This window comes from Pseudomonas putida (genome assembly GCF_030159595.1).
Lineage (GTDB): Bacteria > Pseudomonadota > Gammaproteobacteria > Pseudomonadales > Pseudomonadaceae > Aquipseudomonas > Aquipseudomonas putida_AC.
Window position 1 is genome coordinate 1 of sequence record NZ_BSKJ01000013.1, and the last position, 56,385, is coordinate 56,385.

Here is a 56,385-nt window from a genome sequence, read left to right on the forward strand (position 1 = left end):
TGATGAAAAATCAGGACGAATACATCACCAAAGGTGTCAAAACAGCTTGCTGAAAACCATAGAATCTCCCACAGGGATCGCACAGCATTTGAAATCTGTGCAGCTCCTGTGGGAGCGGGCTTGCCCGCGAAAGGGCCGGTGCAGGTTATGGATCAGGCGCGCGAGTCGCGCACCATGTCCACATGCGGGATGCCGGCTTCGAGGAATTCCTCGCTGACTACGCGAAAGCCCAGTCGCTCGTAGAACGGCGTGGCGTGTACCTGGGCGCTGAGCATCTGCTGCTTCAGGTCGCGGTTCTGCGCTTCGACGATGACCGCATTCATGAGCGCGTCACCCACTTTCAATCCCCGCCAGTCCTTCAGCACGGATACCCGGCCGATAGTTCCGTCTGGCAGCAGGCGGGCAGTGCCGATCGGGTAGTCGCCTTCCAGTGCCAGGAAGTGCGCGGCGCTCGGGTCTTCCGAGTCCCACTCAAGCTCTGGCGGCACATGCTGTTCGGCAATGAACACCGCTTCGCGGATACGGCGGATGTCGGCGTTGTCTTTGTGCCAGTCGGCGAGGCGAACGCTGATCTTATTCATTGGCGAATCCCAGGCTTCCTTGTTTGACCAGCTGCTGTACCAGCATAAGGCCATCTTCGTCTTGCAGCCAGTCTGCCAGGTTTTCGATGTGCAGGGCGTCGGCCGCGCACACCAGCTTCAGCAGTTCGCGCAGTTTGCCCGGCAGCGGGCAGCTGCGGCCGCTGGCGAACAGCAGCAGGTCGTCTTCGAACTCCGACCAGGCCAGGCGTGCGCTCGGGTTGCGGATCAGGATGGCGCCTTGTTCCAGGGCCTCGACCAGCTCTTCCTCGCTCAGCTCTTCGCCAACGATCTGCTCGGGGTAACGTGGCTCGGTCATGAACTGGCCGAACCAGGTCAGCAGCAGGTCCTTGTCGTTCATGTGCTTGTCGAGCAGCGCCTTCAGTCGATCGAGGGCGTCGTGCTGGATCTGGTGCGGGTCGCTGGCCGGCTGGGCGTCGGCATCGCTGTAGCGCTCTTCGTCGGGCAGGAACTGGCCCAGGAAGTCGGTGAAGTGGGTCAGCACTTCGGCGGCGCTAGGGGCGCGGAAGCCGACCGAGTAGGTCAGGCAGTCGTCCACGGCCACGCCATAGTGGGCCAGGCGCGGTGGCAGGTAGAGCATGTCGCCAGGCTCCAGGGTCCACTCGCCGCTCTGTTCGAACTCGGCCAGGATACGCAGGTCGGCGTGCTCCAGCAGCGGGCTGTCGCTGCTGCACATCTGGCCGATCTTCCAGTTGCGCTGGCCGTGGCCTTGCAGCAGGAATACGTCGTAGTTGTCGAAGTGCGGGCCAACGCTGCCACCCGGGGCAGCGAAGCTGATCATCACGTCATCGATGCGCCAGCTGGGCAGGAAGCGGAAATTCTCCAGCAGTTCGGCCACTTCCGGGACGAACTGGTCCACGGCTTGTACCAGCAGGGTCCAGTCCTTTTCCGGCAGCTCGGCGAAGGTGTCTTCGTTGAACGGGCCGCGGCGCAGCTCCCACGGGTGGGCGCCGTGCTCCAGCACGATTCGCGACTCGACTTCGTCTTCCAGGGCTAGGCCAGCCAGTTCGTCGGGGTCGATCGGGCTGATGAAGTCCGGGAAGGCCTGGCGCACCAGCAGCGGCTTCTTCTGCCAGTAGTCGCGCATGAATTCGCGGGCCGAGATGCCGCCGAGCAGCTGCAGTGGAGTATCAGGATTCATGTTCAACCTATTGAAAAAACGTAATTTTCGTACGGGAATAAAAACGCCCGGCCAGGCCGGGCGTTGTACGCGACGGTCAGCTTAGATGCGTTTGGCCTGCGCTGCCGCGTTACCGATGTAGGTAGCGGGGGTCAGCAGCTTGAGCTCGGCCTTGGCGTCGGCTGGCATGTCCAGGCCGTCGATGAAGGTCAGCAGCGCGTCCGGGGTGATGCCCTTGCCACGCGTCAGCTCTTTGAGCTTCTCGTAGGGGTTTTCGATGTTGAAGCGGCGCATCACGGTCTGGATTGGCTCGGCCAGCACTTCCCAGCAAGCGTCCAGGTCGGCGGCGATGCGGGCTTCATTGACTTCCAGCTTGCCGATGCCTTTCAGGCTGGCTTCGTAGGCGATGACGCTGTGGGCAAAGCCCACGCCCAGGTTGCGCAGGACGGTGGAGTCGGTCAGGTCACGCTGCCAGCGCGAGATCGGCAGCTTGCTGGCCAGGTGCTGGAACAGCGCGTTGGCGATACCCAGGTTGCCTTCGGAGTTTTCGAAGTCGATCGGGTTGACCTTGTGCGGCATGGTCGACGAGCCGATTTCGCCAGCAACGGTCTTCTGCTTGAAGTAGCCCAGCGAGATGTAACCCCACACATCACGGTCGAAGTCGATCAGGATGGTGTTGAAGCGGGCGATGGCGTCGAACAGCTCGGCGATGTAGTCGTGCGGCTCGATCTGGGTGGTGTACGGGTTGAACTGCAGGCCCAGCTCGTCTTCGATGAAGGCGCGGGCGTTCGCTTCCCAGTCGACCTGCGAGTAGGCCGACAGGTGGGCGTTGTAGTTGCCCACGGCGCCGTTGATCTTGCCCAGCAGCGGTACGGCGGCAACCTGGGCGATCTGGCGCTCCAGGCGGTACACGACGTTGGCCAGTTCTTTACCCAGGGTGGTCGGCGAAGCCGGTTGGCCGTGGGTGCGCGACAGCATCGGCACGTCGGCGTGGGCGTGGGCCAAGGCGCGGATGGCGTCGGCGATCTGGCGCATCAGCGGCAGCAGCACGTCGTCACGGCCGGCGCGCAGCATCAGGGCGTGGGACAGGTTGTTGATGTCCTCGCTGGTGCAGGCGAAGTGGATGAACTCGCTGACCTTGGCCAGCTCAGGCAGCTGGGCGGCCTGCTCCTTGAGGAGGTATTCGATCGCCTTGACGTCGTGGTTGGTGGTGCGCTCGATTTCCTTGACACGCTCGGCGTGCTCCAGCTTGAAATCGGTGGCCAGGGTGTCCAGCAGGGCGTTGGCTTCGGCGGAGAACGCCGGCACTTCGCCGATCTGCGGGTGGGCGGCCAGGCGCTGCAGCCAGCGCACTTCGACCAGGGCGCGGAAACGGATCAGGCCGAATTCGCTGAAGATGGGGCGCAAGGCCTGGGTTTTGCCGGCATAACGGCCGTCTACAGGGGAAACCGCAGTGAGCGAAGAAAGCTGCATGGGGTGTTCTCGGACAGTCAGGCTTTTGGAAGGGCGCATATCATACATGAAAATTGCGCCCGAGTCGGGTGGCTGACCAAAGGTCGGCCCATCTATCTGGTGCGGCATTGTGCATTAACTGTTCTGGCCCTATCGCCGGCAAGCCAGCTCCCACAGGTACTGCGCTGGCCTTGAGCACAGTGCAAATCTTGTGGGAGCCGGCTTGCCGGCGATGAGGCCGGAACTGTCAGCCCCTGTCAGGAGGGGCTGCGCATCATGTCGTACAGTTCGTTCAGCAGCTTGCGCCGGCTGAATACCAGCTGCCAGCGGTGCCCGCCCAACTGACGCCACAGGCGAGCGGCGCGGATGCCGGCCAGCAGCAGGGCGCGGATCTTCGAGGCGTTGCTGGCCTGTTGCAGGAAGCGCATGTCACCATGCACCTGGATGCGCTGGCGCAAGGTGCTGAGCGTGTCCTGGTACAAGGCGCCACTGGAAGCGATGACGTTTTCATGAACCAGGCCGAAATGCTCGGCCTGGGACTGGATTTGCGGCAGGCGGTTACCGATGGTGTCGAGCAGGTCGCCACGCTTGTTCAGTTGACGCTCCAGGCCCAGCATCGACAAGGCATAGCGCAGTGGCTCGCGCTGCAGGCTGCTGGGGTCGCGCTCCAGGGCGCCGACCAGCGCACGGTAGCCGTCGCGCAAGTTCAGGTCGTCACCGCCGAACACCTCCAGGGTGTCCTTGGGGTCGCGCACCAGCAGGCTGCCAAGCATGCAGCCAATGTTGGCTTCACTGGCCTGGCCGGTGCGGGCGATGCGGTCGACCAGTACGGCGGCCTGAAAGACGCCACCCAGGGCAATCAATTGCTCCTGCAGGTTGCTCATGCGCGCGGGCTCCACGGCTCGGCGGCTTCGATCACGCCACCGCCCAGGCACACTTCGCCGTCGTAGAACACCACCGACTGGCCCGGGGTCACAGCGCGCTGCGGCTCGTCGAACACGGCGCGGTAGCCGGTTTCGGTCAGCTCAAGGGTGCACTGCTGGTCGCTCTGGCGGTAACGCACCTTGGCCGTTAGCTGTCGCGGGCTGCTGAGGTCGATCGGGTTGACCCAGAAAATCTCCGAGGCAAGCAGGGCGCGGGAGAACAGCCATGGGTGCTCGTTACCCTGGCCGACCACCAGCACGTTGCGGGTCAGGTCCTTGTGCAGCACGTACCACGGCTCGTCGCCGGCATCCTTCAGGCCGCCAATGCCAAGGCCCTGGCGTTGGCCGATGGTGTGGTACATCAGGCCATGGTGGCGGCCGATCACTTCACCTTCGGTGGTTTCGATGCTGCCCGGCTGGGCTGGCAGGTACTGTTTGAGGAAGTCGCTGAAGCGGCGCTCGCCAATGAAGCAGATACCGGTGGAATCTTTCTTCTTGGCGGTGGCCAGGCCATGTTTCTCGGCGATGGCGCGCACTTCTGGCTTTTCCAGTTCGCCGACCGGGAACAGGGTGCGGGCGATTTCCTTGCCGCCAACGGCGTGCAGGAAGTAGCTCTGGTCCTTGTTCGGGTCCAGGCCCTTGAGCAGTTCGGTGAGTTCACCGGTGTCGCGGCGGCGCACATAGTGGCCGGTGGCGATCAGGTCGGCACCCAGCGACAGGGCATAGTCTAGGAACGCCTTGAACTTGATTTCGCGGTTGCAGAGGATGTCCGGGTTGGGCGTGCGGCCGGCCTTGTACTCTTCAAGGAAGTGCTCGAACACGTTGTCCCAGTATTCGGCGGCGAAGTTGGCGGTGTGCAGCTTGATGCCGATGCGGTCGCACACGGCCTGGGCGTCGGCCAGGTCTTCGCGGGCGGTGCAGTATTCGGTGCCGTCGTCCTCTTCCCAGTTCTTCATGAACAGCCCTTCCACCTGGTAGCCCTGTTCCATGAGCAGGAGGGCGGAGACGGAAGAGTCCACGCCGCCGGACATGCCGACGATGACGCGGGTCTTGGCGGGGTCTTTGAGTGCTGGGCTGGTCATGGGTACCGGTGTGTATCAGAAGGAGAAAAACGCCGATTCTATCAAACGCGTGGCGTTGCGTCAGTCGCGTAGCAGTTCGAGGCTGTGCAAGGGGCCTTTGAGGTAATCGTCGAGGCAACGCGGCACCAGCTCGCTGCGCCAGCGGGTGGGGTCGGCGAGCAGTTCTTCGCGGGTCAGCCACACGGCGCGGACGATGTCGCTGTCCAGCGCCAGGTCGGCATGGTGGCGCACGGGGCGGGCGGCAAAGCAGATGCGTTGGTAGGTTACGCCGTTGCTGGGAGCGGTGTACAGGTAGATGCCAACCACACCGGTGAGCTCGACTTCCCAGGCGGTTTCTTCCAGGGTTTCGCGCAGGGCGGCCTGGGGCAGGGTTTCGTTGGGTTCGAGGTGGCCGGCGGGTTGGTTGAAGACGTGCTGGTTGGCTTTGAACTCTTCGACGAAGAGGAACTTGCCTTCGTGCTCGACGATGGTGGCGACGGTGATGTGGGGTTGCCAGGTCAATTCTTGTGCTCCATGGAGGACCCTGTGGGAGCGGGTTTACCCGCGAATGCGGCGGTACATTCAACATCGCATTCGCGGGTAAACCCGCTCCCACAGGGACCGAGACTGCCCTCTAGAAAGCACAAACCCCGGTGCGTGGCCGGGGTTTGGGCTGTTACTTCAAGCGAACCTTACAGGGCAGCAATGGCGCTGTTCAGGGTCTGGCTTGGGCGCATCACCTTGGCGGTCAGCTCGGCATCCGGGGCGTAGTAGCCGCCGATGTCGGCTGGCTTGCCCTGAACGGCGTTGAGCTCGGCGACGATGGTCTCCTCGTTCTCGGTCAGGGTTTTTGCCAGAGGGGCGAAGCGTGCCTGCAGGGCAGCGTCGTCAGTCTGGGCAGCCAGGGCCTGGGCCCAGTACAGGGTCAGGTAGAAGTGGCTGCCGCGGTTGTCGATACCACCGACTTTGCGCGAAGGCGATTTGTTGGTGTCGAGGAACTTGCCGGTAGCCTGGTCCAGGGTGTTGGCCAGAACCTTGGCACGCGGGTTGTCGTAGGTGTTGCCCAGGTGCTCCAGGGAAGCGGCCAGGGCCAGGAATTCACCCAGCGAGTCCCAACGCAGGAAGTTCTCTTCAACCAGCTGCTGCACATGCTTCGGTGCCGAACCGCCAGCGCCGGTTTCGAACAGGCCACCGCCGTTCATCAGTGGCACGATCGACAGCATCTTGGCGCTGGTGCCCAGTTCCATGATCGGGAACAGGTCGGTCAGGTAGTCGCGCAGCACGTTGCCGGTCACCGAGATGGTGTCCTTGCCTTCGCGGATGCGGGCCAGGGAGAACTTGATGGCGTCGACCGGGGCCAGAACACGGATGTCCAGGCCGGTGGTGTCGTGATCCTTCAGGTACTTTTGTACCTTCTCGATCATCACGCCGTCGTGGGCGCGGGCCGGGTCCAGCCAGAACACCGCAGGGGTGTTGCTCAGGCGGGCACGGTTGACGGCCAGCTTGACCCAGTCCTGGATCGGCGCGTCTTTGGTCTGGCACATGCGGAAGATGTCACCGGCTTCGACGTTCTGCTCCAGTACGACGTTGCCCTTGCCATCGACCACGCGCACGACACCGTCGGCCTTGATCTGGAAGGTCTTGTCGTGGGAACCGTACTCTTCGGCCTTTTGCGCCATCAGGCCAACGTTCGGCACGCTGCCCATGGTGGTCGGGTCGAAGGCGCCGTGCTTTTTGCAGTCTTCGATGGTGGCCTGGTAGATACCGGCGTAGCAACGGTCCGGGATCACAGCCTTGGTGTCTTGCAGTTCACCCGCGGTGTTCCACATCTTGCCCGAGTCGCGGATCATGGCCGGCATCGACGCGTCGACGATGACGTCGCTCGGTACATGCAGGTTGGTGATGCCTTTGTCGGAGTTGACCATGGCCAGGGCAGGGCGCTGGGCGTACAGGGCCTGGATGTCGGCTTCGATCTCGGCCTGCTTGTCGGCTGGCAGGTCCTTGATGCGGGCGTACAGGTCGCCGATGCCGTTGTTGGCGTTGAAGCCTACTTCGGCCAGGGCTGCGGCGTGCTTGGCCAGCACGTCGTTGTAGAACTCTTCGACGATGACGCCGAACATGATCGGGTCGGAGACCTTCATCATGGTGGCTTTCAGGTGCACCGACAGCAACACGCCAGCGGCCTTGGCATCAGCGATCTGTTCGGCGATGAAGGCTTTCAGGGCCTTGCGGCTCATGGTGGCGCAGTCGATGATTTCGGCGGCCTTGACGGCGGTTTTTTCTTTCAGGACGGTGGTGTTGCCGTCTTTGCCAACCAGCTCGATGCGCAGGCTGTCGTCAGCTTCGATCAGTGCGGCTTTTTCGCTGCCGTAGAAGTCGCCCTGAGTCATGTGGGCAATGTGCGACTTCGAATCGGCGGCCCAGGCGCCCATCTTGTGCGGGTGCTTGCGGGCGTAGTTCTTGACCGACAGCGGCGCGCGGCGGTCGGAGTTGCCTTCGCGCAGCACCGGGTTCACGGCGGAGCCCTTGATGCGGTCGTAGCGGGCACGGGACTCTTTTTCTTCCGCGGTGGCCGGCTCGTCGGCGTAGTCAGGGATGTTGAAGCCTTTGCCTTGCAGTTCCTTGATCGCGGCTTTGAGCTGCGGTACCGAGGCGCTGATGTTTGGCAGCTTGATGATGTTGGCTTCAGGGGTGGTAGCCAGCTGGCCCAATTCCGCCAGGTGATCGCCTACTTGCTTCTCTGCGCCCAGTTGCTCCGGGAAGGCGGCAAGGATACGGCCGGCCAGGGAGATGTCGCGGGTTTCGACGGCGATGTCAGCCGAGGCGGTGAACGCTTCGACGATCGGCAGCAGCGAGTAGGTGGCGAGGGCGGGGGCTTCGTCGGTGAAGGTATAGATGATCTTGGAACGGGTGGGCATGCGGGTTAACTCTCTGTGTGCTGAGCGTGCTCGAGTCTCGTGGTGCGCAGGGTAGGCGCATCGCCCTGGCAACGCCATGAGCGGAAAGTCGAGAGGCTGCGAGCGGTGATGGTGGATGCATCAGTCGAGCGTCAAGTGCTGGGGTGCGGTAACAACCCAGGCTTAGTGGCCATTCATGGCCTAGGGCGGTCCGCATTTTCCTGGGATTCGCCCCGATGACCCTTCGGTCGCGGCGGAGTATACCAAACCATTCGGGCTAATCAGCAAGGCCAAGTGATATCGGCCCATTTATAAGACCAAAGACTAAGCGGCAATGTGGCGGGTTGTCGCATGCCTTGCAGGTCGGCAGATGTGGTTTAGGCTCATTGCATCGCATGATGTCCAAACCACACCCGACAGCGGAGTAGTGCAAGCATGGGATACCAGAAAATCAAGGTTCCGACCGACGGCACCAAGATCACCGTCAATGCAGACCATTCGCTCAACGTGCCTGACAACCCCATCATTCCTTATATCGAAGGCGACGGGATTGGTGTCGATGTCTCGCCGGTGATGATCAAGGTGGTCGATGCTGCCGTGCAGAAAGCTTACGGCGGCAAACGCAAGATCGCCTGGATGGAGGTGTATGCCGGCGAGAAAGCCACCCAGGTGTACGACCAGGACACCTGGCTGCCCCAGGAAACCCTCGACGCCGTGCGCGATTATGTGGTGTCGATCAAGGGCCCGCTGACCACCCCGGTGGGTGGCGGCATCCGCTCGCTCAACGTGGCCCTGCGCCAGCAACTGGACCTGTATGTGTGCCTGCGACCGGTGCTGTGGTTCCAAGGCGTGCCCAGCCCGGTGAAAAAACCCGGCGATGTGGACATGGTGATCTTCCGCGAGAACTCCGAGGACATCTATGCCGGTATCGAGTGGAAGGCCGGTTCGCCCGAGGCCAACAAGGTGATCAAGTTCCTCAAGGAGGAAATGGGCGTTACCAAGATCCGCTTCGATCAGGACTGCGGCATTGGTGTGAAGCCCGTTTCGAAAGAGGGGACCAAGCGCCTGGTGCGCAAGGCCTTGCAATATGTGGTGGACAACGACCGTGAGTCGCTGACCCTTGTCCACAAGGGCAACATCATGAAGTTCACCGAAGGTGCCTTCAAGGACTGGGGCTACGAGGTGGCGCGTGACGAGTTCGGTGCCGAACTGCTCGATGGCGGCCCGTGGATGAAGTTCAAGAACCCCAAGACCGGCCGCGAGGTCATCGTCAAGGACGCCATCGCCGACGCCATGCTGCAGCAGATCCTGCTGCGCCCGGCCGAGTACGATGTGATCGCCACCCTCAACCTCAACGGTGACTACCTGTCCGACGCCCTGGCGGCGGAAGTGGGCGGTATTGGCATCGCGCCGGGCGCCAACCTGTCCGATACCGTTGCCATGTTCGAAGCCACCCACGGCACTGCGCCCAAGTATGCCGGGCAGGACAAGGTCAACCCGGGCTCGGTGATTCTCTCGGCAGAAATGATGCTACGGCACATGGGCTGGGCCGAGGCGGCCGACCTGATCATCAAGGGTACCAACGGCGCGATTGGGGCCAAGACCGTGACCTACGATTTCGAGCGGCTGATGGACGGCGCCACGCTGGTGAGCAGTTCAGGCTTCGGCGATGAAATGATCAAACATATGTAAGGCAAGAGAAAACCGGTCGCCTGGGTAAAAGGGCGACCGGTTTTTTCGTATTACGACACGGGGCGGCGATCAGGCTCGCACGGGTTCGCTTGCGGTCTGGCCTTGGGCCTTGGCAGGCGCAGCGGCAGCAGTGTCTTTGCCTTTTATGTTGACCGCGTGCAGGCCTTTGGGGCCCTGGATGATGTCGAACTCCACGGCCTGGCCAGCCTTTAGTGTCCTGTATCCGTCCATCTGGATGGCCGAGTAATGAGCGAAAAGGTCATCGGATTTACCTTCCTCATTGATGAATCCGTAGCCCTTGGCATTGTTGAACCACTTGACTTTACCGCTTGCCATCCCTATGTCCCTCTGCAAAGGACTCCATCACTGGAGTATCATCCACTTCATCCGCATACGAACCTTGCGAAAAATCTGGTTGACTGCGCGGATCTTTATCGACCACGGTGGGTTCTTATTGGTTGTAACACCGTTTTGCCGATAGTCAAGGTCGCCCGGCGCCTGCGCTGGCCGCGGCCTGTGCGGTCAACCCACTACCTTAACCTGACGCTCATGATGAAATTCTTTCCATGCATGCACCTAGTGAGATTCGACTAACATTCAATCAGGATCGCCCGCAATCGAATGAGGACGACGGCTCAGGTCTTGCAGTTCAGGAAGCCAAGCCGATCCTGCAGGCGCCACCGATGTACAAGGTGGTTTTGTTCAACGATGACTACACGCCAATGGATTTCGTCGTCGAAGTGCTCGAGACGTTCTTCAATCTGAACCGCGAGCTGGCGACCAAGATCATGCTGACCGTCCATACCGAGGGGCGGGCAGTGTGCGGATTGTTTACCCGTGACATCGCCGAAACAAAGGCCATGCAGGTCAACCAATACGCCAGGGAAAGCCAGCATCCGCTACTCTGTGAAATCGAGAAGGACGGTTAATCGCCGACCACTTGGGTATGAGGTGAAGCTATGTTAAACCGCGAGCTCGAAGTCACCCTCAATCTTGCCTTCAAGGAGGCCCGTTCGAAGCGTCATGAGTTCATGACCGTCGAGCATCTGCTGCTGGCACTCCTTGACAATGAGGCTGCCGCGACCGTTCTGCGCGCCTGTGGCGCCAATCTCGACAAGCTCAAGCACGACCTGCAAGAGTTCATCGACTCCACTACGCCGCTGATTCCTGTCAACGACGAAGACCGTGAAACCCAGCCGACCCTGGGCTTCCAGCGTGTGCTGCAGCGTGCCGTGTTCCATGTGCAAAGCTCCGGCAAGCGCGAAGTGACCGGCGCCAATGTGCTGGTGGCGATCTTCAGCGAACAGGAAAGCCAGGCCGTGTTCCTGCTCAAGCAGCAGAGCGTGGCCCGCATCGACGTGGTCAACTACATCGCCCATGGCATCTCCAAGGTGCCGGGGCATGGTTCGCAGTCTGAAAGCGACCAGGACATGCAGGACGAAGAGGGTGGCGAAACCTCCTCTTCGAGCAACCCGCTGGACGCCTATGCCAGCAACCTGAACGAGCTGGCCCGTGCCGGCCGTATCGATCCGTTGGTTGGCCGCGAGCAGGAGGTAGAGCGCGTCGCGCAAATCCTGGCGCGTCGGCGCAAGAACAACCCGTTGCTGGTGGGTGAGGCGGGGGTTGGCAAGACTGCCATCGCCGAAGGCCTGGCCAAGCGGATTGTCGATGGTCAGGTGCCCGACCTGCTTGCACAGAGCGTGGTGTACTCCCTTGACCTGGGCGCACTGCTGGCCGGTACCAAGTACCGTGGCGACTTCGAGAAGCGCTTCAAGGCGCTGCTCGGCGAGCTGCGCAAGCGCCCGCAGGCGATCCTGTTCATCGACGAGATCCACACCATCATCGGTGCCGGTGCGGCCTCGGGTGGGGTGATGGATGCCTCCAACCTGCTCAAGCCACTGCTGTCGTCGGGTGAAATCCGTTGCATCGGCTCGACCACCTTCCAGGAGTTCCGTGGCATCTTCGAGAAGGACCGTGCGCTGGCGCGGCGCTTCCAGAAGGTAGATGTCAGCGAGCCGTCGGTCGAGGATACCGTGGGTATCCTGCGCGGCCTGAAAGGGCGCTTCGAGAGCCACCACAACATCGAGTACAGCGACGAAGCCTTGCGCGCCGCCGCCGAACTGGCCTCGCGCTACATCAATGACCGGCACATGCCGGACAAGGCCATCGACGTGATCGACGAAGCCGGTGCCTACCAGCGCCTGCAGCCGGAGGCCAAGCGCGTCAAGCGCATCGATGTGCCGCAGGTCGAGGACATCGTTGCCAAGATTGCGCGGATTCCGCCGAAACACGTCACCAGTTCCGACAAGGAGCTGCTGCGTAACCTTGAGCGTGACCTGAAACTGACCGTGTTCGGCCAGGATCAGGCCATCGACTCGCTGGCTACCGCCATCAAGCTGTCCCGCGCCGGCCTCAAGTCGCCAGACAAGCCTGTCGGTTCATTCCTCTTCGCCGGCCCTACCGGTGTGGGCAAGACCGAAGCGGCGCGGCAGCTGGCCAAGGCGCTGGGCGTGGAGCTGGTGCGTTTCGACATGTCCGAGTACATGGAGCGTCACACCGTGTCGCGCCTGATCGGTGCCCCGCCTGGTTATGTGGGTTTCGACCAGGGTGGTTTGCTGACCGAAGCGATTACCAAGCAACCGCACTGCGTATTGCTGCTCGATGAAATCGAGAAGGCCCACCCGGAAGTCTTCAACCTGCTGCTGCAGGTAATGGACCACGGCACCCTGACCGATAACAACGGGCGCAAGGCTGACTTCCGTAACGTGATCCTGATCATGACCACCAACGCTGGCGCGGAAACCGCAGCGCGGGCTTCGATCGGTTTCACCCATCAGGACCATGCGTCCGATGCCATGGAAGTCATCCGCAAGAGCTTCACGCCAGAGTTCCGTAACCGCCTGGACACCATCATCCAGTTCGGTCGCCTGAGCCACGAAACGATCAAAAGCATCGTCGACAAGTTCCTTATCGAACTGCAGGCGCAGCTGGAGGACAAGCGTGTGCTGCTGGAAGTCAGCGATGAGGCGCGTGGCTGGCTGGCGGCGTCGGGCTACGACGTGCAGATGGGTGCGCGGCCGATGGCGCGGTTGATCCAGGACAAGATCAAACGGCCACTGGCCGAGGAGATCCTGTTTGGCGAGCTGGCCGAGCATGGCGGTGTGGTGCACGTCGACCTGCGCGATGACGAACTGGTGTTCGACTTCGAGACCACGGCTGAAGTGGCCTGAATGGTTGGGGGCTGCAAAGCGGCCCCTCAACAACCTGACAGGCACAAAAAAGCCCGGCACATGCCGGGCTTTTTCATGGCTGGAGCTTAGCGCGCACGGTAAGTGATGCGGCCCTTGCTCAGGTCGTATGGCGTCAGTTCGACGCGGACCTTGTCGCCAGTGAGAATACGGATGTAGTTTTTGCGCATCTTTCCGGAGATGTGCGCGGTTACGACGTGCCCGTTTTCCAACTCCACGCGGAACATGGTGTTGGGCAGGGTGTCGACGACAGTACCTTCCATTTCGAAGCTGTCTTCTTTCGACATGCAGTAGAACCCTCGGATCCAGTGTTGGCCCGACGCATAACCGCACCGGGCAAAAAAGTGGCGTGGATTATGCCGGAAAAGTGCGTGTCAAGCCAATGCTTTCAGTTGAGGGTGACCCAGCGCTGATTTATCAGCAGCTCGATAGGCCGATACTGCGTCTTGTAGTTCATTTTCTTGCAGTTCTTGATCCAGTAACCCAGGTATACCGCCTCCAGGTCCTGGCGCAGGGCTTCGGTGATTTGCCACAGGATGGCAAAACGGCCCAGGCTGCGGCGCTCCTCGTCCGGCTCGTAGAAGGTGTACACCGCCGACAGGCCGTTGGGCAGCAGGTCGCACACGGCCACCGCCATCAAGCGGCCTTCCAGACGGAATTCGTAGAACCAGCAGAACGGCAGGTCGCGCACCAGGAAGGTGGAAAACTGGTCGCGGCTGGGTGGGTACATGTCACCGTCGGCGTGGCGTGTTTCGATATAGCGCCGGTACAGATCAAAGTACTCTTCCTTGAACGTTGGGCGCGCTGCGGTCACGGTCAGGTCGGCGTTGCGCTTGAGGATGCGCCGTTGCTGGCGATTGGGGATAAAGCGCGCCGCCGGGATGCGCGCCGGCACGCAGGCATTGCAGTTCTGGCAGTGCGGGCGATACAGGTGGTCGCCACTGCGGCGAAAGCCCATTTCCGACAGGTCGGCGTACACGTTCACGTCCATCGGCTGGCTGGGGTCGAGGAACAGCGTGGTTGCCTGCTCCTCGGGCAGGTAGCTGCAGGAGTGGGGCTGAGTGGCATAGAACTTCAACCGCGCCAACTCTGTCATGATCAACCCCCTCGGTGAGACTTTGTTTTAAGTGTAAGCCAGCTACAGGAACTCGCCTAGGCAACCCATGTGGCGCTGTTGGGCTGGTCGAGGTGGCGTGCCAGGTAGCCGGCGAATTCGGTGCGGCTGATGGCATGGGCGCCCAAACTGTGCAGGTGGTTGGTCGGCATCTGGCAGTCGATGAGCACGAAGCCGGCCTGGCGCAGGTGGTTGACCAAGGTCACGAAGCCGACCTTGGAGGCGTTGTCGGCGCGGCTGAACATCGACTCGCCGAAGAACAACTGGCCCATGGCCAGGCCGTACAGGCCGCCAACCAGTTCGCCGTCCTGGCGCACCTCCACCGAGTGGGCGATGCCGCGCCGGTGCAGTTCGCAGTAGGCGTTGCGCAGGGTGTCGGTGATCCAGGTGCCGTCGGCGTAGTCACGTGGCGCGGCGCAGGCGGCGATCACGGCCGGGAAGTCGGTGTCGAAGCTGACCTGGTAGCGGCCCTGGCGCATCAGCTTGGACAGCGAGCGCGACACATGCAGCTGCTCGGGCAGCAGCACCGTGCGTGGGTCGGGTGACCACCACAGGATCGGCTGGCCGTCCTGATACCACGGGAAGCAGCCATGGCGATAGGCCTGCACCAGGCGCTCGGGGGTAAGGTCGCCGCCGGCTGCCAGCAGGCCGTTGGGGTCGTGCAGGGCCTTTTCCAGAGGCGGGAAGGTCAGCGAGTCGCGGGTTAGCCAGGTGAGCATGGTCTATCGTGCGGTGGGGGAGGGGAGAGGGCAGCATGGCGCGGGTAAAAAGCAGGGTCAATCTCTTTGGGCTCATTCCTCAAGGCCTGCACACGCTGTAGGCGCGGGCTTGCCCGCGAAGAGGCCGGCACAGGCGATGAATTTAGGCAATTTCCTACACATTCATGAAACCACAGGCACCATCCGCTACATTTGCTGTCACACCTGTGCAAAAACACAGCATAAGCCTTTGTCACAAAAGAAAATGCGTGCTCAAATTGCAGTCATACGAAAGTCGCCCCCACTCAAGTGCCTTACGGCGTGCCGTCATGGCAGTGGGCGGGCAGTAATGTTAAAAGTAGTGGTTCATTGGCCGCACCGCCGGCCGATCACTATTGGACGCGCAGCACGCGCAGGAATAGACGCGTTTTGAAGAAATCCACCGCAACCCCAGCTCCCTTGCCCGTGCCCCTGTGGCGGCAGCAGCTGCATTATCGCCTCAAGGAAGGTGCGTTGATCGCTGTCGGCGCCCTGTGCCTGTACCTGTGGATGGCGCTGCTGACTTACGACACGTCGGACCCAGGCTTCAGCCACACCGCCACCGTCGACCAGGTGCAGAACGCCGCCGGGCGTGCCGGTGCCTACTTCGCCGACATCCTGTTCATGGTGCTGGGTTACTTCGCTTATATCTTCCCGCTGCTGCTGGCGGTCAAGACCTGGCAGATTTTCCGTGAACGCCACCAGCCGTGGGACTGGAGCGGCTGGCTGTTCTCCTGGCGGCTGATCGGCCTGGTGTTCCTGGTGCTGTCCGGGGCGGCGTTGGCGCATATCCACTTCCACCCGCCGGCCAGCCTGCCGTTTTCCGCTGGTGGTGCACTGGGCGAAAGCCTGGGCGACCTGGCGCGCAATCTGTTGAACGTGCAGGGCAGCACGCTGATGTTCATTGCCCTGTTCCTGTTCGGCCTGACCGTGTTCACCGATTTGTCGTGGTTCAAGGTGATGGACCTGACCGGCAAGATCACCCTCGACCTGTTCGAACTGGTGCAGGGCGCCGCCAACCGCTGGTGGGAAGCACGCAACGAGCGCAAACGCCTGGAGGCGCAGCTGCGTGAGGATGAACCGGTGCTCAAGGCCTCGCCGATGGCCGCTGAGAAACGTGAGCCGGCCAAGCCGGCACTGCGCGAGCGTATCTTCAAGCGTGAAGAAGCGCCCGCCCCGGTTGTCGAGCCACGTGAGCCGACCCTGGGCCGCGAACCGATCGTTCCGCCACGTGAGGTTGCCCGTGAGCCGGTGGTGCCGCGTGAAACAGCAGTGCCCCGCGTACAGCACACCGCCCCGACCATCGTGCCGCCGGCAGCTGACAAGGCCCCGGAACCGAGCAAGCGGGTGATGAAGGAGAAGCAGACACCGCTGTTCATCGACAGCGCGGTGGAAGGTACCTTGCCGTCGATCTCCATCCTCGACCCGGCCGAGCAGAAGAAGATCGAGTACTCGCCAGAATCCCTGGCCGGTGTCGGCCAACTGCTGGAAATCAAACTCAAGGAGTTCGGGGTGGAAGTGGCGGTGGACTCGATCCACCCGGGCCCGGTGATTACCCGTTACGAAATCCAGCCGGCCGCTGGCGTGAAGGTCAGCCGCATCGCCAACCTGGCCAAGGACCTGGCGCGTTCGCTGGCCGTGACCAGTGTGCGGGTGGTCGAGGTCATCCCTGGCAAAACCACCGTGGGTATCGAGATCCCCAACGAAAACCGGCAGATGGTGCGCTTCTCCGAAGTGCTGGCCACGCCGCAGTACGACGAGCAGAAATCGCCGGTCACCCTTGCCCTGGGCCACGACATCGGCGGCAAGCCGGTGATCACCGACCTGGCCAAGATGCCGCACCTGCTGGTGGCCGGTACCACCGGTTCTGGTAAGTCTGTGGGTGTGAACGCGATGATTTTGTCGATCCTGTTCAAGTCCGGCCCGGAAGATGCGCGGCTGATCATGATCGACCCGAAAATGCTCGAGCTGTCGATCTACGAAGGCATTCCGCACCTGCTGTGTCCGGTGGTCACCGACATGAAGGACGCCGCCAACGCCTTGCGTTGGAGCGTGGCCGAGATGGAGCGGCGCTACAAGCTGATGGCGGCCATGGGCGTGCGTAACCTGGCCGGTTTCAACCGCAAGATCAAGGACGCCCAGGAAGCCGGCGAAATCATCCATGACCCGTTGTACCGTCGTGAGAGCATGGACGACGAGCCGCCCGCGCTGAAAACCCTGCCGACCATCGTGGTGGTGGTCGACGAATTCGCCGACATGATGATGATCGTCGGCAAGAAGGTCGAAGAGCTGATCGCCCGTATCGCCCAGAAGGCGCGGGCAGCCGGTATCCACCTGATCCTCGCCACCCAGCGCCCGTCGGTGGACGTGATCACCGGCCTGATCAAGGCCAACATCCCGACCCGCATGGCGTTCCAGGTGTCGAGCAAGATCGACTCGCGGACCATCATCGACCAGGGTGGCGCCGAGCAGTTGCTGGGCCACGGTGACATGCTGTACATGCCGCCGGGCACCAGCCTGCCGATTCGCGTGCACGGCGCGTTCGTTTCCGATGACGAGGTGCACCGCACGGTCGAAGCGTGGAAGCTGCGCGGTGCGCCGGATTACAACGACGACATCCTCAACGGTGTCGAAGAGGCCGGCAGCGGTTTCGACGGTGGCAGCGGTGGTGGCGATGGCGAAGATTCTGAAAGCGACGCCCTGTATGATGAGGCCGTGCAATTCGTGCTGGAAAGCCGCCGTGCGTCGATCTCGGCTGTGCAGCGCAAGCTGAAGATCGGTTACAACCGCGCCGCCCGCATGATCGAAGCCATGGAAATGGCCGGCGTGGTCACCCCGATGAACAGCAACGGCTCGCGGGAAGTGATTGCCCCGGGCGGCCCGCGCGACTGATGAACACCTTGCCGGGCGCCAACGGTGGCGCCCGGCCTTTTCAATGCTCAATGAGGATTCCCATGCGCGCGATTCGCATGCTGTTGGTTTCTGCCCTGACCCTGGGCTCGGTTACTGCTTATGCCGGTGAGCAAGACGTACAACGCCTGACCCAGCTGCTGGAAAAGTCGCAGACCATCGAGGCCAACTTCTCCCAGCTGACCCTGGGCGCCGATGGCACCAGCCTGCAGGAAACCTCGGGCAAGATGACGGTCAAGCGCCCGGGTCTGTTCTACTGGCACACCGATGCACCGCAGGAGCAGGTAGTGGTGTCGGACGGCAAGAACGTCACCCTGTGGGACCCCGACCTGGAACAGGCCACCATCAAGAAGCTCGATGTGCGTCTGAACCAGACCCCGGCCTTGCTGTTGTCCGGTGACGTGTCGAAGATCAGCCAGAGCTTTGATATCGCCTCCAAGGAGCAGGGCGAAGTGATGGACTTCACCCTCAAGCCGAAGACCAAGGACACCTTGTTCGACTCGCTGCGCGTGTCGTTCCGCAAGGGCCTGATCAATGACATGCAGCTGATCGACAGCGTCGGCCAGCGCACCAACATCCTGTTCAATGGCGTCAAGGCCAACCAGGCGGTGCCGGACAGCACGTTCAAGTTCGACATCCCCAAAGGCGCGGACGTGATCAAGGAGTAACCAGAGCTCGTCATGGACCTGTTTCGAAGCGAACCCGTCGCCCAGCCCCTGGCCGCCCGCCTGCGCCCGTCCAACCTGGACGAGTACGTCGGCCAGGAGCACCTGCTGGCACGCGGCAAACCGCTGCGCGAGGCGCTGGAGCAGGGGGCGCTGCACTCGATGATCTTCTGGGGGCCGCCAGGGGTGGGCAAGACCACCCTGGCGCGGCTGCTGGCGCAGTTTTGTGACGCACACTTCGAAACCGTGTCGGCGGTACTGGCCGGGGTGAAAGAAATCCGCCAGGCCGTCGAAGTGGCCAAGCAGCAGGCCGGCCAGTATGGCCGTCGCACCATTCTGTTCGTCGATGAAGTGCATCGCTTCAACAAGTCGCAGCAGGATGCCTTTTTGCCCTATGTGGAAGACGGCACCCTGCTGTTCATCGGCGCCACCACCGAAAACCCGTCGTTCGAGCTGAACAACGCACTGTTGTCGCGGGCGCGGGTGTATGTGCTCAAGAGCCTGGACGAGGCGGCGCTGCGCAAGCTGGTCAACCGTGCGCTGACCGAAGAGCGTGGCCTGGGCAAGCGCAACCTGCGGGTGGGCGACGACGCCTTCAAGATGCTGATGGCCGCCGCGGATGGCGATGGCCGGCGCATGCTCAACTTCCTCGAAAACGCTTCGGACCTGGCTGAAGACGGCAGCGAGATCGATGTCGAGATGCTGCAGAGCCTGCTCGGTGACAGCCGCCGCCGTTTCGACAAGGGCGGTGAGGCGTTCTACGATCAGATCTCGGCGCTGCACAAGTCGGTGCGCGGCTCCAACCCGGATGGCGCTTTGTACTGGTTTGCGCGCATGCTCGACGGCGGCTGCGACCCGCTGTACATCGCCCGCCGCGTGGTGCGCATGGCCAGCGAGGACATCGGCAACGCCGACCCGCGTGCGCTCAGCTTGTGCCTGGCCGCGTGGGACGTGCAAGAGCGTCTCGGCAGCCCCGAAGGCGAGCTGGCGGTGGCTCAGGCCATCACTTACCTGGCCTGCGCGCCGAAGAGCAACGCGGTGTACATGGGCTTCAAGACCGCCCTGCGCGAAGCGGCCGAGCACGGCTCGCTGGAGGTGCCGCTGCACCTGCGCAACGCCCCGACCAAGCTGATGAAACAGCTGGGCTATGGCGACGAGTATCGCTATGCCCATGATGAACCCGACGCCTACGCTGCCGGTGAGGATTACTTCCCCGATGAGCTGGAACCGCGTCAGTACTACCAGCCAGTGCCGCGTGGCCTGGAACTGAAAATTGGCGAGAAGCTGCGCCACCTGGCCGATCTCGACCGCAACAGCCCCCGCCAGCGGAGAAAGCCGTGATTGCATTGATTGCCGCAGTCAGCGCGGGTGGTATCGCTGGTACCTTGTTGCGCTTTGCTACTGCCAACTGGGTAGCAGCCCACTGGTCACGGCACTTCTATGCCGGTACGCTGGCGGTCAACCTGGTTGGCTGCCTGCTGATCGGCCTGCTTTATGGCTTGTTCTTGCATAAGCCGCTGGCGCCGGTCGAATTGCGCGCTGGCCTGATTGTCGGCTTCCTCGGGGGGCTGACGACTTTTTCCTCCTTCTCGCTCGATACCGTGCGCCTGATGGAAAGCGGGCAGGTGCCCCTTGCCTTGGGCTATACCAGTATCAGCGTGGTGGGCGGGCTGCTCGCCACCTGGGCTGGCTTGTCCCTGACCCGATTCTGAACCAACACCTACCTATAACGAGAGAACGATATGCTCGATTCCAAACTGTTACGCGGCCAACTTCAGGAAGTGGCGGAACGCCTGGCCTCCCGTGGCTTTAGCCTGGATGTCGCGCGCATCGAATCACTGGAAGAGCGCCGCAAGGCGGTGCAGACCCGCACCGAGCAGCTGCAAGCCGAGCGTAACGCCCGTTCCAAGTCCATCGGCCAGGCCAAGGCCAAGGGCGAAGACATCGCGCCGCTGATGGCCGATGTCGAGCGTATGGCTAACGAACTGGCTGCCGGCAAGACTGAACTGGACGCCATCCAGGCCGAACTGGACGGCATCCTGCTGACCATCCCCAACCTGCCGGACGCCAGCGTACCGGTCGGTGCCAGCGAAGACGACAACGTCGAAGTGCGCCGCTGGGGCACGCCGAAGGCCTTCGACTTCGAAATCAAGGACCACGTCGCCCTGGGCGAAGTCAGCGGTGGCCTGGACTTCGAAGCCGCCGCCAAGCTGTCTGGCGCCCGCTTTGCCGTGCTCCGTGGCCCGATCGCCCGCCTGCACCGTGCCCTGGCGCAGTTCATGATCAACCTGCACACCGGCGAGCACGGCTACGAGGAGCACTACACCCCGTACCTGGTGCAGGCTCCGGCCCTGCAGGGCACCGGCCAACTGCCGAAGTTCGAGGAAGACCTGTTCAAGATCACCCGCGAAGGTGAGGCTGACTTCTACCTGATCCCAACTGCCGAAGTGTCGCTGACCAATCTGGTAGCGGGTGAAATCCTCGACGCGAAGCAGCTGCCGCTGAAGCTGGTTGCCCACACCCCGTGCTTCCGCAGCGAGGCCGGTGCTTCTGGCCGTGACACCCGCGGCATGATTCGCCAGCACCAGTTCGACAAGGTCGAGATGGTACAGGTGGTGGAACCGGCCAAATCGATGGAGGCCCTGGAAGGCCTGACCGGCAACGCCGAGCGCGTGCTGCAACTGCTGGAGCTGCCTTATCGCGTGCTGGCCCTGTGCACCGGCGACATGGGCTTTGGCGCAGTGAAAACCTACGACCTGGAAGTGTGGGTGCCGAGCCAGGACAAGTACCGCGAAATCAGCTCGTGCTCCAACTGCGGCGACTTCCAGGCGCGCCGCATGCAGGCCCGCTGGCGTAACCCGGAAACCGGCAAGCCAGAACTGGTGCACACCCTTAACGGTTCCGGTCTGGCCGTAGGCCGTACCCTGGTTGCCGTGCTGGAAAACTATCAGCAGGCCGACGGTTCGATCCGCGTGCCAGAAGTGCTGAAGCCGTACATGGGTGGTGTCGAGGTCATCCGCTAAATGGATTACCTGCCGCTGTTCCACAAGCTGCAGGGCGGCCGCGTGCTGGTCGTCGGTGGCGGTGAGATTGCCTTGCGCAAGGCGCGTCTGCTGGCGGATGCCGGTGGCGTGCTGCGCGTGGTGGCGCCGGATGTCGACGGCCAACTGGCCGCGTTGGCCCGGGAAGGTGGCGGTGAGGTGCTGGTGCGTGGCTATCAGGCCGCCGACTTGGCCGGCTGCCGGCTGGTGATCGCGGCGACCGACGACCCTGGGCTGAATGCCCAGGTGTCGGCGGATGCGCAGGCCCTCAGCCTGCCGGTCAACGTGGTGGATGCGCCAGCGCTGTGTACGGTGATCTTCCCGGCGATTGTCGACCGCTCACCGCTGGTGATTGCGGTGTCCAGCGGCGGTGATGCCCCGGTACTGGCGCGCTTGATTCGCGCCAAGCTGGAGGCCTGGATTCCGTCGGCCTATGGTGAGCTGGCCGGGCTGGCAGCGCGCTTCCGGCACAAGGTGAAATCCTTGTATCCGGACGTCAACCAGCGCCGCGGCTTCTGGGAAACCGTGTTCCAGGGGCCGATTGCCGAGCGCCAGCTGGCCGGGCAGGGCGCCGAGGCTGAACGCCTGTTGCAGGCGATGGTAGACGGCGCGCCGGTGCAGCAGGGCGGTGAGGTGTACTTGGTCGGTGCGGGGCCGGGCGACCCGGATTTGCTCACCTTCCGCGCCTTGCGCCTGATGCAGCAGGCCGACGTGGTGCTGTACGACCGCCTGGTTGCACCTGCCATCATCGAAATGTGCCGGCGTGATGCCGAGCGCATCTATGTGGGCAAGCGCCGCGCCGATCATGCCGTGCCGCAGGACCAGATCAACCGCCTGCTGGTTGATTTGGCTCAGCAGGGCAAGCGTGTGCTGCGATTGAAGGGGGGCGATCCGTTCATCTTCGGCCGGGGTGGCGAAGAGATCGAAGAGCTGGCCGAGCATGGCATTCCGTTCCAGGTGGTGCCGGGCATTACGGCGGCCAGCGGGTGTTCCGCGTATGGCGGGATTCCGCTGACTCACCGTGACTACGCCCAGTCGGTGCGCTTCGTGACCGGGCACCTGAAGGATGGCACCAGCAACCTGCCGTGGGATGATCTCGTAGCGCCTGCGCAGACCCTGGTCTTCTACATGGGCTTGGTGGGTTTGCCGACCATCTGTGCCGAGCTGATTCGCCATGGGCGGGCGGCCAGTACGCCGGCTGCGTTGGTTCAGCAGGGCACTACGCGTAATCAGCGGGTATTCACCGGTACCCTGGCGGATTTGCCAGACTTGGTGGCCCGGCATGAAGTGCATGCGCCGACCCTGGTGATTGTGGGGGAGGTGGTGCAACTGCGTGAAAAGCTGGCCTGGTTCGAAGGTTCGCAAAACAGCTGAAATCGCCGGGGCTGCACAGCAGCCCCGGCTATCTCAAGCCTGCCAAATCCCCTTGCCCGCCAATCGCTCGCGATCATGCGCCAGGTTGAAATCCTGCAACGGCCCTTTAGGCACGATCCCGGTCGGGTTGATGGTCTTGTGGCTCATGTAATAGTGCTTCTGGATATGCTCCATATCCACCGTAGCCGCCACCCCTGGCCACTGGTACAGCTCACGCAGCCAGTTCGACAGGTTGTGATAGTCGCTCAGGCGGCGCAGGTTGCACTTGAAGTGCCCGTGGTACACTGCATCGAAGCGCACCAGCGTGGTGAACAGGCGTACATCAGCCTCGGTCAGGTACTCACCGGCCAGGTAGCGATTGCGGCTTAGCAAGTCATCCAGATAATCCAGTTCGTTGAACACATCGTCGAAGGCCGCCTCGTAGGCGTCTTGCGTGGTGGCAAAGCCTGCGCGGTATACGCCGTTGTTCACCGCCGGGTAAATGCGCTCGTTCAGCGCCTCGACTGCGGGGCGCAGTGGTTCGGGGTACAGGTCCAGCGTATTGCCGGTCAGCGCGTTGAACGCGCTGTTGAAGATACGGATGATCTCCGACGATTCATTGTTGACGATGCGCTTCTCTTTCTTGTCCCACAGCACGGGTACGGTCACGCGGCCGGTGTAGTGCGGGTCATCCTGGGTGTAGCGCTGGTGCAGGTACTCCAGTGCGTCGAGGTGATCGCCCGTAGAGCCTTGTTGCACATCGAAGGTCCAGCCGTGGTCCTGCATCAGCCAGCTGACCACCGACACGTCGATCAAGGGCTCCAGGCCTTTGAGGGCGCGGAGTATCAAGGTGCGGTGGGCCCATGGGCAGGCCAGTGAGACGTACAGGTGGTATCGGCCGGCTTCGGGGGCGGGCAGCTGATTGCGGCGTTGGGCGTTTTCACGCTTGAACGTGCCGTCCTTGCCGTTTTCATACCACTGGTCATGCCAGCGGCCGTCGATCAAAAGGCCCATGAGTGAGCTCCTCGGAACAAAGATGTTTGTCGTTGGAGCCCAGTCTAGGCCAAATCGTTCGAATAAATAGCGCAAATAACCGGGTTATATGATCGATTAAATCGATTTGTTTCGCGTATCCCAATAGCTTTGGGCTGTTGCGAACGCCTGCTCGCGGTCTTGTCCCAAGCCACGCAATGCCAGGGCCATGGTGGCGATGAGGGCCTTCTCGCCATAGCTGTCTTCGACCTCGCCACGCCAGAATGCTAGCAAGTGCTCGGCCTGCAAGGTGGCCGGTTTCACATGGCGGCGCTCGCTCAGCGCTGGCCACTCTTCATCCCACGCGTCGCCTGACGTGGTGCCGTAAAGGTGGCTGATGACATCGGGGTTGACCTCGATCTCGCCGCCATCACCCTTGATCACCACGGCATGGTCGCCCAGCAGGCGGCTGGCCTCGCGGTGTACCGCCTGGTAACCGGGGTGGAAGATGCTCTGCAGGCCGCAGCGTGCGCCCAGCGGGTTAAGCACTCGGGCCAGTGAGTGGATGGGCGACCGCAGGCCCAGGGTGTTGCGCAGGTCGATCATGCGCTGTAACTGCGGCGCCCAATCGTGCAGCGGGAAGAATGCCAGTTGCTGTTGGTCGAGGGCATTGCCGACGGCGGCCCAGTCGCGGCACAGCGGGATCTGCAGCAGCTCGAGCAACTGCTCGCTGTACATGCGCCCGGCGGTGTGCGCACCGCCGCCGTGCATCAGGATGCGCACGCCATTGCCAGCCAGGCACTTGGCTGCCAGCAGGTACCAGGGCAGGTGGCGCTTCTTGCCGGCGTAGGTGGGCCAGTCCAGGTCCACCGCAATGCTCGGTGCTTGCAGGTGGGCGCGCAGGGCCTCGGTGAAACCGGCCAGCTCTTCGGCGCTTTCTTCCTTGTGGCGCAGCAGCATCAGGAAGGCACCCAGCTGGGTGTCTTCGACCTTGCCTTCCAGGAGCAGGGTCATGGCGGCACGGGCTTCTTCGCGGGTCAGGCCGCGCGCGCCGCGCTTACCTTTGCCGAGAATGCGCACGAATTCGGCGAACGGGTGTTCGGCCGGGGTTTCCAGTGTTAAAGGGCGAGGTTCGGTCATATGCAGTTGGTCGGCTTGGGCAGGCCCGCCAGCTTGGCGGCAAGTTTGGCGGGGGTGCCGTTGAACAGGCGGTTCAGGTGCGGGCTGTTGCCCTTTTCCGGGCCCAGCTTCAGGGCTGTGTACTTGATCAGCGGGCGCGTGGCCGGGGACAGCTGGTATTCCTCGTAGAACTGGCGCAGCAGTACGAGGATTTCCCAGTGGTCCGCGGTCAACGGGATGCCCTCGCGCTCGGCCAAGGCCTCGGCGGCGGCGTGGGACCAGTCTTGCAGGTCGACCAGAAAGCCGTCCTTGTCCAGGGCGATCGCCTGATCACCAATGTTGAGCGTATTCATAGCCAGCTGTTGACCTTGTCGTAGTGCAGCGACAGCTCGACGAAACCGGCGTAGTCCACGGCCTTGGCCAGGTCATTGTCGACCGCGCGTGCCTGCACGTCTTCTTCAAGGGCGTACAGGCGCCCGGTCAGGTGGGCGGCTTGCAGCAGGTGGTGCGGCTCGCTGTCGCTGCGCAAGGCATACACCGCATCACCGCACAGCAGCAGCGCGTCGTCGGTGCCGAGCAGGCGCAGGCAGCTGGCCAGGCGCTCGTCGCCAAACGGGGAGTGGGCAATTACATGCAGGGTCGTCATCAGAGCGTTACCACCTGGTCGAAACGGGCGATCAGCGCCGACAGGGCCGCGTCATCGAGCACTTGCACCGGCAGCGCCAGGGTGTCGGGTGCCAGGCCGCGGCGGGTGAGGCTGTGGCTGCAGGCGAACAATTCTTCAACGCCGAACATTGGCAGTGCTTGCAGGTTGGCGGCCAGGTTCTTCTGCTGCACGGCTGCGGGTTGCTGGTCTGGCGCAAGTTGGAACACGCCATCGTCGAGGAACAGCATGCCCAGTGGCAGATCGAACGCGCCCCCGGCCAGGGCGATATCCAGCGCTTCGCGGGCGGATGGGCCGTTCCACGGGGCCTGGCGGCTGATGATCAACAAGGATTTGGCCATTTCAGTCGCCTCCGAAGCAGACAAGGCGGTCGGCCACCTGCGCGGCCTCGTGCAATTGGCCAAGCCCCGACAGTTCCCAGGGTTTGGGCAAGTTCACGGCCGGTCGCTGGTAGCGGTTAGCCTCGGCTTCGTCGAGCACGCCACGTCGCAGGGCGGCGGCGATGCATACCACGGCATCCAGCTGGTTAGAGTCGATAAAGGCACGCCATTGGGCTGCCACGTCCACTTCGTCCTGGGGCGCGACCACGTTGGTCGAGGCGCTGTGCACCCCGTCCTGATAGAAGAACAACCGGGCAATCTCATGCCCGCCGGCCAGCACCGCCTCGGCATAGCGCAGGGCGCGCCGCGAGGAGGGCGCGTGGGCCGGAGAGAACACCGCGATAGCGAATTTCATGGGTAACTCATGCAAAGGAATGGTGCCATGATAAAGCAAAAAAGCCCGCGCCCGCTTGTGCATGGCGGGGCGGGCTCTCTGTGCCGGTCTGACGCGCTTAAGCTTGTTCCTTGCTCTCCGGCAGGAACCAGTTCAGCACCAAGGCACAGATACCACCGGTAGCCACACCTGACTCCAGCACATTGCGAATCGCCGCCGGCATGTGCGCCAGGAACTCTGGCACCTGCGCCACGCCCAGTCCGAGGGCCAGGGACACAGAAATGATCAGCAGGGCACGGCGGTCCAGGCGGGTGCTGGCCAGAATATTGATACCCGAAGCCGCAACCGCACCGAACATCACCATGGCCGCACCACCCAGCACCGGCTCTGGCACTGCTTGAATTACCCCGGCAACGCTAGGGAACAACCCGAGCAGCACCAGCATTACAGCAATCCAGATACCGATATGGCGGCTGGCGATGCCGGTCAACTGAATCACGCCGTTGTTCTGCGCAAAGATCGAGCTAGGGAAGGTGTTGAACAAACCGGCCAACAGCGAGTTGGCGCCGTTTACCAGCACGCCACCCTTGATCCGTTGCATCCACACCGGCCCTTCGACCGGCTGGCGCGACACTTTGCTGGTGGCGGTAACGTCACCAATGGCTTCCAGCGAAGTCACCAGGTAAATCACCAGCATCGGAATGAACAGCGCCCACGAGAAGCTCAAGCCAAAGTGCAGCGGCATCGGCACCTGGAACAGCGCGGCTTCGTGCATGCCGGTGAAGTCCAGGCGGCCCATGTAACCGGCCAGTGCATAGCCGACCGCCAGGGCGATGACAATGGCGCAGCTGCGCATCCACACCACGGGGACGCGGTTGAGGATCACGATAATCGCCAACACCACGCCCGACAGCAGCAGGTTCTCGCCATTGGCGAAGGTGCCGTTGGCCATGGCGCCAAAGCCGCCACCCATGCTGATCAAGCCCACCTTGATCAGCGTCAGGCCGATCATCAGCACCACGATACCGGTCACTAGTGGGGTGATCAGGCGTTTGACGAACGGCAGGATGCGCGACACGCCCATCTCCACGAACGAGCCCGCGATCACTACGCCGAAGATAGCCGCCATTACGCCTTCTACCGGCGTGCCCTGCTTGACCATCAGCGCACCGCCGGCAATCAGTGGGCCGACGAAGTTGAAGCTGGTGCCCTGAACGATCAGCAGCCCGGCGCCAAACGGCCCGAAGCGCTTGCACTGAACGAAGGTGGCAATACCCGATATCACCAACGACATGGAAACGATCAGGTTGGTATCACGCGCCGAAACACCCAGCGCCTGGCAGATCAGCAGGCCCGGGGTGACGATCGGCACGATGATCGCCAACAGATGCTGCAGGGCAGCCAGCAGGCCGATCACCAGCCGTGGCTTGTCCTCAAGGCCAAGCACCAGTTCATTGGCAGGCGCCGCCGCGCCTGGGCTGTGTTCGTGTGAGCTCATTGCTGAAAGCTGCCCCGGAATAAAAAAGGAGCGCATTCTACGGGGTGATGAGGGATTGCGGTAGAGAAAAGCACGATGGCGGCATGATCGGCGACCATATGCCTAATTATCTGACTTTTTAGTCAGTTATTGGGCGTGCATTCGGGGCGGAGCAACGCGCACAAAAAAGCCCGCCGAAGCGGGCTTTCCCACACACTAATCAATCAGTCATCACGACCCATGATGCCAAACAGCTGCAGCAGGCTGACAAACAGGTTGTAGATCGATACATACAGGCTGATGGTCGCCATGATGTAGTTACGCTCGCCACCATGAATGATCGCGCTGGTCTGGAACAGGATGCACACCGACGAGAACAGCACGAAGCCCGCGCTGATCGCCAGTTGCAGGCCGCTGATCTGGAAGAAGAAGCTGGCAACAACAGCACCCAGCAGAACAAAGAAGCCCGCGGTGATGAAGCCACTGAGGAAGCTCATGTCCTTGCGGGTGATCAGCACATAGGCCGACAGGCCGCCAAACACCAGCGCAGTCATGGCAAACGCCGAGCTGACCACTTCAGCGCCACCGGCCATGCCCAGGTAGCGGTTGAGGATCGGGCCGAGGATGAAGCCCATGAAGCCGGTGAGGGCGAAGGTGGACACCAGGCCCCATGCCGAATCACGCAGTTTGTTGGTAAGGAAGAACAGCCCGTAGAAGCCGATCAGCACCACGAACACGTTCGGGTAGCCGACGCGCATCTGCTGGGCCACGAAAGCCATGACACCGCTGAAGGCGAGGGTAAGTGCCAGCAGGCTGTACGTGTTGCGCAGGACCTTGCTGATCTCCTGCTGCTCGACCTGCTGGCCGTGGTGTACGGCGTAATCCTGTTCGCGCATGGCGACACTCCTTGGTAAAACCTGTGGTTTCGAACGTTCAGATGCTAGGAGTCTATCAGAGCTCCCGCAACCCGCGACACAGAGAGTTTGACAGCGTGTTTCATTACGGTATGATGGCGCCCGCAAAACAAGCTGGAAGCGTGGCCGAGTGGTTTAAGGCAACGGTCTTGAAAACCGTCGATGGGCAACTATCCTAGAGTTCTTATCTAAGGCCAATCCCAGCTGCATGCTTCAGTCAGTATTCCAGATGCATCCGGGGAATTGGCAGAGTGGTTGAATGCACCGGTCTTGAAAACCGGCGAACGTGAGAGCGTTCCCAGGGTTCGAATCCCTGGTTCCCCGCCAAATCGCAGTAAATAAAGGGCTCAGAGAAATCTGGAGCCCTTTTTTGTTGCTCGAAATTCGACCTCTGACAGGCGCGATCACGAGCGCCTATTAAGTGTGCAGTCAGCCAGATGCATGCTACTGCACCCCATTGCACCCTATTGAGATCGTAATCACCCAACTGCATGCTTTGGGAGTTGATTTTAGGGTGCACTCGACCATCAAAGTCTCTGTTCCCCTTAGGCCTCACAAAGCTGAGCAGGCTTGGGTAAGCTAAAAACCTAGCTGGTGGTTGCCTGGCCGTCGCTACGTGTAAGGAGTATCGACCCGGGTGTGTAGGCTTCGGTGAGCGCTCGGAGCTGAATGAGCTGGCGGCAGTGCTCGGTGTTCTGGATAGGTACCAGGACATCAGTTCCCGGCAATTGAGTTGTGGGCGAGGTAGCGGTGCCATTCTCGCTAGGAATGCAGCACGTCCCCTTGCAGCTTCATGCTCGCAGCTATCTCCGCGAGTAGATCTGGAGGTGGGTCGGAAGGTTGAGCAGCGGCGTGGGGGTAGAGCGTCCCTGAGATAGGGCAAGTTTGGCGGAGGGGGCTGCAACAGCGTCGCACTCGTACGTACAAAAGTGGACGAAGCGGTTGTTAGTGATAGAACTTCGACACTGTCAGTTGCTGCGCTCACGTGCTTCATATAGCTCATGAAGCGTGTGTAGTGCAGCTATGACAGAATGCAGGGCTGTCTTAGCCTCCCAGGCGCTTTAAGCCTTGAGCGATTCTGGGTGAGCTGCGAGTTGATGCACAAACGTACTACCAAAAATTTAGGTCGTGCGTGGCTACAGATAAATTATTAATCGCCCGCCAGATTTAGGGAGCGTGCAAGTTTATCAACAAAGTTTCGCCCTTCCTCGATTTTCTGCAACGCTTCAGCTTCAGCGATCAGTCCGTATGAGCAATAAAGTCCAATAATTGGGTACTTCGCCGTAGGTTCGCTGATTAGCTTCAAAGCATTGCTTAATAATTTTCTCATCTCTGTATATGCTCTGAGTGTTTCGATTAAAAACTCTGATAGTTTCACTATGTTCGTCTGAGCTTCGGCATCGGCTAAAGCATTCGAGCCACCATCGGTCTTCGTCCCGCTCAACCTGTCCTTCAGCAAGTTAATTTGGCCTTGAAGGCTAGCGATCTTAATCGAAGCATCCTCGGAGATTGCCTGAGGCTGCTCCAGAACTTGCCTGCTGTGATCGTACATTCCCTGTACGATTTGACGATATTTTTCATTGCGCAGCAATGTCACATAGCTAAACGGCCTTACTGTCTTGTTAAAAAACGGGGTCGTCGGATCACCCGCTTTTGCCGCGCGGATATCTGAGACTACTGCTGCCAATGATTTGCAGTAGTCCGTGAGGTTGCTAAAATTTTTTGCGCTCACAAGGCGTAACGATTGTTCGATGATTAATTCGATATGGGCGGATCTCTCCGCCACATATTTATCGAACGTAGACCGCTTCACTGAGGAAATTCTTTTCGTTTCGCGTTTCATTAACTCTCCTTCACATAACCATTTGTGTCAGCCTCGGTGCAGTTGCCGCTTGAATTGCAAGTTGTTTTAGGGTGTCTTCTCCGCCAGCGCTGATCCCGAATAATTCGAACTCGTCAATAGCGCCAGACTTGATCATAGTGCTGATCTGGCGTGCTACCTTAGTGTGGAGGGGGATGGATTTATTTTCGCCAACACCCAAGAGGGCTGCGATATCTCCGTCTCTCATCAGCAAAGCATGGCGCAGGTGCGCAAGTCGCATTGTAAGATCCTCGCTGCTTGCATCGGGGAAATTCTGAACGTCAATGAGTCGCTTGAGTAACCCTGATTCTTCAGTAAGATTTAGTCTGTCGTAATGAATTAAGATTTCCTCTTTGTTCTTTACAGCCAGATCTTGGTCTTGGCCTCGATCGTGCATAGATATCAGTTCTTGCTCGATGGTTTCTAGCAAGCAGGCCTCGCGAGCGAAGCGATCGTTTTCTAACTCCATTTGTTCCAGCTCTTCGCGAATCCTTGCAGACGGTTTACGAGTCAAATATTCCTCAATAAGCTTGAGGCTGGTGGAAAGCAGCTCTTTGTATTTATCCTTTCTGGCAGATATGGCTGGGAGATGTGCTACTCCACGAATTGCGTAAGGGCAAGCCGAGCAGCAATTCTTCTCTCCGAACAGCGCAACGACCTCGCTGGGGCAGATGTTATTGAATGGGCAGATGTGAGTTGGGTTGAATGCTAATTCACTCACCTCCTTGGCTATCAGGCGATCAAGTCCGTTCTCATTTTTGCCGTTTGAGAGGCTCATAAGTTTGTGCTTGGAAATCGCGATCTCGGGGTTTCGAACAATATCCCCAAGTATCTTCTGGTTGATGCTTGAAATTGCTGCAGCCAGGTCTGGTAAATCGCCTGTCGAAATTTTGTCTTGGTTGCTCATCAGCGCATTGCATAGCATTTGCTGATGAGACATGCCGATATCATCAGGATCAAATATCGAGTAATAGTTGACTAACGGCTCCGATTGACCGGTCAGCCACTGACCAACAAGGCTTGGAGGCAGAAATTTAATCGCCTCCGAGACGAAGCCTGCTCTTAGACCATGTGGTGTACAGTCACTTGTTACAATGTTTGACGTCAATTTGCTGAGGCCTTCGATTGAGTAGTCTTTGATATCGCCAGGTTCATCTGTGCGGTTTGCTGGCTTGAGCCAAACAAGACTTGGCTGCTTAGTGTCGACTACTTCGGTCTTTATGAAGTAATCTAGGCAAAGTAGGATGAGATGATAGCTTTCATAGTTTGCCCAGCTATTCTGATTTAGATGCAGTCTGAATAGAGGTCTGAGCTTCCCAAATGATGAGTTTTTCTGGAAACTGTACCAAATTTTCTCCTTATACTCAGGCGAAATGCATCGTTCGTACCAGTTGGATTGCCGTTCTAATAGATCCATAACCCTCTTGGATGCAATAGCCGTCCACTCGCCATGAGATTTGTCGGTACTTACTAGAAGCGCGTCAAGAGGTCGCCCAAGATTATGCGCATGAGTTTTATAGCGATCAAGGTCGAGCCAAAGGAGATGCTTTTGTCGTATACCGGTCTCGCACATGAGTTGTGTAATGCGAATGTCGTTCATGACTACACGTTGCTGAAGACGGCCGTCAATATGTGTGTCTGAAATCCTATAAAACTTCGGAATGTACTCAAATCGGCGCGGTTTTCCGTCATAATAAAATATTGGGGTATAGTTTAATGTTGAAAAATCAATGCACTGGCAACTTTGTCCTTTGATGCCCCAAAGTCCAGCCCATTCAGAGCTATACATCAGTTCGTTAATGTTCGGGATTTTGAGTTCGCCTTGGACTAGTCCGTTCATTTTTCCATCGGCCATCTCATTCAAATGCATCGTTAGATATTCCAGTGAGTTAAGCATGCTTAGGAACGTAGCAAAATAAGCCCGGGGAACGGTTTTTTTTACCGTTCCGCTACGCTTTCGCAGCATTGGATAGCAATCAGTGGAAAAACTATTTCGAACCTGATCCGAATGAGGGATAATGCCTGCCTGTGAAATAATGTAATCTATGAAGTCTTCAAGCGGGTAGACACGTTGATAGTGAGTGTCTGCTGAAAGCTCGTTCAGTTCGATCAGTTCTTCTATAAATTTCAATAGCGTTTCAGGTGGGGACTTTTTAAGTACGTTGAGCTCAGTAAGAAGGTCGTGATCAGCAGTAATGTATAGCGCGCAGGTAAAGTCATTGAATGTTGTTGGGTAATCGTTAAGATTGCCGTCGCGATTCATGAAGTATTTGAACAAGTATGGGCCGCAATAAGCTATAAGGAAAGACAGCGCCATATTGTAGTTGTCGGGCCGCTGGATGCGTCGCGACCGGATGAAAGCATTAAAAGTTGATGTGATCATCTTGCAAAAATCAATTACTTTTTGTGGTAGTAAGGTAAGCCCTCCGGGGAGTTCTTCATCTTTTAAGATCCCAAATGCTTTCCTTACATGCCTGACTTCACCGAAAGTTTGGGCCAGTTTTGCTACGGAATGATCACTTCCCTCAAGGAACTCGAGGGTTTTCTCTACCATTGCTCTATGGGCTTTAGCAGATTTTGTTTCTTTGAAGTGGGTCTTCTTTAGTGCTCTAGCTTTCATAAGCTCTTCGCGGTTTTCGGAAAGGACTTTGTCAATTGCAGGGCGTAACCATTCATTTGAAGCAGCATCAGCAACAAATAAGGAGAAATCGTCCGTATAGAATCTTCCTAGTTCGGAGCGTGCACCAAAACTCCGAAGTATCAGATCGCGGGCATTTTCGGCGGTGAAGTTGTCTGCTTCGTAGAGATTAGAGCCGAGAACTAAGCGGAGCCAAAAAGTCGACCTGAGTTCGCGGTTCTTTAACGACATTGGGCCGGTATAGCCGATGCTCGAATACGGGTTGATGCCTCGGATTTTGGCCAGCAGCGGGCAGTTTCCCAGAGGTATTTGTTCTTTGATCATGTCGTCTAGGATTCGATCGCAGTGTATAGGGCACTGCCATTTGATCGGCAGAATAACTTTTCGCTCGATCCAAAGGCGGATAAACGCGATTTTCATAACCGAACTGAGTTGCTGAATTCGCTCAGGGGCAACTGTGGGAAGCAATTCGGCTATAATTGACTCGCGGCCTGGGTGGTGTTTGAAGCAGCAGTATACTAGCTCGTCTACTTGAGGTCTCGTTAGTTTTGAGAATGGTCGAATTCCGGATTTATTCAAGCTTTCAAGGAGTTCTTTCTGTCGCCCCCCATTTGGTACTCCATAAATTTTCCAGAAGCGGTGGCGGGCATCTGACATCGCAAGATCAAAAGCAGGCCCAACTTCATTATCATGAATCAGCCACATGGCATTAGTGCTGGATGGATTAATCATTTTGCCTCCAAAGAAAGCTGTTTCAAGCGAGTAATTTCTTCATTGTGAAAAGCGATTCGTGCTTCGATCACTGTTTTTGGCCCGCCAGTGAGGCGTGCCATGTTTGCAGCGGCTAAAGTTGCTTGAAGTAGATGCGCGTCCTGGCGAGCGTAGCGTCTAGTCGTTTTTAGGCGTGCATGCCCCATAAGTTTTTGAACGGTTTCGAGGGGGAGTCCGTACTTTTTATTGCTTCCCGGAAGCGGATTCGGGCAGTGGTTTACCAGATAGTATCCGTACATATGGCGCAAGCTATGGAAACCATACTGCCTACCCGTAATTTTCTTTGCTGCATCTCTAAAGCGCTCATATAGAGTTTGGTAGCTATTCGTCATAGGGGCGCCAGTCTGTAGGTTTCTCAGAAGGAAATCATGCGTAATGGGTGCCATGTAGTTTTGCTTTCGAAGATCTGCTTTGTATTCTTCAAGTGCTATCCAGAACATAGAAGCGAACGGCTCAATCAAAAATGTTTGTGGGTGAGCGCGCCCCTTGTGAGGAAGACCGTTAATTTCTTCTTCTGAGAGATATTTGATCAAAACATTTCGCCGCGTATCTGGGTCGATAATTCGAACTCGACTCAGGTGTTCTTCTAAGCTGGGGTCAATATCAATATTGAGCATCGTCTGCGCTTCCGAAACCCGTGCGCCGCATGCAGCGAGTAAGCTCCACAACATTCGGTCACGACTACATGTGGCGCTGCGGATCAGCTCTGCACATTTATCGATCGGGAATGCAAACTCATCTCCTCCATACATATCTGTATGAGCCAGGTCTGATGGTTTCGAAATTGCAGATAGACCTTTGCGCTTGATTCGACGAGCGCCGCCTGCCAAGCATCCCGCAAGCCAGCTATTCTCTTTGATAGCTGTGCGTACCTTTTGCGGCGACTCGATCCTTACGGTCTGAGCTAGGGAAAACCCTGAAAGGGATTTCGAAGCGATATAACCGCGCTGTTCAAGCTCAATCATACCGAGACGAAAGCGTTCACTTGCATCGACAAAACTATTCAGCGCCGCGAGTGCTACCCCGACAGAGCTGCCGCTTAAATTGCGATTACCCAGTGCGCGCGCAGCTCTACGTACCATTGGAACATCGCTTTCTGTACCGAAAACAAGAAAGCTTTCATAGTGCTCAATAGCTTCTGATAGCAGTGGAGCTGTTAATTCTCCATGCTGGAATGCGATATGGTGAACATAGCTTAGAAGTACACCGTTGTATTCAGTGTATGCTTTATTAGTGTTCTTTGATTTCTTCTTTCTAAGCTGATATGACCATGCGTTAAAGAAGTCGTCGGTTGTTTTGTCATGAGAGACAATCGTGTAGTAAGAACGACCGTTTTTCTGGGCTGGTATAATTATCGGTGGCGAAGGTGGATTGTTAGGTTTTGCATTTTCTACGACAAGCATTTCTCAATTCCGAAGTTGAGGGCTGAGAAAATGCTGACATGAGGTGTTTAAGCGTGCAACTGCACCTTGCTGCATGTTTATGAACAAGGTTTTTAGTATGTGTCGATGCTGCTTGACGGCGTTATATAGCACTATATAACATCGTTACTGTTGGGGTGTGGTTTGACCGTGGGTCGCCCCTAACCGTTATGGGAAAGTTCGCGCGGCCGATGTGCTTTTCATCAAGTCATAGGCGTGAGACGAATGCTATTTCTACGTCTCCTTTCGCTTGCAGATCTATTGTTAACTCGTTCTGTCAATGGTCACTTGGAAAATTTTCGCGGAGTGAAAAATGTGACGTGGGTCACATTTCTGTTCGGCCTCAGCTGCACGCTTTGGCCGGTCATAGCTATCGCGTATTCCGCGAATCAGGCTTGAGCGCTGTCTGACAACGGCTCTGTGAAGGGAAGGGCGGGCATTTAGATGGCGTAACGGGTAGCTGAAACGGAGCTGTTCTTCTGCTGGGTGGACTGGGCGTCAGGCTCCGAGCTGTGCGCCCGCCAAAGGTGGAGCCGATGGTCGTCTCAATTCAAGAGGAGGCGAGACGCGTCAGCAGCTCCTTAAACAGGAGCTTCTCCCCTAAAGTGAAATTCTTCACTTCATATATGCTGGTCGCTAGGGCTGCGGCTAGCGCTGACGCCTTCATGCTTTCTTGAGATTCGATTGGATGATTCTTATCCCGCACAATGAGTGGTTGAACCGCCTTCATTACTAGCCAGCTCACGTCACTTGGCTGGCTGAGTGCATTCATGCACGTGATCGTTGTCCCAATGCAGAATGGCAGCAAAAAATCTACTGCTTGACTTACGCTTCCACGTAAATGTCGCGCTTTGGCGATTCGGTTAAGATGGAATCTCAAGAAGTCTGATTGATGGCTCCATAACCTGGATCCTGCTCCTTGTTGAGGACGACTCACGTATAGATATAATTCCGAGTGACTTAATCCAAAGTAGATAAATTTGTCGATTGCATGGTGGAAGTCTGTAAGTGGATCGTCACCTAAAATAGTGGCGCTGTGATGCTCAGTCCAGAGATAGATGGCAACTGTTTCTAATAATTTGTCTCGATCACCGATGTGGCTGTATATCTGGGGCGGTTGTACCCCTGCGCTTGATGCGATATTTCGCATGGTCGCTTTGCTAAGTCCGTCGTCTTGGATAATCTTAGCGGCAGCTTTAATGATGTGCAGTGCAGTACCCGACCAAATCACTTCGGAGGCCGGATTTTTTGTTTTTGATGAGTCAGTCATGAATATGGGGCGTTATAAAAAAGACGCCATGGTACATTTTGTTGGCACGCGTGGCCAATTGAGATCAGGTTCTCCTCCAGATCCTACTCACTGTTGCGGTTGAAACTCCGACAAGCTCAGCGGCTTCCTTCTGTGACATTCCTTCATCTTTGCATTGCAGGACTGCTTTCAGTTTTTCTGGGGGGATGCTTCTGCCGCTTCTCTCGACTATGAGCTCGCCATTCTGAATGTGCTTAGCCAGACCCTTGACCAGGCCTAGGTCAGACAGTCGATCGATCTCGCTGCTGATGGAGGTCAGACGAGCCTGAGGGGTGATTGATAAATCATGGCTGGAGGCAATGACGAGAAGGGCAAGTGGATCTGTCCCTAGGGCTTCACACAGCTCGGCAAGCTTCTCGAGCGTGGCGCCGCTCTTGGCGTACTCAAGGTTATGCAGATGGTTAGGGTGAATTTTGCTGACCAGCTGATCCCTGGACGTCCCTGCAATGGCGCGAGCTTCACGAATGACAGCTGCTAGCGTCTTCCGTGTGACCATGATGGCCCCCAAAAAGCAAGGATAAAGCCACATTGATCGATTTCACGCCATTGGGTATATTGTGTCGCGTGAAACTACATGGCATTTTGTGCTCAGCGCAGGGGTATTGGGCCTGTAGAGCGACTGTCGCGACTGAACGATTTATATCAATTGACTGAATGAGATTAGCTCGTTGAGCCCCGCCACAAGGCCGACGACTGCTGTGGTATGACCCCAGGAAATCAGGACTAGACGTGTTTTTGACTAATCGAAGTGAGCTTCAGGGGACGTTTCCAAGTGGGGACGATGATCTGCTTTTCTGGAACCGTATCCGCCTCGATCGCTCGCGGTACAGCTTCTTGATCGAGGGTGTAGGTCTTGATGAAGATGGAATTGGCCCGATCGCTCGTTTCTTCAGCGACATAGCGTTGGTACAGCGTGTCTGCAACGGCGAGAGCTCGGATTTCTTACAGGTGAACAAAATTCACTTGCTAGCACCACCTGTGCTGACTGAGAAGCCGTCATTCGTCCTTGAGCCTCTGTCCGAGATTCGTTTGATATCAGATTGTGAGCAGAGACCGAAATTTGAGTTTGTCACTGACTCAGGAGAGGTCTACTTGAGCGAGGTTCCCGCAGTGAAGAGTCAGTAGGCGATGAGCTTGCTTAAGTCTCGAGTTATCAAATCTCTTTTGGTCAGTGGCTTCGTTGGCGGATGCCTTGTGCCGTCTATGCATATCGTCTCGAGTGCCGAAGCAGCCGACTCTTTGTGTAAAGGCGTATCGGTCGTCTATCTGAACGTCAACAGAGTGCAGCTGCTCGCTCCGCCAGAGATGACGAAGCAATCCGAATTCTGGATGCGGCCACTTACAGAGACCCGTTTCGACGACGGTACTGAGGCGAACCCGACCTACGGACTTATCACTCAAGGCGGACAAATTTTTCAAGTACGAGGAGCTGAGGTATGTCCGTCTCTTTGGAGGACGCGATGTCATTCCTATACGGCGCCGGCGAGGTCGCCAAAGGGTGGGCGGGTGAGAGGGCTGACCTAATTAAAGCCGCCCAGGAGCGCTTTCCTGGAAAAGCATTCTGCCTCGTGAAGCGATGGATCATTGTCGAAATCCCCCCGAATGAGGTTGAGCCATTGCCGGGTGGAATCGCACCGATGCTCGTGCTCGCTCATGAAGTCATCTACGACAGTCGAGTGCGTTTTGTACCCGGCAGTTGGGTGAGATCAACCTATGCGGTCTCGCATGAGCATCCATGGATGTTCGAGACTCGCAACACAATCTATCTGCTTGTCGGGGACGGATACAGGAAGCAAGCATCACTCGAGTTGGTGTTGTCATTTCGTCCTTGAGCATTGCAGATTTTGCAGCCCGGTCGTCCTTCGGACTGACCCGGGAGTAGCGACGCTACCCTATGGAGCGCGGTATGAAGATTGCGGTCTACTCGGATTTGCACAATGAGTTTTCGGAGTTCGAGCCACCTCAGCTGGATGTCGAGCTGGTCGTGCTCGCCGGAGACATCTCGGTGCGCGGTCAAGGGGTCGAGTGGGCAAACGCGGCGTTCGACTGTCCAGTGATCTACGTCCCTGGGAATCACGAGTTCTACCGGGGGCACTTAGACCGCACGCTGACGAAGATGCAACAGGCGGCAACTGGGCATGTTCATGTTCTGGATAACCAGACACTGATCGTTGGTGATGTCAGATTTTTAGCGGCGACGGCGTGGACAGATTTTACGTCGACAGGGGATTACCGCGTAGCGATGTCGTTGTGCTGGGAGTGGATGAGCGACTTCAACCAGATCCGAATCGGCGAGGGCTTTAGAAAGCTTCGGCCTGTCGATCTCATCGCGCGCAACATTTGTGCGCGGGACTTTCTGGCTACGGAGTTGGCTAAGGATTTCGGAGGCAAGACCGTCGTCATCACGCATCATTGCCCGATTGAAGAGGTCGCTGGTGATGGTCATGAAGGCCACCTCGGTGCTGCGTACTTCAACCAGTGGCATGACCTAGTTTCGCAGGCTGATGCCTGGATCTTCGGCCATACCCATTACGCGGTCGAAAGGGTCGTTTCGGGATGTCGGCTCATATCGAACCCCAGAGGGTATCCAGGTGAAAAGACCGGCTTTGTACCGGACTTCATCATTGAAATCTAAGCGCCTCTAGGAGCGATAGCTCTCAGAGGGTGTTGAATTGGACGCAGGAGCGCAAGTACACATGACAGATGAGATCATCAGGTACCGAGGTGAAGAACCATCGATTTTTCAGCTCACGCGCATCATACAAGCGATGGGTCAGCAGTATCCTGTGCCGATCACTGCCTATCTGAGCGACGTTGAAATTTCGAACGATTGCGCAGTCGGGGTCGTGGTTGGTCAGATCGTTCCAGGGCTTATTGAGAAGCGCACAGGGGCATATTTGCTTACGACCACGCCGATCTTCTCGTTGATTAGAGTAGGGCGCTTCTGGATGGGTGATACAAAGGCAGGGAATTTTGTTCTGACTTCATTCAAGCGCGGAGCGGGCCGGAAGAGTCTTCGAGCCTTCATTACAAGCGCAGACCAACCTGACGCTTCTCCAACGAGCGAGCCAGGCGCCTTTGCGGGCGCCTGAAAGGTCTAGTATGCGGATCAGTTGAGCGTCGCGAGTAGGGTACGCAAAAAATCCTGACGGCGATGAATCGAGCTTAGAATCACGTAGTCGCGTTCACCATCTGGTGGTAGATGACCACATTCCATTAGGCCGATGATATAACCCTCCGCCTTCCCTCGGGCCTCGCGCAGGTCTTGCTCAGTTGTGGATTTGTGGATGTCATCCACCAGACGTTTCCAACGCTCGGCTTGGCGTTTGCCGACGGGGTCGCTGGAGAAAGAGGGAGCGTGAAGCAGTGACTCGTAATAACCGGGCGCAGCTAGCGTGCTCAAGCGGGATGCTCCAGAGATTGAACTTGAGGCAAGATTATCATGCGTACACTCAATCGCCTGTTACTGGCCCGTCAGGGGCAGGCTCCTCGCATCTAGGCGCTGGAAGCTGAGCATAGAGTTATGGGGTCTGGCTAGACAGATGCTGGCAGTTTGCGGAGGTGTGGTATGAAGGCCACGCAAGCAGGTGAACATGAAACGGCCATCAACGTGGTATGCGATGTCTGCTGTATGTCTACGCGAAATGGCGAAAGTGAGCCTCAGTACGGAACGATGCATGCGTCATGGGGCAAAGGCTCAGCGCATTGCGGCGAGGAGTATGAGCTTCACCTGTGCGAGAGCTGCTTTTTCTCGCACATGGCTGAGATGAAGCGGGCGCGGTGGCTTGCTGTGATGTTCGATGAGAAAGGCGACGCTATTTTGGGTGATGACGCCTTCGGACGTGTTACTAAATCTGCCAAGGAGGGTGGTGGAGAGCCTTGCTGACCGTAAGCTCACGGTTTAGGTCGAATTATGGAAAAGCAATAATTATTGCTGATGAATAATTTTCGCCAGCCTGCAGCGACCGCAAGTGGCGCGCTTCAACGATAGAAGGGCGCCACTGGGTAGTAGACTAGCTTGGCTTCCCCCAAGTGCTTTGGAAGCTGGGGCCATCAGACTTGGGTGGCTGGGTTGGTTTGGCTATCTGAATCGTAACCGGGATCGGGAAATCCACACCCACCATCGCGACCTCACCCTGCTTCAGGTTTGGCAGGAATGCAGCAGCGGAGCGATCGATCTCACCGCAGGCTCGTTCAACCACTTCGCGGTCACGGTCGTTGGTAAGCCGGTGGACGAGCAGGGTACCCATCTGACTGAGCACGCCTTCGGTTATGTCGCGCGGTCGCTGGGTCGCCAGGCAAATGTTCAGCCCGTATTTTCGACCCTCCTTCGCGATCAGTTCAAAGGCATCCAGATTCTGTAGGTCATCCTCGTTACCGACGGTTTTGCCCAGGAAATTATGAGCCTCGTCGAGGATAGTGATTAGCGGCTTTGTCCTGAAAACCTCAGCCCTGGCTCGCTGTAGTAGAAGTCTTCCGATAACGTTGGCCACCACCTCACGGGCGTTGAACTCGTATCCAATTGAGCTCAAGCAGACCCTGAACAGCTTCTTGTCGCTGCGAATGAAGCTGTCCAGTTGATCCACGAAATTGGGAATGCCGGCAGCAGGACTGAAGACGCAGCCCAGCGATGGCGACTCCATCACACCGAGGATGCGGGTCATCAGGGATGAGCAGTGGGAGATCTCGTTACTGGCACCCCCAAAACGCTCTGGATCGTTGAAAGCGGTGGGGTAGCAACACTCCTGCACCAACTGAGGTACCAGCTTACGAGGGTTAAATGGCGTTGTTGGATTTCCTACAAGGCTTGCGTTGTTGTCTCTGTTCATGGCCTCGCGATAGACCTCTTTCGATTGGTCTACCTTCCAGACGATGTGTCTCGGGAACAGGTCTGGTGCGAGATGTACGAGCCTTAGGCTTTTGATCGCCTCCCTCAGCTTAGGGCCTTGGGTTTTGCCCGATGGTTGGAAGAGGGCAATGAAGTCGGACTCGGTGAAGCTAGTCGGCGGAATCGCGACTTCTACAGAGCCTTCGGCCAGATGAAGAGGGCTACCGAGGTGGCAATGAATCGTGTCATCACCAACGAGTGAGCGGTACTCACCTGTGGCATCGATCAGTACTACTTTGGCTGAGAAGCGGCGACACTCCTCGATCAGCTTGGATGTCGTCCAGCTCTTGCCGCCGCCTGTGGAGCCCAGGATTGCGCAGTGCCGTCCGAAAATTTTTTCGGGAGTGACGGCAATAGGGAATCCGCCATCCCCGGCAACGTGACCAAGGTTCAATGCTACCTCAGGTGGCGCGCCATCTACCCCCGTTGAAGTCAGTAATGGAATCTGGGAGATAAATTTTCCTGGAGCGGAATAGACCCGATCGCCAAGCCGTGGGTATGAGCTGACTCCCGCAGTGACCCGTAGAGATTGTGGGTTTACGGAGCCCAGCAGCCGTATGAAGCCGATCGCATCGATTTGGCGGCTGCCAGCAAAGTCTTGGGAAATTTCCGTGCGATCCCTGTCAGGCAGTGTCACCTCGGTTATGCGTCCTAGTAGCACTGCTTGTTGGCCTTCGATGAGCACGAGCTCGCCAACTTCACCCTTGCCGTATCGGTTGTGGCCCAAGTACTGGCCGCTCACGTTGCCGGCATGGGCAAGGTTGGTTTTAACCAGGTGGGCGCTCACACTCGAAACCACGCCAATTTTGAGATTGCTGGCCAAAATCCCGTCGAGAGAACTCATGCGTTTTGGCTCCCCAGGCGTCTCACAGCATTAGCCAACTGTTCTGCAGGTGATGCGGTTCTCAGGTGCGGTATGTGGCTGACCAGGTTGCTGAACGAGCCACTGATGAAGTGGATGTCTAGGCCACGCCTGGCGAGGTCATGGAATCTACCCCAATAGTCACTCGAGCCATGGTGCCCCCTGTTATGCAGATGCGTGATGCACTGGAAATCGCAGAGTATGAGTTTCAGGCTTGGGTTGGACTGGATTGCTGAGAAAATAGGTTCGGAGAGGTGATCATCGTTAAAGCCGAAGCCCGCGACGATGAGGCAACTGTTGGGCTGTCGCAGAAACTCCAGATAGCGTGACAGAAGCTCCAGATGAGGCTGCAGGAATGCCTGTTGGTATTTGCCTTTGGCAGGGTAGATCAGACACGCATTCGCGGGTGTGGGCGCTGTGTCCTCGTAGATTTCCGTGCCTTCTCTGCTCCAGCTGACCGATCCATGCAATTTCAGAAGCTGGAATACTCCTTCTGCGAACTCATGACCTTCAGCCTCTCGCCTGACGATGTCGTAGCTGAAATGCTTACCATCGAACCGCCGCCTACGGGTGTAGGAGAATCCATCGATGGCCATCATCCCGAGGTCAGACGCTGCTGTCTCGAAGCACATGTCATAGTTCGTGGTGAAAACCTTGAGGCGCGGGTCTCGGACTCGTCGTCTCGCCAGCTTTTGCAGCAACTGCCTGTAAGCAGAAATATCGGCGTTCTGGGCCCGTAGGAAAGCCGAGCATGAATCTAGGATGACTGCTTTAACCTCGCTGACGAACCCTTCAACAGCGGTGTCCTTGTTGAATGCGAGATAGGCGTCGCACTGCGAGAGGAAATGCTCGATGTTTGGGTTTATGGTTTCGTTGTACCGCACCACGTCCATCACACGTGCAGCAGCTTCTGTGGGATCCCCTGAGTCTGGCCTGCACATCGAGCGCTTCCACAGATCCCACATGCTTGGCCCGCCGGGTGCACCTAAAGATGTCCCGCTTCCCGCCAAAAAACCTAGATTGGGAATTTGCAGTGCTGCAGCGAGCATGTCCGACAGCGCTGATCGGTTGGAAACGATCTTCGCTAGATCAGGTGTTTCTACGTCCTTGAGGACGTTGAACGCTTCTTCGTTTAACGGCGCCCAATCAGAAGCTCCAGGGGGTAGGTATGCCTGAAGCCCTTTACGGTTGGCATCAAGCTCCACAGGTGCCACTGGAGAGGTTGAAGGGATTACCGGGTCTACAGGCGGGATTACGGCTGGCGAGGCGTTTTGGTTCGACATCAACACGATCCTTGAGGGTGCGGCGAATCCCGACGGCTCCCTACGAGCCGGTCGAGTGCGCGTGATGAAACCTATAGGTAACGCAGTCTGGGCATAATGCCATCGGCGTTTTGTCGCCGGTAGTGGGTTAATGGGCTGAGCATGGTTGGCTTGTTACAAGACTCATCGCCTATCTGTCCAATTTTTGCATTAAGACTGGAGACTTGCAGCTTTGCGGGGAAACGATTTGCTCAGTCGGGCATCATCGCTCCGATGGCGTAGCTAAACCCATAAGCGTCCATCATTGGGTAAAGCGATCATGGTGCCCAAGAAGCAAAGAATCGACGATCACAGACCAAAGTGAGCTCGCAGCAACAGTGAAGAGCAGTATCGCTACAAAAGACCAAACCAGCGCATATCTCACTGCATTGGATTGCTGGCATACGCAAGTTTAACGCCGACGATATTGCAGATTATCTCGCCGATCTTTGTCGATCTGCAGGGGAATAGCTTAGGATTCAATCTGGAATCATTGAATAGTTGTATATTCCCAAATAGAATAAATAAATTATTTTAAATTCCTTTTTTTGGCGTTTTAGGCGTGTGATAGTGGCCGCCCCGTTCGCATCCGAAAGCACCATGTCTACTCCAAACCACCTGTTCACGGCGATGTTTGCGCAGCACTACCAGTGGCTGCGCAGCCGGGTCAGTCGCACGCTTGGATGCAGATTCCGTGCTGATGACGTTGCAGCAGACACCTTTGTCCGGGTGTTACGCATGGATGATCTCAGCAGCATCCGAGAACCCAAGACCTTACTGAGCACTATTGCCAAGCGGCTGATCATCGACAGCTGGAGGCGTGAGGATATTGAGCGAGCGTTCCTCGCTTCGCTTGCAACTGAGCCTCATAACACGGTTGTCGATCCGGAAGAGCATGCCCAGGTGATGCAATACATCGTCGCGCTGGACAAGGCGTTGTCGGCGGTCTCTCGACAGGCAAAGCAGGCGTTCGTGCTCAGTCTCTTCGATGGGCTTACCTATGAACAAATTGGACGGGCGCTTGGCATATCCAAGAGCCGGGTGCACCAGCACATGGAGAAGGCTTACATGGCAGCGTTTCAGGTGATGCCGCATGAGTGAGGGACACTCTCAGGGCGTAGTTTCAGAAGCTGTCAGATGGCTGGCAATCATGAATTCAGGTTCCGTCACGTCTTCGCAAGCGACGGCCTTTATGGCGTGGCGAGACGCTTCCGATGAGCATGCACGCTGCATGGATGAGTTAGTTAGCAGGCTTGGGGCCATCCGAGACTCACCACTCAGCAAGCTGAGCTCACAGCAAATTTCCCGGAGCTTGAATGCGCCCTCATCCAGACGGCAATTCATCAATGGGATGTTTGCCATCACGGCCTGCGCCGTGTCAGCAGCCATACTGTCGAGGGTTGGAAGTACTGGTTTCGCTTGGCCCGGTGATCTCTACACCGGTATTGGAGAGCGGGAGTCCTATGATCTGGCCGATGGAAGCCGGGTGACTCTCAATTCTGCTACCCGTGTAAGTCCAAGTGTGACTCAGCGTGAGCGCTCGCTTGCAGTCCATCGCGGCGAACTCATTCTGGATGTTCGCCCAGGTCACACACCTTTCCTGATCAATGCTGCGGGTTGGCAATTGAGTGCCAATCAAAAACGATTGCTTGTCCGGTGTGAGCGTGACGGAGGTTACCTCGTAGCGTTGGACGGAGACTTGGAACTCAAGAATGGTCAGGCACGAGTTCGGGTGGCACAAGGTCGATGGGCGAGATTCAATGATGCAGGGGAGCTGCGTACTGGGGTTGCCGCAGCTGACGAAACACTTTGGCTGAAGGGCCTGTTGGAGGTCAACAGCCTGCCTTTGGTAGACGTTATCGAGCGAATCAGGCCGTACCGCCGAGGTGTCATCCAGCTCTCGGCTGACGTAGCCAATGTCCCAATCAGCGGCATCTTACCCCTCGATAATACTGATCACGCACTGGCGATGCTGTCTCGGATTGCGCCTATCAAGGTGACGAGAGTGTGGGACGTTTGGGTAAAAATTGACGCTGCATAAGCTCATGCAAAACCGTTCTATCGAAGAGCTGGAAATAGATTTTCGCTGGCCGTCCTCAAGGCATACACAACATGAGACGGTCAGATATGTATCCGCCCTTTACCCAAGCCTTGAATCGATTGACGTTGGCCATCGCGCTGGCTAGTACACCCGCACTCTTTGTTGCTACTTCGACCGAGGCGGCTACTCAGGTGGCTCGGTACTCCATTGCCTCGGGGCCACTCAACTCAGTCTTGCTTGCAATCTCCAGGCAAAGCGGCCAATTGATCATCTTTGATCAACGGATCACTCAAGGGCTGACTAGTCCCGCTGTTGAAGGGGAGCTGAGCGTAGACCAAGCATTGTCTCGTGCACTCAAGGGCACAAGCCTCCGCCTGGAGCGCGATTCGGAAGGCGCCGTCACCGTCTTGAATGGCGACTCTCCTGTCCAAGCGGCCGCTGCCCCAGCGACTGCTCCAACGGTTAGTCAGCCGCAGGCACCGCGTCTGGCAAACGTGTTGGTAACCGCTGAAAAACGGGAAGACAGCGCCCAGAAAGTGCCTGTCCCTATCAGCGTAGTGAGCGGACGCAGTATCGATGATTTGAACGCTGGAAACAGCGCTACTCAGGTCACGCGCTTCATCCCGAACACCTCGTCCGCGACGATCGATAATCAGCGACCACGGTGGTGGATTCGAGGGATTGGTACTGGGGATCAGCGAGCAAACACCGTCAGCCCAGTCGGGATCTACTTCGACGACGTGTACATCAACAACGTTGATGCCACCAGTTTCCCTCTATTCGACATGGATCGGGTTGAGGTGCTGAAGGGCCCTCAAGGAACACTGTGGGGTAAAAATACGACTGCTGGGGCAATCAATTTCCTTTCTCGCAGGCCTGGCTTCGTTTCGAACCCTGGCTATCTGAAGCTTGACGCCGGTAGCCAAAACAATCGCACGGTAGAGGGCGCCGGCGGTGGTGTTTTGGTGGAAGACAAGATTGCGGGACGGATTTCGTTTCGGCACAACGAGCGTGATGGTCTGGCTGATAACAATACGCTAGGTGGCCGTAGCGGTGACACTCAAGACGACGCCTTTCGCGGTCAGCTAGCCGTCAACTTCAGTGACAGCGTTGACGGTGTATTCAACCTGCATTACCGGAAATTCGACAGTAATGGAAACGGGTTGGATGGTAGTACGGGAGGCGTCCTCGCAAGAGGCGCAAACGGTGCCAACGCTTATGGCTACGTCCCGCGTCTCTCTCGCACCAACGTTGATTACAACGTCGATGGTCGAGACGAACTCGAGCACTCTGGAGCATCTGCCACGCTGAACTGGCAGCTGGGCGACCTCGCGCTGACATCCATCACCGCCTTCGAAAACATCACCCGTACCATTCGAGGCGACAGCGATTACACCCCGCTCGACCTCTCCAGGGGGTATCGCGATCTTCACAGTAAGCAATGGTCTCAAGAGTTCCGGCTGGCTTCTCCCAAAGATCAGACTGTCAGCTGGGTCACCGGCCTGCACTATTTCAAGGAGCAGCTTGAGTACAACGAGTCGCGGGCTGTAGTCGACGGTACCTACGTCAACCCGTACTTCAACAGCACTCAGACTGATCAGGACTCCTCGAGCTTTGCCGTATTTGGCAGTACGACGTGGCAGATTTCCGAGCCGTTGAGCTTGACGACAGGGCTTCGCTGGACAACCGAGACCAAGGATATCGACCTTGATCGCGTAGCGGCGGTGGGGAGTGCGCAGTTCACCAATGACCACTGGTGGTCACGTAGCAGTGTGTCGAATCCTTTGGTCGTTACAGCGGCGCAGAACGAACGTAAGACCTGGAACGACTTCACCTGGGATGTCACCCCGGAATACCAAATCTCAGACAACGCTCGAGTCTACTTCCGATACGCGCGCGGCTTCCGCTCGGGCGGTTTCAACACTGGCGCCACGACTCAGGCTACGGTCGCCACCGTTTCGCCAGAATACCTATCCTCGTATGAGTTGGGGTTCAAGTCGGAGTGGTTTGACAACCGTCTGAATATCAACGGTAGCGTCTTCTACTACGACTACAAAGACATTCAGCTGAACGCGGTTGTGGGTACCAATACTGGCTCAGTATCCACCTTGACCAATGGTGGCAGCGGCAAGGTAAGAGGCGCTGAACTGGAGGTCGAAGCGGCGCCTATCGAGGGCCTTCATCTCCAGGCCGGGGTGGGCCTTCTGCACACCGAGTTCACAGATTACCAATCAGGTTCCGACGACTACTCAGGAAACCGCTTCGTCCGGGCGCCAAGCGTCAGCGCCACGTTCAACATTGAGTACCGCTATCCCCTGGAGATTGGTGGCTACCTCATTCCTCAAACGGACTGGAGCTACCGAAGCCGGCAGTACTTCTTCGCCAACAACCAGACCGATTCGGTGTTGCAAGAAGGAGGGTACACCTTGGGTAACGCTAGCCTCGCCTGGGAATCATCCGACGAAAAGCTCCGCGTCTCGCTCTACTCGCAGAACATCACTGATCGCAAATACGTAAATCACTCGTTACCCACCACGTTTGGTGGCAACGCGATCTTCTTCGGGGAGCCGCGCACGTTCGGTCTTTCCGTAACCACCCGCTGGTAATAGTTAACAGGAGAAAACACGTGGAAGTTTACTGGTATCTGACCGCACCTGATGGCCCACAGCCTTGGACGATCTCCGGCTCGCGTCCCATGACCTACCCGTACCTGCAGCAGGTTGCTCGTGCTGTTGATCACCTGGGCTTCACGGGCGCGCTTCTGGCAACAGGCGCCCATGACCCTTGGATTCTGGGTGCGTCGCTGATCCCCTTCACGGAGGATTTCCGCTTCCTTGTGGCGATCCAGCCAGGTTTAATCTCGCCCACGCTGTTAGCGAAGATGGCCCTCACATTCAGCCAGCTTTCCAAAGGGCGTGTCCTGCTCAATGTGGTCAGCGGTGACGCGAACTCCCTCGGCGCCTATGGTTTGAACATGTCTCATGATGAGCGATATGAGCTCGGCGACGAGTTCCTCAGTGTTCTAAAACCGCTGCTCCAGGGGGAGACTGTTGACTTCAAGGGCAAATATTACGACATACGCAATGCAAAGATTGCGATGCCTGGAAGGGCGGATGGCGCACCTGCGCTATGGTTCGGTGGCTCCTCAGAAGTGGCCCAGGAAGTGGCTGCCAAGCATGTCGATACCTACCTGACATGGGGTGAAACCCCGACTCAAGCGGCTGAGAAAATTTCACAGGTTCGGGCTCGAGCTGCAGTACATGGTCGTACGCTGCGCTACGGCATACGTTTGTACGTCATCACGCGTGATACAGACGAGAAGGCCTGGGACGCGGTGGAAGAGCTCTATGCGAGCATGGATGAAACCGCGATTGAAAGCCGTAAAGCGCTAGCCCAACGCTCTGATTCCGTAGGCCAGGCGAGGATGACGGCACTGCATGGCGATCGCCGTCCTGAGCGTGCTCGTGATCTTGAAATCTACCCCAACCTTTGGGCGGGCATTGGGCTGGTTCGTCCAGGGCCGGGCACGGCTATCGTGGGAAGTCCAGATACGGTCGAAGCGGTCATGCGTGAATATGCCGCTGCAGGGATTGATGTCTTCATTCTGTCCGGACTACCCCTGCTTGAAGAGGCCTATCGATTCGGGGAGCAAGTGTTACCCCGCCTTCCAATCACCCGGCATGCGCCATCGAAAGAAGCCTCCACGGATCAGCGATTTACCTGGGGCACAATTTGGGATCGCCCAATTGCCGAGCGGGAGAGTAACTGATGGCCCAAGTCATTCGAGTGGGAAGCCACCCAATGAATTTCTCGTTGTTCATCTTACGCAGGCGAGAGGTGCTTGAGCCTATCGCGGCGCTGCATGGGTGGGACGTCGAGTGGGTGGATTATACCGAGGGAAGAGACAGTGCCCGGTTATTGGCAGATGGGAAGGTTGATTGGGTCGGTACCGGCTCCACTCCACCCATCTATGCACAGAATGCTGGTCTGGACGTAGCGTATGTAGGTGCTACATCCTCACGTCCGCAGGGTAGCGCATTGTTGGTCAAAAACGATTCTGTCATCAACGAAGCGAAGCAACTCAAGGGCATTCGTGTTGCCAGCACGTCAGGCTCATACACGGATCATTTTCTCGCGACGGTGCTGCTCGGCGCAGGTCTGTCGCTCAAGGACATCCAGAGTGTCGACCTACCTGGTCGCAGAGGGCAGGCCGCGTTGTTGGCTAATGAGGTTGATGTATGGGCTGCGCTTGACCCACTCCTGACCGAGCAACTGAAGCAAGGGGATGTACGCAGCATCGCAGAGGTGGGCAGCTTCATTCCCAATCGGTCGATGTACTGGGCTCGACAGCGCTGGCTTGCGAACTCAACAGACCAAGCGGCTACGATCTTCAAGGTTCTGCAGGCGAACGATGAGTGGATTGCATCGCACGTTGATGAGGCCGCTGCCATCATCGCGAGAGACCATGAAGCAGGGATAGCCGATCGTGAATGGGCGACTGTTTTGTCAAAGCGCTCTTGGGAGATTCTGCCGGCTAACAGCTCAATTCTGAAGGAGCAATACAGCCAAGCAAGAACGCTGTTCGAGGCCGGGTGGCTGAGTAGAAATCCTGATCAACCGGTAGGAGTAGATCTGATTTCAGGAGGTGGCCATGCGTAAACTTACGATCCGCGCGTCCCTTCTCGCTGCGCTGTTCAACACTCATATCGCGAATGCTCAAGACGTCGAGCTTCGGATCGGCTATCTCAGGGGGCCATCAGATCTTTCACTTGTCCGTGAAAGCGGCGAACTCGATCGAGCCCTTGCCAAGCAGGGCGTTAAAGTTACCTGGTTGGGCCCATTCCCTGCTGCGGCTCCCGCATATGAGGCGCTCAATGGTGGCTCACTGGATATGACCAGTGGGAGTTCGACTGCTTTCGTGACAGCGATCGCAGGAGGTACTCCGATGGTGATGTTCGGTTATCAGCCCATGCCAGCAGGCGGGGAGGGCATCGTGGTGCATAACGACTCCTCTATTCGGACGGTAAGCGACCTGAAAGGTAAGACCGTCGCAGCGAATCGGGGAGGTACCGGGGAGTATTTGTTATCCCGGGCGCTTCAGACTGCAGGCGTGGATGAGAAGGAAGTAAGCAAGCAGTACCTCACGCCAACGGACAGCGGTTCTGCTTTTTCCTCTGGACACATTGACGCTTGGGCGACCTGGGATCCGTATCTCTCGATTGCTGTGAAGAATTACAACGGCAGGATATTGGTCAATGGGAAGGAGCTCGGATCGGAGAATGCCGCTGGCTACTTCATTAGCCGGCAGTTCATCACTGATCACCCGGCCGTGGTCAGGTCGGTATTTGATGTGCTCAAATCGACCAATGCTTGGGCTCGACTGCATCCTCAGGAAGCGGGTCGCATTTGGGCCAAACAAATGGGTAATCAGAATGAGGAAGTCGCTCGGCAACTGGGTGAAACCAACACCTCAGAGCTGATTGCTGTCGGGCCTGATCAAGCCAAGCATATTGAGAACGTGGCAGCTTGGTATGCGGAGAAGAAAATCATCAGGAGCAAGCCGGACGTCGAAAGCTTCGTAATCGATTTCTCAAAGTAGCATCGTTTTTGTAAGCGTCCGGCGAACTCACCCTGCGTAAGTCAGGCCGGCATCCAGTGAGGCCGCAGCAACTGCGCAATCTCACTGGCCTGCTGTGTCGGCAGAGGACTTTTACCTCCTCGTCACCCGCGCCGCTACCACAGCCAAGTTGGTAGCGCTAACGCGCAACGCGCCATGCCTAGCGCACACAAACAAAGGCCCGCGAGCGGGCCTTTGTTTAAAAAAGATGTGCGAGTCGAATATTTAATCGGGCATTTTCTTTAGGGCCATTGCGGACTTCAATGTCCTGCCCGAACTGCGTTTGAATTTGAGTTCTGGGTGTGAAGAAGTGTGCCCATGTTACAAGATACTTGCTGGAATTCAATCCATCCCCCAAATCCTCACCGTTAAACTCGTGTTCGCCACCTGTGGTGCGTAGGTAGGTTAGGCCGACCTGGTTGCTCTCATTCACAACATACCGAAGGTGTGTCTGTACTTCAAATGCAGGCGCCTGTTTCAAGGCTCCATCTAGGTAGTCATCATTCTTACCGTACCAGTCCCGCTCCAGCGTAACCTCCCCGTATAGTTTGTGTGGAATTAAGGCGTGGACATAGTTCAATTCCAGTACGCCTTTCCATCGGTTCTCACCCATGTTCATTCCGCCGCGATTTGAGTCGTACTCTCCGAGCGGCATTGCGATAAAGGTTCCTACACTGAAATAGCGCTCTTTCACCGGGTCGTTGTAAAGCCATGTGGTGCTACCAATAAAAGGGTCGCCGAATCCAGTTTCGCGATCACCGTTAAGGTTCAAAGAACCCCAAGGGACGATCACTTGCGGTGTTACCAAGATCCCATTAAGGTCAATCCATTTCACATAGCGTGCCAAGAAGACATCACTTTTAAGGTTATATCCATCAGATACCTTATGGTTGTCTTCCATGACGGCGTTCCGTTCCGCATGTTGAAAGTATAAAATGGCGGTGTCTGTACCTGCCGGTAAAGGCGCATTGTCGCCCGGCTCCGAGGTAATTACGTTAGCCTCAACATTGTTTGCAACACACGCAAACAGAACTGCAGCGCAGCCGAGAATTTGCCGCGAACTTTTGCTAAGTGCGAAGTTGATCATAATGATACTCGTTTAATTATTATTTTGCTGGAGGTGTTTGGGTGTTTACGATTTTCTCGACCATGAGAGCTAGAGCAAGAAGCTCTTTATCAGTGCCTGGAAGGCTATCGAGCTCAATACCAACGGGCAAGTTGGCCGCTCCAGCAAGCCCGATGGGAAGGCTTATTCCTGGTAAGCCAGCGTTGCTTCCAGGGTCGGTGTTCTTGATCATACGACCGAAAGCCTGAAAGGATGTGGAGTCTAAGTTGCTTGGGATCGCGAGATCTGGAGTCGTTGGGAAAATAAGCGCGTCGAGCTTGAATTCCTTGAAAGCTTGTGTGTATGTTTTTTTCATTTCGGGCTGACCAACTTCGGTTGCCCATTTGTAGGCGTCGGCTACGTCTACCAACTTACCATCAGTCCCAGGCATCTTTTGAGGTATGATGTATTTTTCGAATAGTACTTTCACATCTGGGCTTGAAATCTGTGTGACAAGTTTAGATAGCTCCATACCAGTTTGATTTTCGGATAGATAGTGCTCCAATGACTTGCGGCCTTCATAAAACGCCATTGGCATGCCGACCTTCTGATTTAATGCATGGATGTTGGGCATCGATAGCGGAACCAGTTTTACGCCTGCGTCTTTCAGTTTTTGAATTACGACTTCAGACTTGGCTGCAACCTCCGGAGACAAGTCATCCCAAAACTCATTTGGTACCCCTAGTCGAATTTCCTTAACTTTTGGTGGGGTTGCGGCTTTCTCCCCAGTGATAACCGAGTCCATCAGAATGACGTCTGCCACGGTGCGAGCCATAGGGCCTGCGGTATCACGAGTAGGAGAGATGGGGGTAATACCCGTTTGACTATAACGACCTACCGTGGGACGAAGCCCGACGATCCCATTTAGCGCTGCGGGTTGTCGTACGGAGCCGCCGGTATCAGTTCCCAGTGCCGCTGCTACGAGTCGAGCGCCTACGGCGCTTGCACTGCCCGAGGATGACCCACCTGCAATGCGGCTTTGATCGTACGCGTTTCTGACACCTACTGTGTCCTTGACGTGGAATGCTGTGTTGTAGCCGGAAGTGCCATAGGCCAGCTCCTGCATGTTGGCTTTACCAACGATTATTGCACCAGCATTCTCCAGTGGAGCGATAATTGGTGCATTCTTCGTCGGAAGATAAGCCTTCAGGGCCGGGGTGCCTGCAGTATTTGGGAAGCCAACCACCTGGATGTTGTCCTTGATAGCGATAGGGACGCCCCCAAGTGGAAGGCAGGCTTCACCATTCTTGATTCTCTGATCGTAAGCGTCCGCCTTCAATTTGGCTGCTTCCATGTCAACCGTGATGAAGGCATTGAGATTCTGATGGCTATCGATGCGGGCGAGGTAGGCATCCAGAAGTTCACGACTGGAAATCTGCTTAGTGCAGATCTGCTTGGCCGCCTCTGAGGCGGAAAGCAGAGTCGGGTCAGCGAGTGGAGCAGCGATTGTGGCGGATGACAGAGCAAGGAGTGCAAAAGGCGCACTTTTCATCCAGCGTTGGTAATGCATGGCTCTTATCCTTGTAATCACGGCGTTGATGCCGTGTGATTACCTTACCGAGCCTGCAGGGATGTGAAACTCCTTAAGATTGAGGAGGCGTCAGAAGTAGCGAGACAGTTGAGTGCGATTAGTGCATTTAAATTTTTTCATGGCATTGTTCAAATGTGTACGAACAGTTGTAAAGGATATGCCCAAGATTAGTGCAACCTGCTTATCACTTGCACCATTGGCGACCAGTTTTGCAACATCCATTTCCCGCTGCGACAATCTGGCCTCAGTTTTTTGGGCTGATAGTGACCTAACGAAATACGGTGTAAGGTCTTTGAGAATTTTTTCGTCGCGTTCACAGAACGGTGGGTCGCCAGCACCCCTCCAGATCCGCAGGTCGCCGACGTCCTGATGATTGTCTTTGAAGTATACGTTGATGCCGTGGAACATACCGGCTGGCTTCAAAAACTCAGAGTAAAACTGGCTGTTCAGCAATGTAGAGCGTTTGATCGCACTGTCGACGTTGGCGGCATGACCAACCTGATGCATCGTTGGCGTGACGAGGTCGTACTGGTGGTGATGTTGATCGTACTCATGCAGTAACTGCTCGCTGATATTGATTGAGCAACGGCGTGTTGAGCGCTGCAAATCCTCACTCCAGATGAACGATGACGTGTAGTCAGCATTGAGCAGTTTTGCAACCAGGCCAAGTACTGCGGGGCGTGCTTCAGCCTTGCCTCTGTGTTCGCAAAGTAGCCAGACGATCTCCGCCATGCAGTCAATTTCATCGGCTCTTAGGGCAGCATTCATGTTACTTAACCTCCCACTTCGCTCTGAATTTTCAGCGTAAGCAAGATGTAGGCCGCTTTTTTCAAGCTCTCTGCGCTAAGCATGTGACGGTGGAGGTGGAGACACCTTCGAAACCCCTGCCGCAGGGGTTGGCGACATTTGCGAGAGGCTGGCCGTCTCAGGTTCCAGTTGGGAGGGGGTGCTGGGTCAATAGGTGGTCGTCTTCATTTGCCTACACATTTCCCACCGGCGGAAGCGGTAACACGTCACCGCTTTTACGCGATCCGCACGCTTCGTTGGTGCTTTGTCCTCAGATGATGGATGCAAAAAGTGGACATGTATCTGCACTAGCTGGATATCCCTTCATGTTTGGCATCCCTAACCTTGATTGGCCTGAACAATAACAATTGGAGACCCTGGCCATGTCCCTGGGATTCGACTACCTCAATGCCATGCTCGAGGACGATCGCGAAACGGGCGTTTATCGCTGCAAGCGCGAGATGTTCACCGACCCGCGTCTGTTCGACCTGGAGATGAAGCACATCTTCGAGGGCAACTGGATCTACCTAGCCCATGAAAGCCAGATCCCCGAAAAGAACGACTTCCTCACCCTGACTATGGGGCGTCAGCCGATCTTCATCGCGCGCAACAAGGATGGGGAACTCAATGCATTCCTCAATGCTTGCAGTCACCGTGGTGCCATGCTGTGCCGGCACAAGCGCGGCAACCGTTCCAGCTACACATGTCCCTTCCACGGTTGGACGTTCAACAACAGTGGCAAGCTGCTGAAGGTCAAAGACCCGAGCAACGCCGGCTACCCCGACAGCTTCAACTGCGACGGTTCACACGACCTGACCAAGGTGGCACGATTCGAGTCGTACCGTGGCTTCCTGTTTGGCAGTCTGAATGCCGATGTGAAACCGCTGGTCGAGCACTTGGGTGAGTCGGCAAAGATCATCGACATGATCGTCGACCAGTCGCCGGAAGGCCTGGAAGTGCTGCGCGGTGCCAGCTCGTACATCTACGAAGGCAACTGGAAGCTCACGGCCGAAAACGGCGCCGACGGCTACCACGTAAGCTCGGTGCACTGGAACTACGCCGCCACTCAAAACCAGCGCAAGCAGCGCGAGGCCGGCGACGAGATCAAAACCATGAGCGCCGGCTCTTGGGCCAAGCAGGGTGGTGGTTTCTATTCCTTCGACCACGGACACCTGCTGCTCTGGACGCGTTGGGCCAATCCGGAAGACCGTCCCGCCTATGAGCGCCGCGACCAGTTGGCCGCTGACTTCGGCCAGGCGCGTGCCGACTGGATGATCGAGAACTCCCGCAACTTGTGCCTGTACCCGAACGTGTACCTGATGGATCAGTTCAGCTCGCAGATCCGCATCGCCCGGCCAATCTCGGTGAACAAAACAGAAATCACCATCTACTGCATCGCGCCGAAGGGCGAGAGCGCCGATGCCCGGGCCAAGCGCATCCGCCAGTACGAAGACTTCTTCAACGTAAGCGGCATGGCCACCCCGGACGACCTGGAAGAGTTCCGCTCGTGCCAGACCGGCTACGGCGGTGGTACCGGCTGGAACGACATGTCCCGTGGCGCAAAACACTGGGTTGAAGGCCC

General features: G+C 57.5%; 50 protein-coding genes and 1 tRNA gene (1 of these 51 only partly in view). 21 read left to right on the forward strand and 30 right to left on the reverse strand.

The window, feature by feature from the left end; all coding sequences use genetic code 11:
• Positions 1-152 precede the first annotated feature (152 nt).
• The 7 genes from QQL85_RS23400 to QQL85_RS23430 all read right to left on the reverse strand — a co-directional run bounded on the left by QQL85_RS23400 (position 153) and on the right by QQL85_RS23430 (position 8,073).
• Positions 153-581, reverse strand: a complete 429-nt coding sequence (locus QQL85_RS23400) for a GNAT family N-acetyltransferase (RefSeq protein WP_284356953.1) — start codon at positions 579-581, stop codon at positions 153-155.
• Complete coding sequence (locus QQL85_RS23405; RefSeq protein WP_284356952.1) at positions 574-1,740, reverse strand: cupin domain-containing protein; 1,167 nt, start codon at positions 1,738-1,740, stop codon at positions 574-576. Before QQL85_RS23405 ends, QQL85_RS23400 begins: the two co-directional genes overlap by 8 nt.
• A gap of 81 nt (positions 1,741-1,821) precedes the next feature.
• Positions 1,822-3,192: an adenylosuccinate lyase gene (purB, locus tag QQL85_RS23410; protein ID WP_284356951.1), complete on the reverse strand. Its 1,371-nt coding sequence runs from the start codon at positions 3,190-3,192 to the stop codon at positions 1,822-1,824.
• Positions 3,193-3,428: 236 nt separating this feature from the next.
• The gene (gene hflD / locus QQL85_RS23415) at positions 3,429-4,055 is read right to left on the reverse strand and encodes a high frequency lysogenization protein HflD (protein ID WP_015270973.1); all 627 of its coding nucleotides are present in this window, start codon (positions 4,053-4,055) and stop codon (positions 3,429-3,431) included.
• Entirely contained in the window at positions 4,052-5,176 is a 1,125-nt protein-coding gene (gene mnmA / locus QQL85_RS23420; protein ID WP_284356950.1) for a tRNA 2-thiouridine(34) synthase MnmA, read from the reverse strand. Before mnmA ends, hflD begins: the two co-directional genes overlap by 4 nt.
• A 60-nt stretch (positions 5,177-5,236) precedes the next feature.
• Entirely contained in the window at positions 5,237-5,677 is a 441-nt protein-coding gene (locus tag QQL85_RS23425; RefSeq protein WP_284356949.1) for an NUDIX hydrolase, read from the reverse strand.
• 170 nt (positions 5,678-5,847) lie between these two features.
• Positions 5,848-8,073 (reverse strand): NADP-dependent isocitrate dehydrogenase, encoded by a 2,226-nt coding sequence (locus QQL85_RS23430; protein WP_284356948.1) that lies wholly within the window; start codon positions 8,071-8,073, stop codon positions 5,848-5,850.
• Between the two features lie 414 nt (positions 8,074-8,487).
• On the opposite strand from QQL85_RS23430, the gene icd reads away from it, so the two are divergent.
• Positions 8,488-9,744, forward strand: coding sequence for an NADP-dependent isocitrate dehydrogenase (gene icd / locus QQL85_RS23435; RefSeq protein ID WP_284356947.1), 1,257 nt, complete (start codon positions 8,488-8,490; stop codon positions 9,742-9,744).
• Between the two features lie 69 nt (positions 9,745-9,813).
• Here the strand turns inward: icd and cspD are convergent, their stop codons facing one another.
• Positions 9,814-10,080, reverse strand: a complete 267-nt coding sequence (cspD, locus tag QQL85_RS23440; protein ID WP_284356946.1) for a cold shock domain-containing protein CspD — start codon at positions 10,078-10,080, stop codon at positions 9,814-9,816.
• Positions 10,081-10,310: 230 nt separating this feature from the next.
• Between cspD and clpS the strand changes: the two genes are divergently transcribed.
• Both clpS and clpA read left to right on the forward strand, forming a co-directional pair.
• Complete coding sequence (gene clpS / locus QQL85_RS23445; protein WP_013973290.1) at positions 10,311-10,673, forward strand: ATP-dependent Clp protease adapter ClpS; 363 nt, start codon at positions 10,311-10,313, stop codon at positions 10,671-10,673.
• 30 nt (positions 10,674-10,703) lie between these two features.
• A complete protein-coding gene (gene clpA, locus QQL85_RS23450) occupies positions 10,704-12,974 on the forward strand; it encodes an ATP-dependent Clp protease ATP-binding subunit ClpA (RefSeq protein WP_284356945.1) in 2,271 nt (756 codons plus the stop codon).
• Positions 12,975-13,060: 86 nt separating this feature from the next.
• Here the strand turns inward: clpA and infA are convergent, their stop codons facing one another.
• From infA to aat, 3 genes are all read right to left on the reverse strand, one after another.
• On the reverse strand, positions 13,061-13,279 hold the full coding sequence (infA, locus tag QQL85_RS23455; RefSeq protein ID WP_002553999.1) for a translation initiation factor IF-1: 219 nt from the start codon (positions 13,277-13,279) through the stop codon (positions 13,061-13,063).
• Positions 13,280-13,380: 101 nt separating this feature from the next.
• A complete protein-coding gene (locus tag QQL85_RS23460; protein ID WP_284356944.1) occupies positions 13,381-14,088 on the reverse strand; it encodes an arginyltransferase in 708 nt (235 codons plus the stop codon).
• A gap of 56 nt (positions 14,089-14,144) precedes the next feature.
• Positions 14,145-14,825, reverse strand: coding sequence for a leucyl/phenylalanyl-tRNA--protein transferase (aat, locus tag QQL85_RS23465; RefSeq protein ID WP_284356943.1), 681 nt, complete (start codon positions 14,823-14,825; stop codon positions 14,145-14,147).
• A 348-nt stretch (positions 14,826-15,173) separates the two neighbouring features.
• On the opposite strand from aat, the gene QQL85_RS23470 reads away from it, so the two are divergent.
• The 6 genes from QQL85_RS23470 (at position 15,174) to cysG (ending at position 22,833) form a co-directional block, all read left to right on the forward strand.
• Positions 15,174-17,735, forward strand: a complete 2,562-nt coding sequence (locus tag QQL85_RS23470) for a DNA translocase FtsK (protein ID WP_434482171.1) — start codon at positions 15,174-15,176, stop codon at positions 17,733-17,735.
• A 62-nt stretch (positions 17,736-17,797) separates the two neighbouring features.
• Positions 17,798-18,421 carry an outer membrane lipoprotein chaperone LolA gene (gene lolA, locus QQL85_RS23475; protein ID WP_284356941.1) on the forward strand — a complete coding sequence of 208 codons (624 nt, stop codon included), beginning with the start codon at positions 17,798-17,800 and terminating at the stop codon, positions 18,419-18,421.
• Between the two features lie 12 nt (positions 18,422-18,433).
• Positions 18,434-19,759, forward strand: a complete 1,326-nt coding sequence (locus QQL85_RS23480) for a replication-associated recombination protein A (RefSeq protein ID WP_028613325.1) — start codon at positions 18,434-18,436, stop codon at positions 19,757-19,759.
• Positions 19,756-20,130 carry a fluoride efflux transporter CrcB gene (gene crcB, locus QQL85_RS23485; protein WP_284356940.1) on the forward strand — a complete coding sequence of 125 codons (375 nt, stop codon included), beginning with the start codon at positions 19,756-19,758 and terminating at the stop codon, positions 20,128-20,130. The genes QQL85_RS23480 and crcB overlap by 4 nt, the downstream gene beginning before the upstream one ends.
• 30 nt (positions 20,131-20,160) lie before the next feature.
• Positions 20,161-21,441 (forward strand): serine--tRNA ligase, encoded by a 1,281-nt coding sequence (serS, locus tag QQL85_RS23490; RefSeq protein ID WP_284356939.1) that lies wholly within the window; start codon positions 20,161-20,163, stop codon positions 21,439-21,441.
• Positions 21,442-22,833: a siroheme synthase CysG gene (cysG, locus tag QQL85_RS23495; RefSeq protein WP_284356938.1), complete on the forward strand. Its 1,392-nt coding sequence runs from the start codon at positions 21,442-21,444 to the stop codon at positions 22,831-22,833. It begins immediately after the preceding gene.
• A gap of 33 nt (positions 22,834-22,866) precedes the next feature.
• Here cysG and QQL85_RS23500 read toward each other — a convergent pair whose 3' ends face one another.
• The 8 genes from QQL85_RS23500 to QQL85_RS23535 all read right to left on the reverse strand — a co-directional run bounded on the left by QQL85_RS23500 (position 22,867) and on the right by QQL85_RS23535 (position 28,654).
• Positions 22,867-23,826, reverse strand: a complete 960-nt coding sequence (locus QQL85_RS23500; RefSeq protein WP_284356937.1) for a glutathione S-transferase family protein — start codon at positions 23,824-23,826, stop codon at positions 22,867-22,869.
• Between the two features lie 96 nt (positions 23,827-23,922).
• A complete protein-coding gene (locus tag QQL85_RS23505; RefSeq protein ID WP_284356936.1) occupies positions 23,923-24,924 on the reverse strand; it encodes a glycosyl transferase family protein in 1,002 nt (333 codons plus the stop codon).
• The gene (locus QQL85_RS23510; RefSeq protein WP_284356935.1) at positions 24,921-25,256 is read right to left on the reverse strand and encodes a TusE/DsrC/DsvC family sulfur relay protein; all 336 of its coding nucleotides are present in this window, start codon (positions 25,254-25,256) and stop codon (positions 24,921-24,923) included. The genes QQL85_RS23505 and QQL85_RS23510 overlap by 4 nt, the downstream gene beginning before the upstream one ends.
• The gene (gene tusB / locus QQL85_RS23515) at positions 25,253-25,549 is read right to left on the reverse strand and encodes a sulfurtransferase complex subunit TusB (RefSeq protein ID WP_284356934.1); all 297 of its coding nucleotides are present in this window, start codon (positions 25,547-25,549) and stop codon (positions 25,253-25,255) included. Before tusB ends, QQL85_RS23510 begins: the two co-directional genes overlap by 4 nt.
• Positions 25,549-25,908, reverse strand: a complete 360-nt coding sequence (gene tusC / locus QQL85_RS23520) for a sulfurtransferase complex subunit TusC (protein WP_284356933.1) — start codon at positions 25,906-25,908, stop codon at positions 25,549-25,551. Before tusC ends, tusB begins: the two co-directional genes overlap by 1 nt.
• A 1-nt stretch (position 25,909) precedes the next feature.
• Positions 25,910-26,302 (reverse strand): sulfurtransferase complex subunit TusD, encoded by a 393-nt coding sequence (gene tusD / locus QQL85_RS23525; protein WP_284356932.1) that lies wholly within the window; start codon positions 26,300-26,302, stop codon positions 25,910-25,912.
• Positions 26,303-26,399: 97 nt separating this feature from the next.
• Positions 26,400-27,779: a nucleobase:cation symporter-2 family protein gene (locus tag QQL85_RS23530; RefSeq protein ID WP_284356931.1), complete on the reverse strand. Its 1,380-nt coding sequence runs from the start codon at positions 27,777-27,779 to the stop codon at positions 26,400-26,402.
• A gap of 203 nt (positions 27,780-27,982) precedes the next feature.
• A complete protein-coding gene (locus tag QQL85_RS23535) occupies positions 27,983-28,654 on the reverse strand; it encodes a Bax inhibitor-1/YccA family protein (RefSeq protein WP_003251184.1) in 672 nt (223 codons plus the stop codon).
• A gap of 255 nt (positions 28,655-28,909) precedes the next feature.
• Between QQL85_RS23535 and QQL85_RS23540 the strand changes: the two genes are divergently transcribed.
• A tRNA-Ser gene (locus QQL85_RS23540) sits at positions 28,910-28,999 on the forward strand.
• 823 nt (positions 29,000-29,822) lie between these two features.
• Here QQL85_RS23540 and QQL85_RS23545 read toward each other — a convergent pair.
• The 5 genes from QQL85_RS23545 to QQL85_RS23565 all read right to left on the reverse strand — a co-directional run bounded on the left by QQL85_RS23545 (position 29,823) and on the right by QQL85_RS23565 (position 37,168).
• Entirely contained in the window at positions 29,823-30,515 is a 693-nt protein-coding gene (locus QQL85_RS23545) for a hypothetical protein (protein WP_284356930.1), read from the reverse strand.
• 10 nt (positions 30,516-30,525) lie between these two features.
• Entirely contained in the window at positions 30,526-33,903 is a 3,378-nt protein-coding gene (locus tag QQL85_RS23550) for a hypothetical protein (protein ID WP_284356929.1), read from the reverse strand.
• Positions 33,900-35,345 carry a tyrosine-type recombinase/integrase gene (locus tag QQL85_RS23555; protein ID WP_284356928.1) on the reverse strand — a complete coding sequence of 482 codons (1,446 nt, stop codon included), beginning with the start codon at positions 35,343-35,345 and terminating at the stop codon, positions 33,900-33,902. Before QQL85_RS23555 ends, QQL85_RS23550 begins: the two co-directional genes overlap by 4 nt.
• Before the next feature lie 568 nt (positions 35,346-35,913).
• A complete protein-coding gene (locus tag QQL85_RS23560) occupies positions 35,914-36,633 on the reverse strand; it encodes a TetR/AcrR family transcriptional regulator (RefSeq protein WP_284356927.1) in 720 nt (239 codons plus the stop codon).
• A gap of 64 nt (positions 36,634-36,697) precedes the next feature.
• Complete coding sequence (locus tag QQL85_RS23565) at positions 36,698-37,168, reverse strand: helix-turn-helix domain-containing protein (protein WP_284356926.1); 471 nt, start codon at positions 37,166-37,168, stop codon at positions 36,698-36,700.
• 940 nt (positions 37,169-38,108) lie between these two features.
• Here QQL85_RS23565 and QQL85_RS23570 point away from each other — a divergent pair.
• The 3 genes from QQL85_RS23570 (at position 38,109) to QQL85_RS23580 (ending at position 39,764) form a co-directional block, all read left to right on the forward strand.
• Positions 38,109-38,504: a DUF6957 family protein gene (locus tag QQL85_RS23570; protein WP_284356925.1), complete on the forward strand. Its 396-nt coding sequence runs from the start codon at positions 38,109-38,111 to the stop codon at positions 38,502-38,504.
• Positions 38,505-38,578: 74 nt separating this feature from the next.
• On the forward strand, positions 38,579-39,307 hold the full coding sequence (locus tag QQL85_RS23575) for a metallophosphoesterase (RefSeq protein ID WP_284356924.1): 729 nt from the start codon (positions 38,579-38,581) through the stop codon (positions 39,305-39,307).
• A 61-nt stretch (positions 39,308-39,368) separates the two neighbouring features.
• On the forward strand, positions 39,369-39,764 hold the full coding sequence (locus QQL85_RS23580; RefSeq protein WP_284356923.1) for a hypothetical protein: 396 nt from the start codon (positions 39,369-39,371) through the stop codon (positions 39,762-39,764).
• A gap of 17 nt (positions 39,765-39,781) precedes the next feature.
• Here the strand turns inward: QQL85_RS23580 and QQL85_RS23585 are convergent, their stop codons facing one another.
• The gene (locus QQL85_RS23585) at positions 39,782-40,075 is read right to left on the reverse strand and encodes a hypothetical protein (RefSeq protein WP_284356922.1); all 294 of its coding nucleotides are present in this window, start codon (positions 40,073-40,075) and stop codon (positions 39,782-39,784) included.
• A gap of 165 nt (positions 40,076-40,240) precedes the next feature.
• Between QQL85_RS23585 and QQL85_RS23590 the strand changes: the two genes are divergently transcribed.
• Positions 40,241-40,558 carry a hypothetical protein gene (locus QQL85_RS23590; protein WP_284356921.1) on the forward strand — a complete coding sequence of 106 codons (318 nt, stop codon included), beginning with the start codon at positions 40,241-40,243 and terminating at the stop codon, positions 40,556-40,558.
• A gap of 127 nt (positions 40,559-40,685) precedes the next feature.
• On the opposite strand, the gene QQL85_RS23595 is transcribed toward QQL85_RS23590, so the two are convergent.
• Positions 40,686-42,404 carry an ATP-binding protein gene (locus QQL85_RS23595; RefSeq protein WP_284356920.1) on the reverse strand — a complete coding sequence of 573 codons (1,719 nt, stop codon included), beginning with the start codon at positions 42,402-42,404 and terminating at the stop codon, positions 40,686-40,688.
• The gene (locus QQL85_RS23600) at positions 42,401-43,705 is read right to left on the reverse strand and encodes an SIR2 family protein (RefSeq protein ID WP_284356919.1); all 1,305 of its coding nucleotides are present in this window, start codon (positions 43,703-43,705) and stop codon (positions 42,401-42,403) included. Before QQL85_RS23600 ends, QQL85_RS23595 begins: the two co-directional genes overlap by 4 nt.
• 618 nt (positions 43,706-44,323) lie before the next feature.
• On the opposite strand from QQL85_RS23600, the gene QQL85_RS23605 reads away from it, so the two are divergent.
• The 6 genes from QQL85_RS23605 to QQL85_RS23630 all read left to right on the forward strand — a co-directional run bounded on the left by QQL85_RS23605 (position 44,324) and on the right by QQL85_RS23630 (position 51,363).
• Positions 44,324-44,824 carry a sigma-70 family RNA polymerase sigma factor gene (locus tag QQL85_RS23605; protein ID WP_284356918.1) on the forward strand — a complete coding sequence of 167 codons (501 nt, stop codon included), beginning with the start codon at positions 44,324-44,326 and terminating at the stop codon, positions 44,822-44,824.
• Positions 44,817-45,764: a FecR family protein gene (locus QQL85_RS23610; RefSeq protein WP_284356917.1), complete on the forward strand. Its 948-nt coding sequence runs from the start codon at positions 44,817-44,819 to the stop codon at positions 45,762-45,764. The genes QQL85_RS23605 and QQL85_RS23610 overlap by 8 nt, the downstream gene beginning before the upstream one ends.
• A gap of 86 nt (positions 45,765-45,850) precedes the next feature.
• Positions 45,851-48,370, forward strand: coding sequence for a TonB-dependent receptor domain-containing protein (locus QQL85_RS23615; protein WP_284356916.1), 2,520 nt, complete (start codon positions 45,851-45,853; stop codon positions 48,368-48,370).
• A gap of 20 nt (positions 48,371-48,390) precedes the next feature.
• Complete coding sequence (locus tag QQL85_RS23620) at positions 48,391-49,533, forward strand: LLM class flavin-dependent oxidoreductase (RefSeq protein ID WP_284356915.1); 1,143 nt, start codon at positions 48,391-48,393, stop codon at positions 49,531-49,533.
• The gene (locus QQL85_RS23625; RefSeq protein WP_284356914.1) at positions 49,533-50,423 is read left to right on the forward strand and encodes an ABC transporter substrate-binding protein; all 891 of its coding nucleotides are present in this window, start codon (positions 49,533-49,535) and stop codon (positions 50,421-50,423) included. Before QQL85_RS23620 ends, QQL85_RS23625 begins: the two co-directional genes overlap by 1 nt.
• The gene (locus QQL85_RS23630) at positions 50,416-51,363 is read left to right on the forward strand and encodes an aliphatic sulfonate ABC transporter substrate-binding protein (protein ID WP_284356913.1); all 948 of its coding nucleotides are present in this window, start codon (positions 50,416-50,418) and stop codon (positions 51,361-51,363) included. The genes QQL85_RS23625 and QQL85_RS23630 overlap by 8 nt, the downstream gene beginning before the upstream one ends.
• Positions 51,364-51,580: 217 nt before the next feature.
• On the opposite strand, the gene QQL85_RS23635 is transcribed toward QQL85_RS23630, so the two are convergent.
• From QQL85_RS23635 to QQL85_RS23645, 3 genes are all read right to left on the reverse strand, one after another.
• A complete protein-coding gene (locus QQL85_RS23635) occupies positions 51,581-52,468 on the reverse strand; it encodes a transporter (protein ID WP_284356912.1) in 888 nt (295 codons plus the stop codon).
• A 19-nt stretch (positions 52,469-52,487) separates the two neighbouring features.
• Positions 52,488-53,996, reverse strand: a complete 1,509-nt coding sequence (iaaH, locus tag QQL85_RS23640; protein ID WP_284356911.1) for an indoleacetamide hydrolase — start codon at positions 53,994-53,996, stop codon at positions 52,488-52,490.
• Between the two features lie 90 nt (positions 53,997-54,086).
• A complete protein-coding gene (locus QQL85_RS23645; protein WP_284356910.1) occupies positions 54,087-54,785 on the reverse strand; it encodes a helix-turn-helix transcriptional regulator in 699 nt (232 codons plus the stop codon).
• A gap of 401 nt (positions 54,786-55,186) precedes the next feature.
• Between QQL85_RS23645 and benA the strand changes: the two genes are divergently transcribed.
• On the forward strand, positions 55,187-56,385 hold the 5' portion of the coding sequence (gene benA / locus QQL85_RS23650; protein WP_284356909.1) for a benzoate 1,2-dioxygenase large subunit. It continues 160 nt past the right edge of the window; the window shows 1,199 of its 1,359 coding nt (coding positions 1-1,199); it begins with the start codon at positions 55,187-55,189; its stop codon lies off the right edge, out of view.

What these genes read in the sequence shown, in the direction of transcription:
- serS (WP_284356939.1), top strand. Translation starts at nt 20,161, where the DNA reads ATGCTCGATTCCAAACTGTTACGCGGCCAACTTCAGGAAGTGGCGGAA.
- QQL85_RS23630 (WP_284356913.1), top strand. Translation starts at nt 50,416, where the DNA reads ATGCGTAAACTTACGATCCGCGCGTCCCTTCTCGCTGCGCTGTTCAAC.
- QQL85_RS23600 (WP_284356919.1), bottom strand. Translation starts at nt 43,705, where the DNA reads ATGTCGAACCAAAACGCCTCGCCAGCCGTAATCCCGCCTGTAGACCCG.
- iaaH (WP_284356911.1), bottom strand. Translation starts at nt 53,996, where the DNA reads ATGCATTACCAACGCTGGATGAAAAGTGCGCCTTTTGCACTCCTTGCT.
- QQL85_RS23645 (WP_284356910.1), bottom strand. Translation starts at nt 54,785, where the DNA reads ATGAATGCTGCCCTAAGAGCCGATGAAATTGACTGCATGGCGGAGATC.
- clpA (WP_284356945.1), top strand. Translation starts at nt 10,704, where the DNA reads ATGTTAAACCGCGAGCTCGAAGTCACCCTCAATCTTGCCTTCAAGGAG.
- QQL85_RS23635 (WP_284356912.1), bottom strand. Translation starts at nt 52,468, where the DNA reads ATGATCAACTTCGCACTTAGCAAAAGTTCGCGGCAAATTCTCGGCTGC.
- icd (WP_284356947.1), top strand. Translation starts at nt 8,488, where the DNA reads ATGGGATACCAGAAAATCAAGGTTCCGACCGACGGCACCAAGATCACC.
- aat (WP_284356943.1), bottom strand. Translation starts at nt 14,825, where the DNA reads ATGCTCACCTGGCTAACCCGCGACTCGCTGACCTTCCCGCCTCTGGAA.
- QQL85_RS23610 (WP_284356917.1), top strand. Translation starts at nt 44,817, where the DNA reads ATGAGTGAGGGACACTCTCAGGGCGTAGTTTCAGAAGCTGTCAGATGG.
- cspD (WP_284356946.1), bottom strand. Translation starts at nt 10,080, where the DNA reads ATGGCAAGCGGTAAAGTCAAGTGGTTCAACAATGCCAAGGGCTACGGA.
- lolA (WP_284356941.1), top strand. Translation starts at nt 17,798, where the DNA reads ATGCGCGCGATTCGCATGCTGTTGGTTTCTGCCCTGACCCTGGGCTCG.
- QQL85_RS23555 (WP_284356928.1), bottom strand. Translation starts at nt 35,345, where the DNA reads ATGCTTGTCGTAGAAAATGCAAAACCTAACAATCCACCTTCGCCACCG.
- QQL85_RS23535 (WP_003251184.1), bottom strand. Translation starts at nt 28,654, where the DNA reads ATGCGCGAACAGGATTACGCCGTACACCACGGCCAGCAGGTCGAGCAG.
- purB (WP_284356951.1), bottom strand. Translation starts at nt 3,192, where the DNA reads ATGCAGCTTTCTTCGCTCACTGCGGTTTCCCCTGTAGACGGCCGTTAT.
- QQL85_RS23530 (WP_284356931.1), bottom strand. Translation starts at nt 27,779, where the DNA reads ATGAGCTCACACGAACACAGCCCAGGCGCGGCGGCGCCTGCCAATGAA.
- QQL85_RS23590 (WP_284356921.1), top strand. Translation starts at nt 40,241, where the DNA reads ATGAAGGCCACGCAAGCAGGTGAACATGAAACGGCCATCAACGTGGTA.
- QQL85_RS23615 (WP_284356916.1), top strand. Translation starts at nt 45,851, where the DNA reads ATGTATCCGCCCTTTACCCAAGCCTTGAATCGATTGACGTTGGCCATC.
- QQL85_RS23560 (WP_284356927.1), bottom strand. Translation starts at nt 36,633, where the DNA reads ATGACTGACTCATCAAAAACAAAAAATCCGGCCTCCGAAGTGATTTGG.
- mnmA (WP_284356950.1), bottom strand. Translation starts at nt 5,176, where the DNA reads ATGACCAGCCCAGCACTCAAAGACCCCGCCAAGACCCGCGTCATCGTC.
- QQL85_RS23430 (WP_284356948.1), bottom strand. Translation starts at nt 8,073, where the DNA reads ATGCCCACCCGTTCCAAGATCATCTATACCTTCACCGACGAAGCCCCC.
- clpS (WP_013973290.1), top strand. Translation starts at nt 10,311, where the DNA reads ATGCATGCACCTAGTGAGATTCGACTAACATTCAATCAGGATCGCCCG.
- QQL85_RS23405 (WP_284356952.1), bottom strand. Translation starts at nt 1,740, where the DNA reads ATGAATCCTGATACTCCACTGCAGCTGCTCGGCGGCATCTCGGCCCGC.
- QQL85_RS23595 (WP_284356920.1), bottom strand. Translation starts at nt 42,404, where the DNA reads ATGAGTTCTCTCGACGGGATTTTGGCCAGCAATCTCAAAATTGGCGTG.
- tusC (WP_284356933.1), bottom strand. Translation starts at nt 25,908, where the DNA reads ATGGCCAAATCCTTGTTGATCATCAGCCGCCAGGCCCCGTGGAACGGC.
- QQL85_RS23605 (WP_284356918.1), top strand. Translation starts at nt 44,324, where the DNA reads ATGTCTACTCCAAACCACCTGTTCACGGCGATGTTTGCGCAGCACTAC.
- QQL85_RS23400 (WP_284356953.1), bottom strand. Translation starts at nt 581, where the DNA reads ATGAATAAGATCAGCGTTCGCCTCGCCGACTGGCACAAAGACAACGCC.
- QQL85_RS23505 (WP_284356936.1), bottom strand. Translation starts at nt 24,924, where the DNA reads ATGACCGAACCTCGCCCTTTAACACTGGAAACCCCGGCCGAACACCCG.
- QQL85_RS23570 (WP_284356925.1), top strand. Translation starts at nt 38,109, where the DNA reads ATGTCCGTCTCTTTGGAGGACGCGATGTCATTCCTATACGGCGCCGGC.
- hflD (WP_015270973.1), bottom strand. Translation starts at nt 4,055, where the DNA reads ATGAGCAACCTGCAGGAGCAATTGATTGCCCTGGGTGGCGTCTTTCAG.
- infA (WP_002553999.1), bottom strand. Translation starts at nt 13,279, where the DNA reads ATGTCGAAAGAAGACAGCTTCGAAATGGAAGGTACTGTCGTCGACACC.
- cysG (WP_284356938.1), top strand. Translation starts at nt 21,442, where the DNA reads ATGGATTACCTGCCGCTGTTCCACAAGCTGCAGGGCGGCCGCGTGCTG.
- QQL85_RS23550 (WP_284356929.1), bottom strand. Translation starts at nt 33,903, where the DNA reads ATGATTAATCCATCCAGCACTAATGCCATGTGGCTGATTCATGATAAT.
- QQL85_RS23545 (WP_284356930.1), bottom strand. Translation starts at nt 30,515, where the DNA reads ATGAAACGCGAAACGAAAAGAATTTCCTCAGTGAAGCGGTCTACGTTC.
- QQL85_RS23625 (WP_284356914.1), top strand. Translation starts at nt 49,533, where the DNA reads ATGGCCCAAGTCATTCGAGTGGGAAGCCACCCAATGAATTTCTCGTTG.
- QQL85_RS23500 (WP_284356937.1), bottom strand. Translation starts at nt 23,826, where the DNA reads ATGGGCCTTTTGATCGACGGCCGCTGGCATGACCAGTGGTATGAAAAC.
- tusB (WP_284356934.1), bottom strand. Translation starts at nt 25,549, where the DNA reads ATGACGACCCTGCATGTAATTGCCCACTCCCCGTTTGGCGACGAGCGC.
- QQL85_RS23510 (WP_284356935.1), bottom strand. Translation starts at nt 25,256, where the DNA reads ATGAATACGCTCAACATTGGTGATCAGGCGATCGCCCTGGACAAGGAC.
- QQL85_RS23480 (WP_028613325.1), top strand. Translation starts at nt 18,434, where the DNA reads ATGGACCTGTTTCGAAGCGAACCCGTCGCCCAGCCCCTGGCCGCCCGC.
- QQL85_RS23565 (WP_284356926.1), bottom strand. Translation starts at nt 37,168, where the DNA reads ATGGTCACACGGAAGACGCTAGCAGCTGTCATTCGTGAAGCTCGCGCC.
- tusD (WP_284356932.1), bottom strand. Translation starts at nt 26,302, where the DNA reads ATGAAATTCGCTATCGCGGTGTTCTCTCCGGCCCACGCGCCCTCCTCG.
- QQL85_RS23460 (WP_284356944.1), bottom strand. Translation starts at nt 14,088, where the DNA reads ATGACAGAGTTGGCGCGGTTGAAGTTCTATGCCACTCAGCCCCACTCC.
- QQL85_RS23580 (WP_284356923.1), top strand. Translation starts at nt 39,369, where the DNA reads ATGACAGATGAGATCATCAGGTACCGAGGTGAAGAACCATCGATTTTT.
- QQL85_RS23575 (WP_284356924.1), top strand. Translation starts at nt 38,579, where the DNA reads ATGAAGATTGCGGTCTACTCGGATTTGCACAATGAGTTTTCGGAGTTC.